Source organism: Streptomyces sp. NPDC058335 (assembly GCF_042723915.1).
In the GTDB taxonomy this organism is placed as follows: Bacteria; Actinomycetota; Actinomycetes; order Streptomycetales; family Streptomycetaceae; genus Streptomyces.
Genome location: NZ_JBHXHX010000021.1, coordinates 55,431 through 111,909, shown reverse-complemented (window position 1 = coordinate 111,909; position 56,479 = coordinate 55,431). Strand labels below are relative to the sequence as shown.

General features: G+C 70.1%; 53 protein-coding genes and 3 pseudogenes (2 of these 56 only partly in view). 28 read left to right on the top strand and 28 right to left on the bottom strand.

The features are described from left to right. Together ACFWJX_RS33010 and ACFWJX_RS33005 are read right to left on the bottom strand one after the other, a co-directional pair. Positions 1-530, bottom strand: partial view of a hypothetical protein gene (locus ACFWJX_RS33010; protein WP_383249992.1) — the beginning only. 1,018 nt of this gene lie to the left of the window's left edge; only the first 530 of its 1,548 coding nucleotides appear in the window; it begins with the start codon at positions 528-530; its stop codon lies beyond the left edge, outside the window. Beyond that, positions 527-1,978 (bottom strand): hypothetical protein, encoded by a 1,452-nt coding sequence (locus ACFWJX_RS33005; RefSeq protein ID WP_383249991.1) that lies wholly within the window; start codon positions 1,976-1,978, stop codon positions 527-529. Before ACFWJX_RS33005 ends, ACFWJX_RS33010 begins: the two co-directional genes overlap by 4 nt. Before the next feature lie 319 nt (positions 1,979-2,297). Between ACFWJX_RS33005 and ACFWJX_RS33000 the strand changes: the two genes are divergently transcribed. Then, positions 2,298-3,278: an NAD-dependent epimerase/dehydratase family protein gene (locus tag ACFWJX_RS33000; RefSeq protein ID WP_383249990.1), complete on the top strand. Its 981-nt coding sequence runs from the start codon at positions 2,298-2,300 to the stop codon at positions 3,276-3,278. A 32-nt stretch (positions 3,279-3,310) separates the two neighbouring features. Beyond that, positions 3,311-4,507 (top strand): glycosyltransferase family 4 protein, encoded by a 1,197-nt coding sequence (locus ACFWJX_RS32995; protein ID WP_383249989.1) that lies wholly within the window; start codon positions 3,311-3,313, stop codon positions 4,505-4,507. A gap of 72 nt (positions 4,508-4,579) precedes the next feature. On the opposite strand, the gene ACFWJX_RS32990 is transcribed toward ACFWJX_RS32995, so the two are convergent. The 3 genes from ACFWJX_RS32990 to ACFWJX_RS32980 all read right to left on the bottom strand — a co-directional run bounded on the left by ACFWJX_RS32990 (position 4,580) and on the right by ACFWJX_RS32980 (position 7,874). Further along, positions 4,580-5,707 carry a glycosyltransferase gene (locus ACFWJX_RS32990; protein ID WP_383249988.1) on the bottom strand — a complete coding sequence of 376 codons (1,128 nt, stop codon included), beginning with the start codon at positions 5,705-5,707 and terminating at the stop codon, positions 4,580-4,582. After that, positions 5,704-6,369 carry a putative colanic acid biosynthesis acetyltransferase gene (locus tag ACFWJX_RS32985; RefSeq protein WP_383249987.1) on the bottom strand — a complete coding sequence of 222 codons (666 nt, stop codon included), beginning with the start codon at positions 6,367-6,369 and terminating at the stop codon, positions 5,704-5,706. The genes ACFWJX_RS32990 and ACFWJX_RS32985 overlap by 4 nt, the downstream gene beginning before the upstream one ends. 143 nt (positions 6,370-6,512) lie before the next feature. Continuing rightward, positions 6,513-7,874, bottom strand: coding sequence for a sugar transferase (locus ACFWJX_RS32980; protein ID WP_383250031.1), 1,362 nt, complete (start codon positions 7,872-7,874; stop codon positions 6,513-6,515). Positions 7,875-8,383: 509 nt separating this feature from the next. Here ACFWJX_RS32980 and ACFWJX_RS32975 point away from each other — a divergent pair. Beyond that, a pseudogene (locus tag ACFWJX_RS32975) lies at positions 8,384-8,659 on the top strand (transposase); the annotation flags it as partial. Between the two features lie 42 nt (positions 8,660-8,701). On the opposite strand, the gene ACFWJX_RS32970 reads toward ACFWJX_RS32975, so the two are convergent. The 4 genes from ACFWJX_RS32970 to ACFWJX_RS32955 form a co-directional block, all read right to left on the bottom strand. Next, positions 8,702-9,184 carry a hypothetical protein gene (locus ACFWJX_RS32970; protein WP_383249986.1) on the bottom strand — a complete coding sequence of 161 codons (483 nt, stop codon included), beginning with the start codon at positions 9,182-9,184 and terminating at the stop codon, positions 8,702-8,704. Between the two features lie 5 nt (positions 9,185-9,189). Next, positions 9,190-9,429 (bottom strand): hypothetical protein, encoded by a 240-nt coding sequence (locus ACFWJX_RS32965; RefSeq protein ID WP_383249985.1) that lies wholly within the window; start codon positions 9,427-9,429, stop codon positions 9,190-9,192. A gap of 52 nt (positions 9,430-9,481) precedes the next feature. After that, positions 9,482-9,931, bottom strand: coding sequence for a hypothetical protein (locus ACFWJX_RS32960; RefSeq protein ID WP_383249984.1), 450 nt, complete (start codon positions 9,929-9,931; stop codon positions 9,482-9,484). 254 nt (positions 9,932-10,185) lie between these two features. Beyond that, positions 10,186-10,428, bottom strand: coding sequence for a DUF5302 domain-containing protein (locus ACFWJX_RS32955; protein ID WP_383249983.1), 243 nt, complete (start codon positions 10,426-10,428; stop codon positions 10,186-10,188). A 606-nt stretch (positions 10,429-11,034) separates the two neighbouring features. On the opposite strand from ACFWJX_RS32955, the gene ACFWJX_RS32950 reads away from it, so the two are divergent. Both ACFWJX_RS32950 and ACFWJX_RS32945 read left to right on the top strand, forming a co-directional pair. Further along, positions 11,035-12,228: an alpha/beta hydrolase gene (locus ACFWJX_RS32950; RefSeq protein WP_383249982.1), complete on the top strand. Its 1,194-nt coding sequence runs from the start codon at positions 11,035-11,037 to the stop codon at positions 12,226-12,228. 157 nt (positions 12,229-12,385) lie between these two features. After that, positions 12,386-13,174 (top strand): IS5 family transposase, encoded by a 789-nt coding sequence (locus ACFWJX_RS32945; protein ID WP_383250030.1) that lies wholly within the window; start codon positions 12,386-12,388, stop codon positions 13,172-13,174. Positions 13,175-13,323: 149 nt separating this feature from the next. Here ACFWJX_RS32945 and ACFWJX_RS32940 read toward each other — a convergent pair whose 3' ends face one another. Further along, the gene (locus ACFWJX_RS32940) at positions 13,324-14,127 is read right to left on the bottom strand and encodes an NAD(P)H-binding protein (protein ID WP_383249981.1); all 804 of its coding nucleotides are present in this window, start codon (positions 14,125-14,127) and stop codon (positions 13,324-13,326) included. 63 nt (positions 14,128-14,190) lie between these two features. Between ACFWJX_RS32940 and ACFWJX_RS32935 the strand changes: the two genes are divergently transcribed. Next, on the top strand, positions 14,191-14,877 hold the full coding sequence (locus tag ACFWJX_RS32935; RefSeq protein WP_383249980.1) for a helix-turn-helix domain-containing protein: 687 nt from the start codon (positions 14,191-14,193) through the stop codon (positions 14,875-14,877). Between the two features lie 639 nt (positions 14,878-15,516). Next, the gene (locus tag ACFWJX_RS32930; protein WP_383249979.1) at positions 15,517-16,902 is read left to right on the top strand and encodes an FAD-binding oxidoreductase; all 1,386 of its coding nucleotides are present in this window, start codon (positions 15,517-15,519) and stop codon (positions 16,900-16,902) included. Positions 16,903-17,244: 342 nt separating this feature from the next. Here the strand turns inward: ACFWJX_RS32930 and ACFWJX_RS32925 are convergent, their stop codons facing one another. Beyond that, positions 17,245-17,487: an acyl carrier protein gene (locus tag ACFWJX_RS32925; RefSeq protein WP_383249978.1), complete on the bottom strand. Its 243-nt coding sequence runs from the start codon at positions 17,485-17,487 to the stop codon at positions 17,245-17,247. Between the two features lie 336 nt (positions 17,488-17,823). Continuing rightward, a complete protein-coding gene (locus tag ACFWJX_RS32920; RefSeq protein WP_383249977.1) occupies positions 17,824-18,237 on the bottom strand; it encodes a winged helix-turn-helix transcriptional regulator in 414 nt (137 codons plus the stop codon). Between the two features lie 85 nt (positions 18,238-18,322). Here ACFWJX_RS32920 and ACFWJX_RS32915 point away from each other — a divergent pair, with 85 nt between their 5' ends. From ACFWJX_RS32915 to ACFWJX_RS32905, 3 genes and pseudogenes are all read left to right on the top strand, one after another. Beyond that, positions 18,323-19,135, top strand: coding sequence for an NAD(P)H-binding protein (locus ACFWJX_RS32915; protein WP_383249976.1), 813 nt, complete (start codon positions 18,323-18,325; stop codon positions 19,133-19,135). 973 nt (positions 19,136-20,108) lie between these two features. After that, positions 20,109-21,176: a TerC family protein gene (locus tag ACFWJX_RS32910; protein WP_383249975.1), complete on the top strand. Its 1,068-nt coding sequence runs from the start codon at positions 20,109-20,111 to the stop codon at positions 21,174-21,176. A 282-nt stretch (positions 21,177-21,458) separates the two neighbouring features. Further along, positions 21,459-21,566: pseudogene (locus ACFWJX_RS32905) on the top strand (NADP-dependent oxidoreductase); the annotation flags it as partial. 343 nt (positions 21,567-21,909) lie between these two features. Here the strand turns inward: ACFWJX_RS32905 and ACFWJX_RS32900 are convergent. Further along, a complete protein-coding gene (locus tag ACFWJX_RS32900; protein WP_383249974.1) occupies positions 21,910-22,359 on the bottom strand; it encodes a carboxymuconolactone decarboxylase family protein in 450 nt (149 codons plus the stop codon). 94 nt (positions 22,360-22,453) lie between these two features. On the opposite strand from ACFWJX_RS32900, the gene ACFWJX_RS32895 reads away from it, so the two are divergent. Further along, the gene (locus ACFWJX_RS32895; protein WP_383249973.1) at positions 22,454-23,332 is read left to right on the top strand and encodes a sigma-70 family RNA polymerase sigma factor; all 879 of its coding nucleotides are present in this window, start codon (positions 22,454-22,456) and stop codon (positions 23,330-23,332) included. A 45-nt stretch (positions 23,333-23,377) separates the two neighbouring features. Here ACFWJX_RS32895 and ACFWJX_RS32890 read toward each other — a convergent pair. Together ACFWJX_RS32890 and ACFWJX_RS32885 are read right to left on the bottom strand one after the other, a co-directional pair. After that, positions 23,378-23,789, bottom strand: a pseudogene (locus tag ACFWJX_RS32890) (transposase); the annotation flags it as partial. A 494-nt stretch (positions 23,790-24,283) separates the two neighbouring features. Further along, the gene (locus tag ACFWJX_RS32885) at positions 24,284-24,550 is read right to left on the bottom strand and encodes a helix-turn-helix domain-containing protein (protein ID WP_383249972.1); all 267 of its coding nucleotides are present in this window, start codon (positions 24,548-24,550) and stop codon (positions 24,284-24,286) included. A 94-nt stretch (positions 24,551-24,644) separates the two neighbouring features. Here ACFWJX_RS32885 and map point away from each other — a divergent pair, with 94 nt between their 5' ends. Beyond that, positions 24,645-25,463 carry a type I methionyl aminopeptidase gene (gene map / locus ACFWJX_RS32880; RefSeq protein ID WP_383249971.1) on the top strand — a complete coding sequence of 273 codons (819 nt, stop codon included), beginning with the start codon at positions 24,645-24,647 and terminating at the stop codon, positions 25,461-25,463. Positions 25,464-25,592: 129 nt separating this feature from the next. Here map and ACFWJX_RS32875 read toward each other — a convergent pair whose 3' ends face one another. Continuing rightward, positions 25,593-26,330, bottom strand: coding sequence for an SDR family oxidoreductase (locus tag ACFWJX_RS32875; RefSeq protein WP_383249970.1), 738 nt, complete (start codon positions 26,328-26,330; stop codon positions 25,593-25,595). Between the two features lie 93 nt (positions 26,331-26,423). Here ACFWJX_RS32875 and ACFWJX_RS32870 point away from each other — a divergent pair, with 93 nt between their 5' ends. Continuing rightward, positions 26,424-27,287 carry a LysR family transcriptional regulator gene (locus tag ACFWJX_RS32870; RefSeq protein ID WP_383249969.1) on the top strand — a complete coding sequence of 288 codons (864 nt, stop codon included), beginning with the start codon at positions 26,424-26,426 and terminating at the stop codon, positions 27,285-27,287. A gap of 98 nt (positions 27,288-27,385) precedes the next feature. On the opposite strand, the gene ACFWJX_RS32865 is transcribed toward ACFWJX_RS32870, so the two are convergent. Together ACFWJX_RS32865 and ACFWJX_RS32860 are read right to left on the bottom strand one after the other, a co-directional pair. Then, a complete protein-coding gene (locus ACFWJX_RS32865) occupies positions 27,386-27,586 on the bottom strand; it encodes a hypothetical protein (protein ID WP_383250029.1) in 201 nt (66 codons plus the stop codon). Between the two features lie 59 nt (positions 27,587-27,645). Further along, a complete protein-coding gene (locus ACFWJX_RS32860; protein ID WP_383250028.1) occupies positions 27,646-28,026 on the bottom strand; it encodes a VOC family protein in 381 nt (126 codons plus the stop codon). Positions 28,027-28,521: 495 nt separating this feature from the next. Here ACFWJX_RS32860 and ACFWJX_RS32855 point away from each other — a divergent pair, with 495 nt between their 5' ends. The 4 genes from ACFWJX_RS32855 to ACFWJX_RS32840 all read left to right on the top strand — a co-directional run bounded on the left by ACFWJX_RS32855 (position 28,522) and on the right by ACFWJX_RS32840 (position 35,521). Continuing rightward, positions 28,522-28,953: a hypothetical protein gene (locus tag ACFWJX_RS32855; protein WP_383249968.1), complete on the top strand. Its 432-nt coding sequence runs from the start codon at positions 28,522-28,524 to the stop codon at positions 28,951-28,953. A gap of 75 nt (positions 28,954-29,028) precedes the next feature. Beyond that, complete coding sequence (locus ACFWJX_RS32850) at positions 29,029-29,541, top strand: hypothetical protein (protein WP_383249967.1); 513 nt, start codon at positions 29,029-29,031, stop codon at positions 29,539-29,541. 180 nt (positions 29,542-29,721) lie between these two features. Beyond that, on the top strand, positions 29,722-31,239 hold the full coding sequence (locus tag ACFWJX_RS32845; RefSeq protein WP_383249966.1) for an NlpC/P60 family protein: 1,518 nt from the start codon (positions 29,722-29,724) through the stop codon (positions 31,237-31,239). A gap of 280 nt (positions 31,240-31,519) precedes the next feature. Further along, positions 31,520-35,521: a helix-turn-helix domain-containing protein gene (locus tag ACFWJX_RS32840; protein ID WP_383249965.1), complete on the top strand. Its 4,002-nt coding sequence runs from the start codon at positions 31,520-31,522 to the stop codon at positions 35,519-35,521. Between the two features lie 613 nt (positions 35,522-36,134). On the opposite strand, the gene ACFWJX_RS32835 is transcribed toward ACFWJX_RS32840, so the two are convergent. Then, a complete protein-coding gene (locus ACFWJX_RS32835) occupies positions 36,135-36,707 on the bottom strand; it encodes a dihydrofolate reductase family protein (protein WP_383249964.1) in 573 nt (190 codons plus the stop codon). A gap of 369 nt (positions 36,708-37,076) precedes the next feature. Here ACFWJX_RS32835 and ACFWJX_RS32830 point away from each other — a divergent pair, with 369 nt between their 5' ends. Further along, a complete protein-coding gene (locus ACFWJX_RS32830; protein WP_383249963.1) occupies positions 37,077-38,081 on the top strand; it encodes an ornithine cyclodeaminase family protein in 1,005 nt (334 codons plus the stop codon). After that, positions 38,078-39,256 (top strand): DSD1 family PLP-dependent enzyme, encoded by a 1,179-nt coding sequence (locus ACFWJX_RS32825; RefSeq protein ID WP_383249962.1) that lies wholly within the window; start codon positions 38,078-38,080, stop codon positions 39,254-39,256. The genes ACFWJX_RS32830 and ACFWJX_RS32825 overlap by 4 nt, the downstream gene beginning before the upstream one ends. Positions 39,257-39,277: 21 nt before the next feature. Here ACFWJX_RS32825 and ACFWJX_RS32820 read toward each other — a convergent pair whose 3' ends face one another. The 4 genes from ACFWJX_RS32820 to ACFWJX_RS32805 form a co-directional block, all read right to left on the bottom strand. Then, on the bottom strand, positions 39,278-39,850 hold the full coding sequence (locus ACFWJX_RS32820) for a hypothetical protein (protein WP_383249961.1): 573 nt from the start codon (positions 39,848-39,850) through the stop codon (positions 39,278-39,280). Between the two features lie 261 nt (positions 39,851-40,111). Next, entirely contained in the window at positions 40,112-40,504 is a 393-nt protein-coding gene (locus tag ACFWJX_RS32815) for a VOC family protein (protein WP_383249960.1), read from the bottom strand. Then, a complete protein-coding gene (locus tag ACFWJX_RS32810) occupies positions 40,501-40,803 on the bottom strand; it encodes an ArsR/SmtB family transcription factor (RefSeq protein WP_383249959.1) in 303 nt (100 codons plus the stop codon). Before ACFWJX_RS32810 ends, ACFWJX_RS32815 begins: the two co-directional genes overlap by 4 nt. Before the next feature lie 197 nt (positions 40,804-41,000). Further along, positions 41,001-44,009 carry a family 16 glycoside hydrolase gene (locus ACFWJX_RS32805; RefSeq protein WP_383249958.1) on the bottom strand — a complete coding sequence of 1,003 codons (3,009 nt, stop codon included), beginning with the start codon at positions 44,007-44,009 and terminating at the stop codon, positions 41,001-41,003. A 419-nt stretch (positions 44,010-44,428) separates the two neighbouring features. Here ACFWJX_RS32805 and ACFWJX_RS32800 point away from each other — a divergent pair, with 419 nt between their 5' ends. The 4 genes from ACFWJX_RS32800 (at position 44,429) to ACFWJX_RS32785 (ending at position 46,528) form a co-directional block, all read left to right on the top strand. Next, positions 44,429-45,343, top strand: a complete 915-nt coding sequence (locus ACFWJX_RS32800) for an NAD-dependent protein deacetylase (RefSeq protein ID WP_383249957.1) — start codon at positions 44,429-44,431, stop codon at positions 45,341-45,343. A 121-nt stretch (positions 45,344-45,464) separates the two neighbouring features. Further along, positions 45,465-45,917, top strand: a complete 453-nt coding sequence (locus tag ACFWJX_RS32795) for a hypothetical protein (RefSeq protein WP_383249956.1) — start codon at positions 45,465-45,467, stop codon at positions 45,915-45,917. Positions 45,918-45,960: 43 nt separating this feature from the next. Next, the gene (locus ACFWJX_RS32790) at positions 45,961-46,359 is read left to right on the top strand and encodes a DUF5958 family protein (protein ID WP_383249955.1); all 399 of its coding nucleotides are present in this window, start codon (positions 45,961-45,963) and stop codon (positions 46,357-46,359) included. Between the two features lie 70 nt (positions 46,360-46,429). Continuing rightward, positions 46,430-46,528, top strand: coding sequence for a DUF6191 domain-containing protein (locus ACFWJX_RS32785; RefSeq protein WP_383250027.1), 99 nt, complete (start codon positions 46,430-46,432; stop codon positions 46,526-46,528). 127 nt (positions 46,529-46,655) lie between these two features. On the opposite strand, the gene ACFWJX_RS32780 is transcribed toward ACFWJX_RS32785, so the two are convergent. Beyond that, positions 46,656-46,793: a hypothetical protein gene (locus ACFWJX_RS32780; RefSeq protein ID WP_383249954.1), complete on the bottom strand. Its 138-nt coding sequence runs from the start codon at positions 46,791-46,793 to the stop codon at positions 46,656-46,658. Positions 46,794-46,797: 4 nt separating this feature from the next. Next, a complete protein-coding gene (locus ACFWJX_RS32775; RefSeq protein WP_383249953.1) occupies positions 46,798-48,201 on the bottom strand; it encodes an MFS transporter in 1,404 nt (467 codons plus the stop codon). A gap of 97 nt (positions 48,202-48,298) precedes the next feature. Between ACFWJX_RS32775 and ACFWJX_RS32770 the strand changes: the two genes are divergently transcribed. Beyond that, positions 48,299-48,886 (top strand): XRE family transcriptional regulator, encoded by a 588-nt coding sequence (locus ACFWJX_RS32770; protein WP_383249952.1) that lies wholly within the window; start codon positions 48,299-48,301, stop codon positions 48,884-48,886. Positions 48,887-49,310: 424 nt separating this feature from the next. On the opposite strand, the gene ACFWJX_RS32765 is transcribed toward ACFWJX_RS32770, so the two are convergent. Beyond that, entirely contained in the window at positions 49,311-50,603 is a 1,293-nt protein-coding gene (locus tag ACFWJX_RS32765; protein ID WP_383249951.1) for an MFS transporter, read from the bottom strand. 581 nt (positions 50,604-51,184) lie between these two features. On the opposite strand from ACFWJX_RS32765, the gene ACFWJX_RS32760 reads away from it, so the two are divergent. From ACFWJX_RS32760 to ACFWJX_RS32750, 3 genes are all read left to right on the top strand, one after another. Further along, the gene (locus ACFWJX_RS32760; protein ID WP_383249950.1) at positions 51,185-51,331 is read left to right on the top strand and encodes a hypothetical protein; all 147 of its coding nucleotides are present in this window, start codon (positions 51,185-51,187) and stop codon (positions 51,329-51,331) included. Further along, positions 51,328-53,106 carry a condensation domain-containing protein gene (locus ACFWJX_RS32755; protein ID WP_383249949.1) on the top strand — a complete coding sequence of 593 codons (1,779 nt, stop codon included), beginning with the start codon at positions 51,328-51,330 and terminating at the stop codon, positions 53,104-53,106. Before ACFWJX_RS32760 ends, ACFWJX_RS32755 begins: the two co-directional genes overlap by 4 nt. Positions 53,107-53,285: 179 nt before the next feature. Beyond that, positions 53,286-53,591: a phosphopantetheine-binding protein gene (locus ACFWJX_RS32750; protein ID WP_383249948.1), complete on the top strand. Its 306-nt coding sequence runs from the start codon at positions 53,286-53,288 to the stop codon at positions 53,589-53,591. A 34-nt stretch (positions 53,592-53,625) separates the two neighbouring features. Here the strand turns inward: ACFWJX_RS32750 and ACFWJX_RS32745 are convergent, their stop codons facing one another. Next, positions 53,626-54,858 (bottom strand): condensation domain-containing protein, encoded by a 1,233-nt coding sequence (locus ACFWJX_RS32745; RefSeq protein ID WP_383250026.1) that lies wholly within the window; start codon positions 54,856-54,858, stop codon positions 53,626-53,628. Between ACFWJX_RS32745 and ACFWJX_RS32740 the strand changes: the two genes are divergently transcribed. Beyond that, complete coding sequence (locus ACFWJX_RS32740) at positions 54,742-55,140, top strand: hypothetical protein (RefSeq protein WP_383250035.1); 399 nt, start codon at positions 54,742-54,744, stop codon at positions 55,138-55,140. The genes ACFWJX_RS32745 and ACFWJX_RS32740 overlap by 117 nt on opposite strands. 113 nt (positions 55,141-55,253) lie before the next feature. Here the strand turns inward: ACFWJX_RS32740 and ACFWJX_RS32735 are convergent, their stop codons facing one another. Continuing rightward, on the bottom strand, positions 55,254-56,479 hold the 3' portion of the coding sequence (locus ACFWJX_RS32735) for a condensation domain-containing protein (RefSeq protein WP_383249947.1). The gene runs 178 nt beyond the window's last position; the window shows 1,226 of its 1,404 coding nt (coding positions 179-1,404); its start codon lies beyond the right edge, outside the window — the gene reads right to left on this strand; it ends in the stop codon at positions 55,254-55,256.

Genomic DNA, 56,479 nt, shown 5'->3' with positions numbered 1-56,479 from the left:
TGGTTCAGCACGGCGATCTGTTGCTGCAGAGCGCGGGTCGTCCGCGCCACTGTGGCGTCGCTTCGACTCTCGCGGTCGGCGAGATAGGCGTCGGCGAAGGCGTTGGCGCCGCGCGCCGCGCGCTGGGGGGCGTCGGCGGTGAACTCGAAGCGCAGGACCTGGGATTTCAGCGGGTTGGTGACCCGCACCCGTGTCCCGAGTGTCCCGGCCTGGCTGTCGGGCTGGCCCAGGAGGCGCGCTGCCCGCACGGCGACGGTGGCACTGGCGGCGATCCGCTGCTCCGTGCTCATGCTGACCTGGTTGTCGGCCGAGACGCCGACGGCGCCGAAGGGGTCGGTGGTGGAGCGCACCAGGACTTCGCTGGTGGCGCTGTAGGTATGGGCGCGCTGCAGGGACAGGGCCAGCCCTCCAAGGACACCCAGGAGGATGCCCAGCGCGATCAGGCCACGGTGGCGCAGGATTCGGCGCAGTTGGTCGCGTAGCTGGTCCGGTTCGTCGTACCGGTCGTCGAATGGGATGGGGCCGGTCACCGGTGCCCTCCTGTTCCGGAGATGGATGCGTGACGGATGGGTGCGATCGGCGCCGCCGATGAGGGGAGCCGGCCGGTGCGGGTGCTGATGAGCAGCGGGACGGTCAGGAGGAGGGTCAGCGGGCCTGCGATGCCGAGCAGGCTGCCGCGCAGGAAGACCATCTGGTAGAAGGCGAAGGCCGGCACCAGCAGTGCCGCGAGACTGCCCGGCCGGCCGCGCAGCAGGTGGCGTACGTCGTCCACACGCCGTCCCAGCGAGCCGAGCAGACAGAAGACGCCGACCACTCCGAAGGGACCGGCCCAGAGGTAACTCTCGATCCACAGCGGCGCGGAGAGGTTGAGGAACTCGTAACCCGCGTACCGGGCCAGTCTGATGCCGGTGTCCTCGGGTTTCTCCGGCCACATCGAGCGCGGCACCATGAACAGCGGGGGGCCGAGTGCGTCCTGCGGGGAGAACCCGTTGTCCCGTGCGAAGTCGACGCCTGTCTGCACCTGCTGGAAAGCGTCATAGTCGCCGTTGGTGGTGAACTGGGCGGCGAGGGAGGTGACGGCCACCTCCTCCCGGTCGCTGTAGCGGAAGTAGTCGCTGTAGGGGAAGGCGACCAGGAGCGCCGTGATGAGTGCGGCCGCCGTGATCCGGAAGGCGCGGGGCCGGCTCAGCCGTGGCACGGTGAACAGCAGGGTCAGTACGACCGTGCCGATCCAGAAACGGGGCTTGCTGACGGGGTTGTTGACGACCGCGTTCAGTACGAGGAGTACCGGAAGCAGCAGTCGGCGCAGCACGCGGAGCCAGCGGTCGCCGCCCGTGAGACGGGGTACGTGCAGCAGTCCCAGCAGCGCCCAGAATGCGGGCACGGACAGCGACCAGCTGAGCAGTACTTGGAGGAAGGCACCCTCCCCGTCCCCGATGGCGCCAGCCTCTGTGATCGCCTGCCGGCTGGTGAAGTAGGCGGTCAGGCGACCGGGCTGACGCGCAATCAGCAGCGCCGCGAAGGCGAGGGCCAGACCGCTCAGCGCCAGCAGGCGCCAGGGCGCGAGACGGCGGGAGAGCAGCCGTTCCAGGAACCCTGGCGGTGCGGTCGCCGCGCGGGCCTGCCGGCGGCGCGCGGCCAGGGCTGTTCCGGCGCTGTAGGCGACGAGGCCCAGCTCGATGACAGCGACCGCCTGGAAGGCGGTCACCTCGCCGGTCCGGTAGGGCCAGGGGTACGTGTCGGAGGCGAGCATCGCCAGGGGCGCCAGGCCGAGCCAGATGTAGGCGAAGACCCAGAAGCCGAAGCCGACCAACCGCACCGTGGGAGCGGTGAGCACCCGGGCGAGCGCACCACCGGTGTGGGCCACGACGACGGCCTGCAGAAGGAGTGCGGGCGACATCCGCATGCCGCCCGACTGCAGGATCAGCCCTGGCAGCAGGACTATCAGGGTCACGGCCCACAGGGAGACCGCAGCCACGCTGCGGACGCGAGCGCCTCGCATCCCGACCTCTCCGTCGAGCGAATTTTCAGCCTGAAACGTCACCAAAGGATATATAGCGCTCAAGAACACAGAACTGCGCTCACCACGCACGAGACATCGGAATCGATGTATTAGTCCTCAAACATGGTCATCGAGTGATCTCTATGACCACTGGCGTGCCTTGAATCTCAAATCATGACAAATCTGCATAGCTTATCGCGCAGGTCTCCGCAGGCCCGGTGCTGGATCGGCCGTGACAGGCGGCGGTGGCCCTACTGATCACGCATCAGACCTCCAACGGACAAGGGAGTTGCGCATGAGCAAGCAGACCGATGTCGTCGTGGCCGGAGGCGGGGGATTCATCGGCGGTCACCTCGTCGGCGAACTTCTCGCCCAGGGGATGACTGTCCGCTCCATCGACATCAAGCCTCCGCACGAGTGGTACCAGGTCCACCAGGACGCCGAGAACGTGGTCGCCGACCTTTCGCTCCTCGACAGTGCGCGGGCCGGCGTCCAGGGTGCCCGGCAGGTGTACATGCTGGCCGCTGACATGGGCGGCATGGGCTTCATCGAGAACAACAAGGCCGCCTGCATGATGTCGGTGCTGACCAGCACCCACATGCTGCAGGCGGCACACGAGGCCGGCGTCGAGCGCTACTTCTACTCCTCCTCCGCCTGCGTCTACGCCGCCGACAAGCAGACCGACCCGAACGTCACCGCCCTCAAGGAGGAGGACGCCTACCCGGCACAGCCGGAGGACGGCTACGGATGGGAGAAGCTCTTCTCCGAACGCATGTGCCGGCACTACGCCGAGGACTACGGGTTCGTCACCCGCGTCGCCCGCTACCACAACGTCTACGGCCCCCACGGCACCTGGACCGGCGGTCGCGAGAAGGCCCCCGCCGCGGTGTGCCGGAAGGTGGCCGAGGCCGTCGTCTCCGGGGACCACCGGATCGACATCTGGGGCGACGGACTGCAGAGCCGCTCGTTCATGTACATCGACGACTGCCTCCACGGCACTCAGATGATCATGCACGCGGACAGCGCTGTACCCGTCAACCTCGGTTCGTCGGAACTGGTGACCATCAACCAGCTCGTCGACATCGTCGAGCGGATCGCCGGCATCCGCTGCGAGCGCACCTACCAGCTCGACGCCCCGCAGGGCGTACGCGGCCGCAACTCCGACAACGACCTGATTCGCGAGATCTACGGCTGGGAACCGTCGATCCCCCTGCTCGACGGCCTGGAGAAGACCTACGCCTGGGTCTACGACCAGGTCAAGCGCTCCCACCAGTGAGACCGAGCCGAGACCCCGGACACGGAGAGCCGATGAGGATCCTCGTGCACGACTACAGCGGCCACCCGTTCCAGGCGCAACTGAGCCGGGAACTGGCACGCCGTGGCCACGACGTCGTCCACTCGACCTGCACCGCCTACGTCTCCGGCAAGGGCAACCTCGCCGGAGACGCTCCGGGCCTGCGCTTCGTCACCATCGGGGACAGCACCGTGCTCCGCAAGGAGCGCTACTTCCAACGGCTGGGCCAGGAAACCCTGCTGGGCCTCGAACTGGCCCGGCAGGTCCGCCGGGAGAAGCCCGACGTGGCCATGCTGTCCAACCTGCCCATCCCGATGCTGGTCGCGGCAGCGGCCATGCTGAAACGGCTGGGCATCCCCTGGGTACTGTGGCACCAAGACGTCACTGCCGTCGCATTGAAGACCTTCGCCGGCGTCGCGAAGTCCATGGGTGTCGCCGCCAGGGTCTTCGGAGCAGGCGAGAAGTGGTCGGCACGCAAGGCCGCGGCCATCGTGGTGATTGCACAGTCCTTCCTGCGGATCCACCAGCAGTGGGGCACCGCCGGCAAGGTCACCGTCATTCCCAACTGGGCACCGCTCGACGAGATCGTCCCGCGGCCCCGGGACAACGACTGGTCGGCCGAGCAGGGTCTCAACGAGGTGCGGACGGTGCTGTACTCCGGCACGCTGGGTCTCAAGCACAACCCGGTACTGCTGGTGCAGTTGGCCGAACGGCTGCGGGACCGGGGCACCCCGGTCCGTCTCGTCGTAGTCAACGACGGCCCTGCCGTGCCCGTCCTCAGAAGGGCCGCAGCCGCGCGGGGGGTCGACCTGACCCTGCTGCCCTTCCAGCCCTACGCGCGACTGCCCGACGTACTGGGCTCGGGCGACCTTCTCGTCGTCGTCCTCGCGGCGGACGCCGGTGAATTCTCCGTCCCGTCCAAGACGCTGTCGTATCTGTGCGCCGGGCGTCCGGTGCTCGGCCTGATGCCCGACGACAACCTGGCCGCGCACCTGCTCCGGCAGGCGGGCTCCGCGGTCTTCCCCCCGGCCGAGTCCGCACTCGACGAGGCCTCCGCCTGGGCCCAGGAAATCCTGTCCGACCCGGCTCGCGCCGAGTCGCTGGGCAAGGAGAGCCGTGCCCTCGCCGAGCGGGAGTTCGCCCTGGAGGACTGCGCCTCCCGTTTCGAGGACATTCTCCGTACGGTCATCAGCCGCACCCCGGCGCGCTGACGCCCTTGCAGGCACCAGCCGTCTCGGAACCACCGCACCTGCGGCGGGCCCGAGACGGCCGGGGCGTCCCGGTCAACCGTGGCCGGGTCGCCGCCGATAGACGTCCTCGAGTCGGTCCACGACCGCCCGGATGGAGAAGGCCTCCTCGATCGCACGGCGACCGGCCTCGGCCAGGGAGCGGCGCAGCGCCTCGTCGGCAAGCAGCAGGCACACCGCGTCGGCCAGGGTCTCCGGACTGCCGTCGGTGACCAGCGCCGCTCCCCTGCGCGTCAGTTCGGCCGCGATGCCGCTGCTGTCCGTGCACACCACCGGTGTGCCTTCGGCCAGTGCTTCCAGCACCGTCATCGGAAACGGCTCATGCACACTCGGCAGGACGTAGACGGCGGCCCTGCGGTAGGCCTCCAGCGCCGCGGAGTGCTCCAGCGCACCGCCGTAGGACACCACCTCGGTCAGTCCGCGGTCCGCGATCAGCCGGCGCACGGCCGGGAGGGACCCCTCGTCCGCACCGAAGAGGGTGAAGCGTGCCTCGGGCACCTCCTTGTGGACCAGGGCGGCCATCTCGACGAACGCCTCGGGGCGTTTGCGCGGATGGAGCCGGGCCAGGAAAATCACCTCATGGTCGCTGCGCGGCAGGGTGGCCGCCTCACCACCTACCGAACGCAGACCATTGGGCAGGGAAACCAGCGGTGGCCCCTCCGGACCCAGTACGTCGGTCAGGGCCCGGCGCTCCCGCTCGGTGAGCACGAGACAGCAGCGCGACCGGCGCAACAGCGGCACGTAGAGACGGTCGAAGACACGGGCGACGGCGCCGGTGCGGGGCTCGACCATGCCGTGCGTCTGGGTGATGAAATCGGTCCGCCGCAGGCGGGCGACAGCGAGCGCGGCGAGCGAGACGAGGTCGCGTCCCACGTGCAGTTGTACGACGTCTGCGCGTCCCATGGCACGCCACAAGTCCCGCAGCAGCAGCGGGTGCATGAGTCCCAGACAGCCCCGGCCCGGGACGACGCGCCATGCAGGACGGGAGCGGAAACGGACGGCGCCGACGCTGCGCGCGGCGGGAGATCGACCCCGCCACAGCGACACCAGCGTCACGTCGTGGCCGCGAGCGGCGCACTCCTCGAGCTGGGCCAGGGCCACGCTCGTCGGCCCGCCAAAGGCGCCGTCGTCGCTGACGAGGGTGACGACATGGACCACTCTCATGCCGCGGCTCCCTTCGTCGACACGACGGACACGGACAGGTCCGTCGCGGGCGCACCGCCCGCGGTCAGGACCTCGCCCGGTGCGAGGTCCCGGTGGGCGACGGCGCCGGCGCCCACCACCGCGCCGCCTGCGACGGTGACGCCGCGCAGTACGACGGCACGCGCCGCGATCCAGCTGCCTGGTTCCAGCCGGATGGGGCCGTTGTCGAACTCGAAGGTGGCGGAGCGTCGACGATGGCTGCCCGTGCACAGCAGTGCGCCCTGGGAGACGCAGCAGTCGTTGCCGATGGTGACGGGTTCGAGGTTGAGGATCCAGGCGTCCTCACCGATCCAGACGTCGTCACCGATGTCCAGTTTCCAGGGCCAGTGGACCCGCACTCCGCGCCGGATGAGCACCCGCTGCCCGACACGGGCCCCGAAGGCGCGCAGTAGTGCCGGCCGCCAGCGCGCCGGGAACCACCAGGTGGCGAAGAGAAGGTGGAGGACGGCGAACCAGGCGGCCTGGACCGGCAGGGCACGGCCCTTGTCGTATCCGGCGCCGGTGAAGCCGCGCAGGGAGCGTCCTCCGACGGGCTGGTGCGTCGTGGTGCCGTCGGTGTCACCCGGGTGAGGGGCGGTTTCGGACGGTGCGGCTCTGGTGTGTGCGGCTGAGGTCTGTGCCATGGCGGTGTCCCTTCCAAGGGCCTGCGACGTCTCCGTCCGCGATCCTTCCTGTCCCCCGGGACGGATCATCCGCGATCACTGCGTGTTGGTGGCAGACCTGCCCGGATGGAGGATGCGACCCGGGGAAGGGGCCGCATCCTCCCTCAGTAGGCGCCCTGGCCCTCCAGGACCACGCGCACCGTGCGGGCCACGACGTTCATGTCACCGGCCAGCGACCAGTTGTCGACGTAGCGCAGATCGAGCGCGACCGTCTCACGCCAAGACAGATCCGACCGCCCGCTCACCTGCCACAGGCCCGTCAGACCCGGCTTGATACGGAGCCGGCGCATCTCGACGCTGTCGTACTTGGCGACCTCCTCGGGGAGCGGAGGCCGCGGACCGACCAGGGACATGTGACCGAAGAGGATGTTGAACAGCTGCGGCAGTTCGTCCAGAGAGTAGCGCCGCAGGATGCGCCCCACAGGGGTGACCCGGGGGTCCTGACGCATCTTGAACATGTGTCCGTCGTTCTCGTTCTGCGACTCCAGCCCGCTTTTCATCCGGTCCGCGTCGACCACCATGGTGCGGAACTTCCACATGGGAAACGGCACCATGTCGCGGCCCACCCGTGTCTGGCGGTACAGGATCGGACCGGGCGAGCCGAGCTGGACGGCAAGGGCCAGCAGGAACAGCAGCGGTGAGAGCAGGACGATCAGCGTCAGGGCACCCACTCGGTCCACGAAGGCTTTCGTCAACGTGTGCATGCCGCGATGCAACGGTGGCGCGATGTGCAGCAGGGTGAGACCGGCCGCCGACGTCGGCCGCACGCGCCGCCGTGCCACGTCGACGATCCCGGGCAGCACCACGAGTGAGCGGCCCTGGTCGTGGACCATCCATGACAGCCTGCGCACCCGATCACCGCTGACATGCGGACCGGGTGCGACGAAGACCGTGTCGGCCGCCAGTTCGTCGGCCGCCCCGAGCACCGCCGCGGCGTCCTCCTCGGGCGTCTCGGGCGTCTCACAGGGCAGCCGCGCGCACACCGGCACACCGGAACGGACCTCGCCCTCACCCACCGGGCAGGCGCCGACAACCACGTACTCGTGGTCGGTGCGCTGGGCAAGTTGCTCGACCACGGCGTCGACCGTCGGGGCCTCACCGACGACGACCACGTGGCGCAGTGCGCGGGCGGCCCGGCGAGCCGCCAGCAGGTGACGGTGGATCAACTTCTGGCAGACGCCCGTCAGGACCAGGGCGGGGATCAGTGCCGTGAACGCTTCGGCAGGCACACTGTCCAGCCCGCAGACCACACGCAGTGTGGCCAGGGCACCGACAAGGACCAGCCAGTCCCGCATCACGGCCCTCAGGCCGCCCCCGTCGCCCCACGCCAAGGGCGTGTACCGCCTGCTCACCACTCCGATGAGCGGCCAGAGCAGGGCGGCGGCAGCCGCCAGGCGCAGCGGGTGGGGTTCGTGCACCTCGACGAAAGCCGCCGCGACCGGAAGTGCCGCAGCTAGGAGGTCCACACTCACCGAGAAGGGGGCGTACCAGCGCGCCCGACTCTCCTCGCGGTGGATTGGGCGATGTGCCACGGGCGTCGGCGCCTGTCGGGACATCGCGATTCTGAACCGCCGCATGGTCCTCTCCCTCGAGTCCCCCGTTACAGATCGCGAGTCCGGCTGCCGAACGTCGGCAGCCGACCGTCACACCCGCGTGAATATGATCCTTATATCACCACATAGATATGAAAAGCATTCTTTAAAGCCATACGCTCAGTCACATCGCCGAGCGCGACTGCTGGTCGGGCTGGCGCCCGGCGCCGCCGCAGGCCGAACACCGACCTCCACCCGTTGATCAACGGCCAGGCCGTCGACACGACCTGCAGGGCCGGCAACCACTGGATCAGCACTGCGATGCCGGGCAACACGCGGCCGTGGAGAAGCTCCGCGGCGACCGGCCGCTCGAAGCAGCTCTGGTCCGAGGCCCCGCTCCGCCGTACTTCGCCACCCTGTTCGGGCTCGACACGAAGACCGCCATGCCCTCTGCGGCCTCCGCAGGAGCCGTGCTGGTGCAGACCACCGAGGTGGGCCAAGCCTCTCCGTCGTCGCCCTCTGTGGCTGGGGAAATGGGGAACCCGGGGCACCGGGGTCAGCCGCTGGCGGGACGGCGCAAGTCGGCGGAGCCGAGGGCGGCCCGCCTCGGTGAGGACGGCAACCGGCAGACGCTGAGCCCCTTCATCACCTCCAGCCCGTGGGATTCGACGCATGTGCGGGCCCGGCCGGCCGGGAGGCGGCAGGACACGATCGGCGCGGAAGCGTCGGTCGCGGATGGCGCCGGCCCATCGGGGCAGCAATCACTGCTCCATCACCCCCTCGCCCATGAGCCGCAGTGCCTCCACGCCGCCTACCGTGGCGCCATCGGGACTCCGCCCTATGGCGGCTGCAAGGACGGCAGGAAGGTCGGTCCTGGGGACTGCGGCACGTACCTCCGCGAGCACTGCGGGAAAGTCGGCGTCATCGATGGCGCCCAGGTGTTCCTGGCGCAAGCGGTGGATGACCTCCACCAGATCCGGCCGCAGCCGCATCCAGGCTCGGGAGGTTCGGATCTCGTCGTCAATCCGGTCCATGAACCAGCGCATGACCTCGTACGGAATGTCCAGGTGCCGTCGTTCGGGAGTGAAACAGAGCGTCGGCTCGCGCGCCGGGTCCTCGTCGGGGACGATCGCGGTCACGAGGGTTCGTTGATCCCGGGCGAGGTTCAGTTCCAGGTACCACGCGTCGTCAGGGACGGAGTACGTCTCGGTGATCGCGTAGTCGCCGCTCGGGTGCTCGAGCACTTTCCTCAGGTCCCCCCGTCGATCGGCGATGTCGTGCAGACCTCGGCGTTCGGCGCCAGCCGCAGACCGGCCCTGGCGAGGAAGTCAACCAGTTCGATCCAGCCGCCGCTGGCTCCGTCGGCCCATGTGCTCGAGAGTCCCGACTCCTCGCCTTCCCATGTGTTCGTGTCGTCGCTGGGATGCTGCTCGACGGCCCCTCGCCGTGGCGGTACCGCAAGTACAGGTACCGGCCCCTGGTTGTCCACGCATCCCACTGTGATGAACCGCCCCCGCAGGTCTGCACCACCCGCGCGATGGTCACGCCCTCGTGCGGGTGGGCCTCGACAGCGCCCAGATGTCGGTCGTGGGCGATGACGAGGTCGTCGTCGAGGCCAAGCAGGCGGACGCTTCCTCCGGGAACTGGCGCGTGAGGCCGGCCGTGAAGTCGACACGGCCGGCCTCGTAGCCAATCTCCCGAACCGAGCGGATCGGCTGTCCGACGAGCCGGGTCACCGAAACGTCCGGCGCATCGTCGACCACCGAGACCCTGCCGTGCTCCGCCATCGAGTACGGCCCGTGCGGCTGATCGACCCGCAGCGACAAGCCGGTCCCGGGCGTGTGGAACAGCACCGGGCCCAGCCCCTCCAGACGAAGCCACAGGTGCAGCAGCGGCCGCTCGTCATCGGAGTGGTGATGCCGAGCCGTGGTCACGTGCAGCAGTCGCCTACCGATCAGGTCGGCGGCAGACAGCTCCTCATCGTCGATCACGCGCCGATGCTCGCACGGCCCTCACCATCAGGACACCCGAATCGTCGCGCCGTCGCCCTGGGGCCCTACAGGATCCGAGGGGGACCGCCATCGCTCGGCCGGGCCGGCGAACGTTCCACGGTTTCTGCCGCCTGCGCATCGGCTGGGCAAAGCGCGGCGACATCCACGAAGCCTTCCTCGGCCTCGCCCTCTGTCTGATCACCCGCCGGCACTACCAACGGCTTGGTTGGGGCCCTTGAAGGCCGGTTCGGGACTCAGCCGCCGCTCTTCCGACGGAACGACCGCTGACTCGCGGCCGGGCCGTGCGCACCGTGGATCTTGGACGTGTCGGTGTTCGCGGCGAGGTCAGTGGCGTCCGCCTGCATGCCACGCTTGCGCGCCAGAGCCTCCCGGAACTTGCGCTTCAAGTCGTACTGGCCGTCTTCGTCGGGCGAGATGGAAGGGCCCTCGCCGTCAACCGGCTCCGAGCCTTCGGGCGATGGAGACTCTGCAGCCATGGTGACCTCCTGGGACTGGGCAGTGGAAAGCACAGCTTGTCATGGCGGGCACCGCTCGAGGTACCCGCGTCCAACTACATCGCCGACTGCGGCCGGGGATCGCCGGCGCTGAACGGGGACGAGGACTCCCGGACGCCGATATGCGCCGCCTGGCGGACGCGGCCGTGGACACGCCAGGGACAGCGGGCCGCGAGACGGGCAGCTCGGCCGCACCGTTCCGGGCCGGCCCGCGTACCCATCGCAACACTCCTGGTGCCATCGCTGAGTCGGGTGACGCTCGGGATGTGCCGCGGCCTGTCTGGGTGATCTCTCCGGTCGCTGTGGCGACTGGAAGGTCACTGGCCTGAGGTTCGGGTGATGCGGTCCGCCGCCCCGGCGTCTCTGGTCCCTCGCGCGGATGTCGGACTCCCGGGCCTGCGGCCTGGTCTCTGACGCGCTCCCCTGACGCGCACCCCGCCGATCGGAGGAGCCGCGCCCACCCGATTGGCCACCGTCCGTGCGCCCCGCCGGGCCGGCTCCCCGTCCCGGCCGGTGGTGGCCCAGATGCTGACCCTGGGAACAACCGTTCCTCGGGACGAACAGCCATCGGAGGCGACCATGCCGCACATGACTCCTGTCGACCACAAGGTCAAGCACGAATCGACCATCCCGGCGAACTCCGGCACCGAGATCGAACTCTTCGTACGGGAATACGAGGCCGCTGGATCCGGAGGCACCCCCAAGCCGGTCCTCATGCTCCACGGCAGGAGCATTCCGGCTCTCCCCGGCTTCGACCTCGTGCTCCCTGCGCAAGGCGCCTCCCCGCACCCGGACACCAGCTACAGCTGGGCGCAGGCCCTGGCGGGCAAGGGCTACAACGTGTACGTCATGGACCTCCAGGGATCCGGGCTCTCCCCCCGCCCGGAAATGCACGACCCGTGCAACGCCAACCCGGCCCAGCGGAGCCTCCTGAAGACCAATCCCGGTACGGATGACTGCGACCCGACGGCGAACTATCCGCACCAATTGGGAAACTCCAAGAGCGAATGGGACGAGCTGGGCACAGTCGTCAAGTTCATCAGGGACCGGTGCGCCGACGAGAAGGTCGCATTCATCGGCTGGTCCGCGGCCGCGTTCGTCATGGGACCGTACGCGCTGCGGAACCCCGGGGACGTGGCGAGCGTGTTCCTTCTCGCACCCATGTTCCCCCCGAACGGCCGATGGTCGACGAACACCTCCGACCCCTTCGCGCCGCCTCCCGGAACGCCGCTGCCCACACAGCCCGAGTCCAAGCCGCCCGCGGTCTTCGGCTTCCCGATGAACCTGACCAGCAAGGCGGGAGTCCAAGCCGGCATCAGCGACAAAGAGCTGGCCGACCACGTGTGGCAGGCCATCATGGACTGCGACAGCATCGGCCAGAAGTGGGGCGGCTCGACCCTGGGAGCACCCGAGGGCGTCATGCGGTGGCGCAACTCCTACTGGTGGGGCTGGAACACGAGCACGGTGCCGCACGGCTCCACACTCGGCAGCACCGTACCGGTGTGCATCGTCTACGGAGACCAGGACAGAACGGCCAACACGCCACAGGAGTTGGGGCCGGTTCTGCACTTCTCCGTTCCCAAGCTCTACGAGGGGATCCCGGGCGCCGACAAGCTGATGTTCCGCGTCGAGGGCTGGGACCACAACCCGGTCTGGGAACGGAAGGCCGCCCAGATCCTGCAGCACATGTCCTGGAAGTGGCTCAAAGACAAGAAGGTGTACGGCGTCGAGAGCGGCAGCTGGGTCATGGACACGGACGGCGTGCTGGCGGAGGTGGAGTAAGAACTCGCGCAGATGGGCTCGATGAGGCACTCGGAAGTAGAAGAGGCACAGGGCCTGGTCATCATCATGGAGTTTGCGACGTCCTGTGGTCAACGGGAGACCTGTGCCTGCCTTGCCCTCATGGCTGGCCGAACCCCTGTGAGACCAATGCGCGGCGCTGCTGCCACAGCGGCCCGTTTGCGATCCAACCCACCCGCTGGGCTGCCACCGCACGCGGATCAGCGACCGGACCATCTTCGACAAGCTGCTGCAACTCCTGCGCCTCGGCTGCTCCTACGAAGCCCTGGCGGACACCAACTGCTCGGCCACCACGATTCGCAACCGCCGTGACGAGTGGATCCGGCTCGGCGTTTTCGCCCAGCTCCGGCACATCGCTCTGCAGGCGTACGACTGCGTCGTCGGCCTCGTTCTGGACCAGATCGCCATCGACTGGTCGATCACCAAGGCACCCGGAGGCGGAGAAGCCGCTGGACGCTCTCCGGTCGACCGGGTCGAACAGGGCCTCAAAGGCTCGGGGACGACTGACGGGTACCGCATCCCGCTGGGCCGCGTCCTGGCAGGGGCGAATCGCCACGACTCGCCGCTGCTCGCCCCGACCCTGAACCTTCTGGACGGCCTGAGCCCGCTGCCCAACGACATCACCCTGCACCTGGACGCCGACTACGACTCGGGCAAGACCCACAGCACCCTCGACGAACGCGGACTGCGAGGCCGGATCGCACGCAAGGGCGAGAAGGCTCCCGTCCAGGCCACCGGGCGCTGGCACGTAGAGCGCACCCACGCCTGGCAGAACGCCTTCCATCGACTCGCACGCTGCTACGAACGCCGGATCGACGTCATCAACGCGTTTTTCGACCTCACGGATGCCGTCATCACCGTGCGTAGCCTCGTTCGCCGCGCCTGGACCACTTACCGCTGGGACGGCCGCCCCGTCCGGCGACCATGACCCTGCCGCCCTCTGCACGAGTTCTCACCGACTCCAGCGAAGCACCAGAAGCACCAGAAGCACCAGAAGCACCAAAGGAGAACGGGCTCTGTCCCTAGAGCTGCAAGGGCCTCATGCCCGAGAGCCTGGCGGCCGTCGGCGGCAGTGGGTTACGGCATTGCCGCGAATGTCTCCCGGTGGTCGCGTGCCCACTGCTCGAACGTGACCGCCGGTCGGCCGAGCACCCGCGGCACGTGGTCGGTGACGTAGGCCGCACCGCCGGCGCGCGCCCAGCCGATGCCAGTGATCACCCCGGCTGGCAGTTGGTCGAGCGCATTCGTGTCGGTGATCTTGACCGGCCGTTCCAGCACGCGCTCAAGGATCGCCGCCTGGTCTGCGAACGTCAGCAGCTCTGGCCCGGTCAGGTCGTACCGCTGCCCGTCGTACGCATCGCTGGTCATGGCGGCGACGGCGACCGCAGCCACATCCCTCGGGTCGACGATGGCCTGCCGGGAGTCGCCGACCAGGTTCGGGATCGGCTCTCCGGCCTGGATCAGCGCCCGGTACCACAAGAAGTTCGAGGCGAAGCTCGGCGGGCGAAGCATCGTCCACACGAGCCCGCTGGCCTCGATCGCCTCCTCCGCGGAAAGGTGCCACGCGCCAACGGTCGCCCCGTCGAACCGCTCGCCGCTGCCGATGGCGGACAGCTTGACCACCTTACGGACGCCCGCCGCCCGCGCGGCCGTGACCAGGGCGATGTCGTGGTCCGCGGTCGGCACGGGGGGCACGGTCACGAGGAAGACCGTGTCGACGTCGGCCACCACGCGCGCCAGCGACGCCGGGTCGTCGAAGTCGGCCCGCACCCCTCCTGGCCGCTCGCGGCGGGACATCGCCCGAAACGGCACGCCCCGTTCGGTGAGCAGACGCACAACGTGACTACCGATGGTGCCGGTGGAACCGGTAACAAGGATCATGTCCCGACGATCGCATCGCTCTCACGCCGCGTGATAGGGAAATTCGGCACTATCGTGAATCGCGTGAGCTCTCTCGACGTGCCGCCTGGTCTTCTGCGTTGGGTTGCCGGGATCGATGTCCCTACGGCAGCCGGTTCGACGGCGGTCGACGTGCCCGATCACGCCACCACACTTCTCCTGCGCAGCGACAAGCGTGAGCTGATCGTCATGGGCCCCCGTACCCGGGCCGCCTATCACGTCGGCGCGCCCAGCCACTCGTGCGTGCGGATTCGCATGCGGCCGGGTCGTGCCCAAGCCCTACTCGGCCGTCCGCTGCGTGATCTCGCCGACCGGGTCCTGCCGCTCCGCGAACTACCGGGCCTGGACGTCGACCAGCTCGCCGCCGATCCGATCGCCGCTCTCGAAGAAGCACTGGCCGATTGGCCGGAGCCCTCAGTGCGGCTCGAAGAGGCGGCACACCTACTGGTCGGCGCCACCGTCGCCACGACCGCGGCCCAGTTGCACATCGGTGAGCGCCGCCTGCACACCCTGTTCACCGCCGGCACCGGCCTGTCCCCCAAGCACTTCGCACGCATCGACCGCGTTCGCACCGTGCTCGCGGCCGATGCCGGCCAGTGGTCGGACATCGCCGCGACGGCGGGTTACTACGACCAGTCCCACATGACGGCCGAGTTCCGCTACTTCATGGGCGTCCCGCCGGCCGCGTTCACCGCGGGACGGCGTCCCGCAGCAACTCCATGCACTGCCTGAGTTCCAACACCGGCAAAAGAATCTCCCGTTGATCACAGAGTGTTGCAACTCCATGATCACCAGGCGCAGTGCCTCTTCCACTTCCGAGGTGCCCGAGGCCGACAGTGGTGGCCAGGTAGAGCGGCATCTCGCCGTCCAGTGGGAGACAGGTGATGTCCGCCCCACGGTCCTTCGCCTCCACGAGGGCAACGGCGGACAAGGGGTGTGATCACAGCGAAGGTCCGCACGCGGGCCGGCCGGCCGACGATCGCACGCACCCGACGCGTCGCGGTGACGCACGGCCGGTATCGAAGGACCCTCGATTCGGTCACTACAGCCGCCCGGCCCGCTTGCCCGGTCGACGTCGTTGAGCAGAGTGTCAACGGTCGGTGATCCCGCGTCGTGAGAAGCCCGCCGAGCACAGCACGGGGAGGCTACCGGCCGCCCTCCTCCCGCCCGCATGCGCAGCGCCCCTGGCGGGGCCATGCTGGAGATGACGACGACTACATCGGGCCCCGTGCGGACCGCGCTGAGCGGCCCTCCGTAAATCCAAAACCGACGGCCTCTTACCCGCCGCTCCCCCATCGACGCCTGACCGCAGCCGCTGCCCTCCCTCCGGAGCCGAAGCATTCCCGAACGACGCAGCACGCGGAGCACGTGATGACTACAAGCGACGCCCCAGATCTGTTCGCTCTCTCGCGGATCCAGGGGCCGGTACTTCACCCCGGCGACGGCGGCTACGACGCCGAACTGGCCGGCTTCAACCTGGCCGTACGACACAGCCCGGACGTGGTGGTGGGGGCGACCGACGCCGGCGACGTGGTGGCCGCGATGCGCTGGGCCGCCGCCACCGGCACGCCCGTCGCCGTGCAAGCCACCGGCCACGGCGCCAACTCCCCGGTCGACAGCGGCCTGCTGATCAACACCGCGCGCATGACGGACGTCCGGATCGACCCGGCCGCGCGTATGGCGACGATCTACGCCGGTGCGAAGTGGCGGCACGTTCTCGATGCCGCCGCGCCGCACGGTCTCGCCGCCCTGAACGGCACCTCGACCGACGCGGGAGCCGTCGGCTACACCGTGGGCGGAGGTCTGCCGGTGCTGGGCCGGGCCTACGGCTACGCCGCCGACATGGTCCGCTCCTTCCACGTCGTCACCCCCGACGGCGCCCTCCGCACGGCCAATGACATCGAGGAACCGGAGCTGTTCTGGGCGCTGCGCGGCGGCAAGGGCAACGTCGGCGTGGTCACGGACATGGTGACCGAGCTGATCCCGCTGTCCCGCGTCCTCGGCGGCGGCATCTACTGCCCCGGCGAACACGCCGGGGCCCTGCTGACCGCCTGGGCCGACTGGACACCCACGGTCCCGGACCAGATGTGCAGCTCCTTCACCATGCTGCGCATGCCGCCGTTGCCGCAGATCCCCGAGCCACTGCGCGGCGGCTTCTTCGCCCGCGTCGCCGTCGCCTGGCCCGGCGACCCGGCCGAGGGCGACGCGCTCCTCGCCCCCATACGGGCGGCGGCACCGGTGGTCCTCGACACCGTCCACGACATGCCGTACACAGAGGTCGACGCCATCCACATAGACCCCCAGGACCCGCTCCCGGCACGGGAGTCGTGCACCCTGCTGCGCGACCTGACGCCGGACGCGATCGCGGCCTTCCTCGGCCAGTGCGGCCCGGCGGCGGCGCCCGACTACCCGCTGTTGTTGGTCGGGCTGCGGCACATGGGCGGCGCGCTGGCCCGACCGGGCCCCATGGAGGACGCGATCTGCGCCCGTGACGCCACCTACCTCGTGGAGTCGGTCGGCGTCCTGCCAGACCCGGACACTGCCCGGTCCGTGGAGGCCGCCACCGTCGCCCTGTACACCGCGCTGCTGCCCTACGGAACCGGCCGCACCATGGTCAACCTCCACGGCCGCCCCGGCGACAACACCGACCGGGCCCGTGCCTGGACTCCGGAGGTCTACTCACGCCTGTGCGCGGACAAAGCCACCTACGACCCGAAGAACCTACTCCGCTTCGGCCACTCGGTCACCACCGCGTAGCCACTGACACGACACGACATTGCGGTCGCGCTGGGTGAGCGGTGGCCTCGGCTCTGGTTGAGCGCCCGCCGCAGGCTACCGGCATGAGAGCCGGAGTGTGCCGGTGGCCAGGCTTGCTCCCAAGTCACCGTCCGTCGATGTCCGCCGAGCCGACCGCGGTGTTCGAAGACGCGACGGTGTTCAGCGTGGGATCACCCAGTCCGGCATCCACACCCCGGCCGTGTCGGTCGAGGCCGGACAGGAAGGTCTCTGCCCGTGACCCGCCGCGTGTCTGTCGGCGCGGCTGGGCCGCGCATGCCCGTGGCGTGCGCGGCCCACGCTCTTTCCGTCTCGGCCCAGCCCTCAGCTGACAGCCGGGCCGGCTTCCTCGGTACCGGACAGTTCGGCCAGGAACTCATGACACCGGGCCGCACGTTCCGAGTCCTGCTCCATGACAGTGCGGAAGAACTCGGCGATTTCCTTCTTTCCCGCGTTCTCCGCGTCGCGCACGTACTGACCGTAATCGTGCCCAGCCTTCAAAGAGTGGTACTGCACGGATATGAGGTCGTACACGACATCGCTGAATCCGGTTTCACCTGTCGCCATGAGTCCTCCTTGTGTGAACTTGAGCGAAAAGGAACAACGACCGGGTATCACCGCATCGGCGGCTGAAACGAACTACCGCCGGTTCCACCAGGCGCGCGACTAGCGTCGGCCCATACGTCAAAGGTGGCAGAGGAGGCTGACGCCAGGCCGGGCCGGATGCGTCACCCGCTGCCTGGTCCGCGGCCCGTCCTCTTGTCCTCTCGCCATCGAAGAGGAGGGAGGTCTACGCGCTGCCCCGCCCACGGCGGCTTCCGCGAGTCCCAGGCCGATACTGCTCAGCAGACGAGCGTGGAGGGGTTGATCAGGCCGTTCGGCAAGGTGTGGCAGCCCATTCGGTCAGCGGACTCCGGAGTCGGGATGTGCGGCATCCCATTCTCGGCGTGCTCGCGCGATGGCATCGCGGTGGTCGGCTGACCAGTCCGCGAGAGCTTTCACCAGATGTGTGAGGTTGTGGCCCATCGTCGTGAGCTCGTACTGAACTTGCGGAGGCACTGTCGGGTGCACGGTTCGGGTGACCAGCCCGTCGCGTTCCAGCCGTCGCACAGTGAGCGTCAGCATCCGCTGCGAGATACCGGGAACGGCGCGTTGCAGCTGTCGGAAACGACGTACGCCCTGGGCCAGTTCCACCACGACCAGGACCGACCATTTGTCCCCGATCCGGTCGAGCACCTCGCGGATCCCGCAATCCTCGTGCTCGTCGCCGCACGTGACCACGGGTTCGGTGGTTACTCCTGTGTGCCCTACTGACACGGAAGTGCCTCCTTACGCTTCGTGACGCAAACCCGCAGGATGATCCCAGTTACTGAAGAGAACCTACCGGAATGGGGAGACCCTGATGATCCTGGTTACCGGAGCTGCCGGCGCCCTGGGCACGCTGATTGCCGAGCGGCTGGCCGACCGTGACGACACGGTCCTTGGAACGCGCGATCCTCAGCGGTTCCCGGGTGGGCTGCCGGTCCGCCGCATCGACTTCGACGATCGCACCACCCTCGCCAAGGGCTTCGAAGGTGTGGATGTGCTGGTCCTGATCTCCGCGGGCTACGGCGAGGACGACACCGTCATGGCCCGGCACGGCGCCGCCATCGACGCCGCCGAGAAGGCCGGTGTGGGGCATGTCGTCTATACGAGCCTGACCGCCGACGGCGATCACCTCCCTTACGCACTGCCGCACCGCTGGACTGAGAGACGGCTCCGGGCGAGCACCATGGGCTGGACCATCCTGCGTAACGGTCTTTACGCGGAGTTGCTGGCCGGGCTCGCGGCGCCGTCGGAGGACGGGCGGATCACTGCCCCGCTCGGCGAGGGCCGTCTGGCAGCCGTTGCGCGGGCGGATCTGGCCGACGCCGCGGTACGGGTGACGGTGGCGGCAGCCGCTCATGCGGGACGCATCTACGAACTCGTCGGCGAGGAGGCCATCGGCGGCGCCGACCTGGCCCGCGCACACGGACCACACATCACCTATGCGCCGGAGACACTCGGTCAGGCCCGCGCACGCATCGCCGCCTCCGGCGCCGAACCGTTCCAGGTGCCGATGCTGGTGGGTACGTACTCCGCCATCGCTGCCGGATTCATGTCCCGCACCGGTGGTGACCTCCGTCAGCTCCTGGGCCGCGAACCTCGATCCCCGCTCGCAGCAGCCCTCGCATAGCCCTCAGAACACAGGCCCTGCGAAGCCTGGCAGGTCCTATGCCCTGCGCCACCAAGGCGATGCCGACGAGGGCCGTTGCAGAACTCGCTCAGCGGGTGCGAGCGCGCCTTGGATGGTTGGCCACGTCCGTGACCGCGCAGGTCCGACAGGTTCTGCGGGCGAGATCGTCCTCGCGGCGGCCGACGGGCCGGCCGATGTCGCCATCGCACGCGAGCTGAAGGCCAGCGTCAACACCGTGCGCGAGCGGCGGGGGCTGGTTCGCCGCCGGTGGCCTGGGAGCTCTGCCCGACGCGAAGCCGTCTGGTCGGCCTCGTGTCTACGGCAGCAGGTGCGGGTCGCCGTGGTGGGCGCCGTCTCCAGCGCGCCCGCGCACCGGAGTCGGCGTGGTCGCACCGGAGGATCGCCCCTCAGGTGGCGAGCACCGTCTTCGCCGCGATCTCGCCGTCCCAGGTCGCCGGATCCTGGCAGACCCGGATCTGAAACCACACCGGGTGCGGGGCTGGCTCACCCGCCGGAACACCCCGGACTTTTGCAGCGGACCGCCGACGTCTGCGACTTGCACCTTGTCCCTCACCCTGGTCAGGCGCCCCGGCCCGGTCGCCTGACCCGGCAGGAGTTCGCGCACCGTCGGCACAGTACCGCCTCCCTCACCGCGGCAAGGGGGCGGAAAAACGGTGAGGTTCTCACCGACATCATCACCCGGAACAACGCGGCCGCCTTCACTGCCTTCCTCGATCGACTCGAAGCCGTCATCCATCCTGGCGAAAGATCCACGTGGTCTTCGACAACGGCTCCTCGCACACCGCGTGGTGGCTTCGCGCCATCACGCGCCTCCTGAGGAACCAGCGCTTCTCCACCCATCGTGCCTCCGGCAGGCCTCACCCGCTCCACATGCTCCCGAGGGCGCAATGACGGACACTCCTGTATAGGGGCCGGCGCACTTCGCGCGGGCCACGTGATGAGGGTGTTCAGCGTGCTTGAGGTCCCGCTCTGGCTGTGGGGGGCGTTCGCCGCGACGGTGGTCGTGTCGCTGGCGGTAGACCTGCTGTCCCACCGCACCGCGCACGTCATCCGCTTCAAGGAGGCGGCCGCCTGGAGCGGCCTGTGGGTGAGCCTCGCCCTGATCTTCGGCGCGGTCGTCTTCCTCGTCCTCGGCACCACCGCCGGCACCGAGTACACGACAGCCTGGCTCCTGGAGAAGAGCCTGTCGGTCGACAACCTCTTCGTCTTCGCCGTGATCTTCGCTTACTTCAAGGTGCCCCGCGCTTACCAGCACCGTGTGCTGTTCTTCGGCGTCATCGGCGCGCTCGTCTTCCGCGGGATCTTCCTCTCCCTCGGCGTGGCCGTGGTCAGCCGCTTCACCGCGGTGCTGTTCGTCTTCGCCGCGGTCCTCTTCTACAGCACCTACAAGCTCCTCAAGGACGAGGAGGAGAGCTTCGACCCGGGCAAGAGCTTTGCCGTACGGATGCTCCGGAAGATCATCCCGGTGCGGGACGAGTATGCCGGGGCGAGGTTCTTCGTCAAAGAGGCCGGTAAACGGGTGGCGACCCCGCTGCTCGCGGTGGTCGCCGCGATCGAGGCCGCCGACCTGATCTTCGCCGTCGACAGTGTCCCGGCCGTCCTCGCGGTCAGCGATGACGCCTTCATCGTCTACACCAGCAACGCGTTCGCCATCCTCGGCCTGCGGGCCCTCTACTTCATGCTCGCCGGCCTCCTGGACCGCTTCCACTACCTGAACAAGGGCCTGGCCATCATTCTCGCCTTCATCGGCGCCAAGCTCATCCTCCAGGCGTCCCACAAGATGATCAGCCCCAGCATCCCGGAAATCCCCTCACCGATCAGTCTCGTCGTCATCGTCGTCGTCCTGGCAGGTTCCGTGGTCCTCAGTATCAGAAGGCCCGCCCCTCAAGGCGTTGTGGAAGAGACCGACGAACAGACCGACGAACACGGGGACGCCTCCAGGACCACCGAGCAGCCCAGCTCACCACCAGTGGTGGAGGACCCCGAGCCGCCGACCGGTTCACCGGGTCCGGAACACTGAACCCCGCCCGAGATCAGGCCGCCGGGAGGCGGAGCACTTCCCGACGCACCAGTAGGGGCATATCGTAAAAATATGGTCAAAATGAAGCGCAAGCCCGAAGCGTACGCGTGTTCCACCTGCAAGAAGCCCGTGCCGGCCGAAATCCACCGCCACAAGACACTCGGCGTGTTCGTTCCCGTGTGGGGCCCTGGTGCATGTCAAAACCGCGACTGTCCCGACTTTCGGCTGGACCCCCACCACAAGCACTCCCCGGCCAGGGAATGAGATCGACAGCCGGCGCCGGTGCTCTCGCTGCGCGTTGCCGAGGTGTTCTCGCTGGCCGACGCGGCCAAGGCGCACGCCCGTCTGGGGGAGGGCGGGGTGCGGGGGCGGCTCGTCCTCGCTCCCTAGGCCCGGCCGTCAGATTCCCGTCGTCCGCCGAAGGGCGGGCCTCCCGGTGTCCGGTGCGTGCTCTGGGGGTCCCCGGCCGAAGGCTGCGGGAGTGCCGGGCGCAGGCCCTCGTACTGGTTGTACGTGGGCCTGCGCCCTGCACGGCGAGGGTGCGTGATGGCGTCGCGGGCAGACGGGAATGTGACGACAGGGCCTAGCGGGCTGCGCCGTACTGGGCGTGGTCAGCGTGGGTGCCCGGCGCCGGGCGTCGTCGCCGAGGCCCGCGAGCCGGGCACGATCCGAACGGGCGTCATCCCTTGACGTGAGGAAGGCGCGGCCTCCGGGGGATGACGCCCCGCCCGGCTCACCAGGTCTTGCCGGCCTGCTCCCGGACCGTGCGGTTGATCCGGTTGAAGAAGTTGGTCATCGCGATCTCCAGGGTGATCGCGCCCAGCTGCTCCTCGCTGAAGTGGTCGGCGGCGGCGTCCCAGATCTCGTCGGTCACGCCCGGTGCGCCGTCCTGAAGCCGGGTGGCGGCTTCCGTCAGGGCGAGGGCGGCCCGCTCCTCCTCGGTGTAGAAGGGCGTGTCGCGCCACGCGACCACGTGGTGCAGCCGTTCCTCCGTCTCACCGGCCTTCTTCGCCGACTGGATCGTGCCGAAGACGCAAGGACTGCAACCGTTGATCTGGCTGGTGCGCAGGTGGACCAGGGACAGCAGGTGCCTGTCCACTCCCCCTGCGTGAATCGCCTTGTAGAGGTGCTGAATTGCTGTGATCACATCGGGATTGGCCGTGCCTGTCATGCGTGCTTCCATCGGTCTGGCTCCTTCATCGATGATTCATCGGTTACCTGCGCCCCTCCGGGCCCGTCATCACCCATGACGGAGCAGAACCGAGGAAGGTAACTACATGTCCGACACCAGCCCGACGGACCCGATGGCCGAGACGTTCGAGGCCCAGCGCGACCGGCTGCGTGCGGTCGCCCACCGCATGCTCGGATCGCACGCCGACGCCGAGGACGTGGTCCAGGAGGCCTGGCTGCGGCTCTCCCGCCAGGATGCGACGACCATCGACAACCTCGCCGGATGGCTGACCACGGTGGTCGGCCGGATCAGCCTCGATGTCCTGCGCTCGCGCCAGGCCCGCCCGGAGACGTCCTATGACGACCGCCTGTCCGAGCTGGTGGTGACGCTCGACGACAGCCCTGCTCCCGAGGATGACGCGGTGCTCGCCGACTCGGTCGGGCTCGCGCTCCTCGTCGTCCTGGAGTCGCTCGGGCCGAGCGAGCGGCTGGCGTTCGTGCTGCACGACCTGTTCGCGGTGCCCTTCGACGAGATCGGCCACATTCTCGGCAGGTCCACCGCCGCCTCCAAGATGCTCGCCAGCCGCGCCCGCAGGAAGGTGCAGGCGATCGAGCGGCCGACCGGCGTCGGACGGGAGCAGCGAGAGGTGGTCCAGGCCTTCCTGGCGGCGGCTCGCCGCGGTGACTTCGAGGAGTTGCTGCGGGTACTCGACCCCGAGGTGAAACTGACCGTCGACAGCCCGACCGGCGTGGTCGTCACGCTCGGCGCCACGCAGGTCGCAGCCGGCGCGCGACTGTCCGCCCGTGCAGCCACGCAGGGGCGGGCGGTGCTCGTCAACGGCCTCCCGGGGATCGTTTCCTGGCGCGAGGACGGCACTCCGCTCTCGGTCGTCGCATTCACCGTCGTCGACGGCCGGATCTCCGACATCACGGTCGTGATCGACCCGGCCAAGCTCTCGCGGATGGACCTGCCGGATCCGGCGTGAGTCCCCGCCGGGGCAGGTCGCCGCCAAGCGGCCAAGGTCCGTGGATCATTGACCCGATGCAGGTTTCAGGCTGCGGGGCTTCGTGGCGTTCGGCGAAGGAGCCGCGTTCCAAGCGGGCCCGGCCCGGATGAGGACGGCGAGGTGGGGTGCGTTCACTGCTGGCCAGCGGGCTTGGGCACACTCGACGAGCTTGAACACCATCGCCAGGGCGGCGGCTCGGGAGCCGGCGCCCTTGGTGACCTTCGTCCGCAGCCGGACCGTCGCGGGTTCGCCTCGATCGGGTTCGTGGTCCGCAGGTGAATCCGGTGCTCGACCGGGAAACCGCAGAAGACCCAACCGGTCCGTCTCGCTCATCGACGATCTTCTTGACGGCCTTGGGGAACTTCGCGCCGTACCGCTTGGCGCACGCGGCGACGGCTTTGGCCGGGTGCTCGCTGTCCTCGGCGTCGTAGATGTCCTCGGCGTCGTAGATGTCCTGGGTGGCATTCGGGGAGTGGCGCAGTGCGGCAGCAGGATCGCCGGAAGGAACCGCTTGCGCTCGCCGATCTCCTCGGCGACCCGCTTGTCCTTGACGCGCGGGGCCTTCGCCTCGACCGCCCGGCCCCGGCAGTCACCCAGCGGGCTGGCGACAGCCGTTGCGGGCCACCGGTCGAGGGCCTGCCTCGTCCCGCTGGGCGGCCAACTCGCCTGTACGATGGCTCACTTCCGCCGCAGCACTGCGGCCGGCATCCGCCTCGCACCTCCCGGAACGGAACGGGTGACGGGGGCATAGCGGGCGGTGCGGGCGTCCGTCTCGCGGGTGTCGGTCAGGGGCCGCGGCGCAGGCGTCCGCCACGGAGGAAGGCCCGGCACGGGCAAGCTGTCGCGTCCCGGGCTGGTGCTGCGCTCGAGCCATGCTCATCACGGACGGCACGGCGAATGCCTGCACGTCCCGGACGGTTGAACCCGTCGCTAGGAGGCCTTGCTCAGGGCCGGGTCGGTGCGCCAGACGGTGGCGAGTTCGACCAGCGGTACGCCAAGTACCTCGCTGAGCCGGACGATGGTGCCGAACGCGGGCGTCGGCAGCCGACCGGTCTCGATCTTGCGGAGGGTCTCCGGCGAGATCCCCGCCGCCAAGGCCACTTCGGTGGGGTTGCGTCCGGCCCGGGCAGAGCGCAACGCGGCTCCGAGACGTCGGCCCGCCTCGATCTGTTCGGGGGCGAGCGGATAGCGAACCATCCGCCAATGCTAGAGCCGCAGATGACCGGCAGCAACCACTCCCGTCTCTGGTATAAATATACCTGTCGGTCGCCCCGGGGAATCGAGGATCGCAGTGATCGAGCACAAGTCTCCCGAAGACATCGAGCGCATGTACGTCACTGGACAGTTCGTCGGCCAGGTACTGGCGGAACTCGCCGACCTCGCCGCAGTAGGGGTCAACCTGCTGGATCTGGAGCACCACGCTCGCCGCCGTATCAAGGAACGCGGCGCGGAGTCCTGCTATTGGGACTACGCGCCCTCGTTCGGCAAGGGCCCGTTCCGGAACGTGGTGTGCCTCTCGGTCAACGATGCCGTGCTGCACGGATTGCCGCACAGCTACAAGCTGCGTGACGGCGATCTGCTGACCATGGACATGGCGGTGAGCATCGATGGCTGGGCCGCGGACTCGGCCCACTCCGTCGTCGTCGGCACCCCGGCCGAGGAGGACCTGCGGCTGATCGAGGCCACCGAGGTCGCCCTGGAAGCCGCGATCAAGGTCGCCCAGCCGGGCAACAGGCTCGGGGACATCTCGGCAGCGATCGGCGCGGTTGCCGCCGAGTACGGCTACCCGGTCAATCTGGAGTTCGGCGGTCACGGTATCGGCCGCACGATGCACGAGGACCTGCACATTCCCAACGACGGTCGTCCTGGCCGCGGTTGGAAGCTGCGTCCCGGCCTGACGATCGCGATCGAGCCGTGGTTCGCCGCCGGCACCAACAAGATCGTCTTCGACCCGGACGGCTGGACGATCCGGTCGGCCGACGGCTCGCGCACCGCTCATTCCGAGCACACAGTTGCCATCACCGAGACCGGCCCGCTCGTGCTCACCCGGCGCCCTGAGAGCAATAGGGGGCTGGAAGACCAGCGGGAAGCATCGGCGACCGGACGCTGACGAGGGCTTCATCGAGGAGCAAGCCCAGGTGGCCGACAACAGGGCGACCGTGGTGACCAGCTGCGAGCTGGGCCGGGTTCAGCCGCCGGGCGGTCGCGCCCGGACTCTCCGGTTCACCAGGTCAGCAGGTCACCAGGGGATGACGCCGTCGTCCTCGAAGAACGAACCGGTCGGGCCGCCGTCGGGCAGCGTGGCGAGCCGGATCGCTGTGGCTGCGCCCTGCTCAGGAGTGCGTGGTCCGTGGAAGCCCGTGAAGTCGGTCGCGACCAGACCCGGGCAGGCGGCGTTGATCAGGATGTTCGTACCGGCGAACTGCCGGGCGTACTGCACGGTGACGGCGTTGAGGAACGACTTCGACGGCGAGTAGGCCGCCATGATCGGGCCGATGTCGATGTCGGGGTCCGCCTGCCGGGTCAGGGAGGCGACGGCACTGGAGACGTTGACGATGCGTGGCGACGTGGAGCGGCGCAGCATCGGCAGCATCGCGTTGGTCACCCGGATGACACCGATGACGTTGGTCTCCACGACCGTGCGGACCACGTCGAGGTCGAGCGTGGTCGGGTCCTGCACCCACCCCGGGCCCGCCTCTCCCGAGATGCCGGCATTGTTCACCAGGACGTCCAGTCGCCCGGCCTGCGCTGCGACCAGTTCCGCGGCATCGGTGACGCTCCGGTCGCTGGTCACGTCCAGCGGCACTCCGAACGCGTCCATCCCGGCGGCGCGCAGCCTCTCCACGGCCAACTCGCGCCGGGCCTCGTCGCGGGCTCCCACGCCCACGCGGAACCCGAGGGCGCCCAGGCCAGTCGCTATTTCGTACCCGATTCCCTTGTTCGCGCCGGTCACCAGCGCGGTCTTCGTTTCGCTCATGCCGCTGATGTTCGCTCGCGGACGAGTGGCGCATCCAACACCGATACGGTGCTCTGTCATACCCGGTAGGTATCACTTGGGTAGCCTGTGGCCGTGGACACCTTGGAGACCCGCGAGTTGAGGTACTTCGTGGCCGTCGCCGAGGAACTGCACTTCGGCCGCGCCGCCGAGCGCCTCGGCATGGCCCAGCCACCGCTGTCCCGGGCGATCCAGCAGCTCGAGCGGCGCCTCGGCGTCTCCCTGCTGGCACGCAACCGCCGAGGCGTCTCCCTGACCGGCGCCGGGGAGGTACTGCTGCACGAGGGGCGCGCAGCCCTCGACGCGACCACCGCTGCCGCTCGCCGCACCCGTCGCGCCGGTGGCGCCGGTACTCCCGGCGGCCCCCGCAACCGCCTGGTGCTGGCGGTGAAGGCCGCCGCGTCTCACGAGCTGCTGCAGAAGCTCCTCGGCGCCTACGCGGCCGAGCCCGACGCCGCCGAGATCGAGGTGCTACCGAGCGGCACGTGTGAGCAGGGTGAGATGCTGCGCGACGGCCGCGCCGACGTGGCGCTCATGCACACGCCGTTCAACTCCCTCGCCGGGTTCGAAAGCGAGGAACTGCTGACCGAGGGGCAGATCGCTGTCCTGCCCGCCGGGCACCCTCTCGCCACGCACAAGACTCTGTCCCTGGCCGCCGTCAGCGACATCCCCGACCTTCCGCTCGCCCGCTGGTCCCGCCACGGCACGTACGCACCCGGTCCGGGCCCCGAGATCCACGACCAGACGCAGCTGGCCCAGCTGATCGCCCTCGGACGCACCGTGGCCGTCTTCCCCGACTCCGCCCGCGCCTGGCTATGGGCCGAGCACACCGCCGTTCCCCTGACCGACGCGCCCCCCGTCGTCACGCACATCACCTGGCCCGCGCACAGCCGCTCCCTCGCCCTCGCCGGGCTGATCCGCACGGCCACACAGCTATGACCCTCTCCTGCCTTCCGCCGGCGCCAACACCCTGATGACACACCGTCGGACCCCAAAGACCCCGCCGTGGACCGCTGTTCCGGGGCCGTCCAGGACTGCTACGGCTCCTGGCGGGCGGTGTATGCGCAGTTCCGGCGGTGGCAGCGGGGCGGGGCGTGGGCGCCCCGACCTGGCGCACCGACCCGCACCCGCCGCCTGATCCCGTCGATGAGCTGCCGTCTCGTCAACTCCGACCGCCGGCCCGACCGCGTGGGCACAGGCAACAGCCGATCCAGCCGCGCCCACTGCTCCTCGGTCAGGTCAGGTCAGGTCGAGGCAGACCCCTCGGTCCCTGATGTCGAGATCTGACCGATGAACATCAGAGCGAGTTCAGGCGGGCCTTGAGCAGGCAGAACTCATTGCCTTCCGGGTCGGTCAGGACATGCCACTGCTCCTCCCCTGTCTGGCCGATGTCGGCCGGGCGAGCACCGAGCTTCAGCAGGCGTTCGAGCTCGGCGTCCTGATCGCGGTCGGTGGCGTTGACGTCGATGTGCAGCCGGGATTTCCCCTTCTCCGGCTCATCCCTGCGACTGAGGATGATCGTCGGCTGCGGACCGCCGAACCCTTCGCGCGGCCCGATCTCCAGCGTGCCGTCGTCCTCGCGATCGAGCACGACGAAGTCCAGGACCTCGCACCAGAACCGCGCCAGCACCTCGGGGTCGCGGCAACCGAGGACGAGTTCACTGATGCGACATGCCATAACGAAACCTCTCAGCCTGGGAACTGCCGGGCAGGCCACAGACGAACCTCATAGGCTCCCAGCAGCGAAAACAACCCCGCGACCGTACCGGACGAGGCGAGCACGGGCGAAATCATTTCCGGGGCTACTGTCCGGACAGCCGGGCAAGGCCGTTGGCCGCCGACTCCCCCCGCCAGCAAGCTCGCAGCCATGACCACCCCGTCCCCGCGATGCTCGCCACGGACGACGCCGTCACCCCGGCACCTGCCGCTCGCCGGCCGGCGGCACAGCCGGGCCCGTCGTTTCCCACCGCACGGGCAACGGGAAATCCCCGGGAAACGCCTGGCGGCCCCACGCCCCCGGCGACAACGTGAGGACCGTCGACCCCCAGAGAGGGCCCTCGCAGCGTGCGTCGGTCCCTGGGCAGAACTCACGTAAGGATCTGTGCCAGTGATCAGTTGGAAGCGTGCTTCGTCCATCGGGCGGCGGTTCGTCGGAGGCAGGGTTTCGTCCGCGGTGACGGCCGTGGTGCTACTGGCCGGCGGCATGACGCTCCTCGGTCCGGCGGGCGCCGCGCAGGCCGCCGCGTCGGACTGCGAGGGCGGCCGCAACGGGTTCATCGACATCTCCGACAGCGCCTACGACACCGCCGCCCGCCAGGTGACGTTGTGGGACGAGGGCATCAACATCAGTGTGCAGTACGGCTACATCCGCGGCGTCCAGCGCGGGTGGGCCCTGATCGCCGGCGACGTGCAGCCGGGCAACCAGGTGTGGTTGGACTGGACCCGGGACGGGGGCCGGACCTGGATCCAGTGCGGGCCGTTCACCTCGCAGGGCGGCGAGAACAAGACGAGCGCGGCCCAGCGCACCAGCACGGACGTCAACTGGAAGTTCCGCGCCTGCGGTTCGACCAGGTCCGGCATCCACTGCACAGCCCCGTGGTGGTAGGCCGACGCACGACCACCCCCCGTCCGGCTCGCAGGACGTCTGTCCGACATCCCTGACACACTCTTGGAGATCCGAGTGAACATGCCACGCACCGCGCTCGCGCTCGCTTCGGCCGCCTGCCTGCTGGCCGTGGGCAGCCCCGCGCTCGCCGCGTCGGGCGCCGCCGACGGCACGTCCGCCACGTCGACTCACTGCGTCCTGGTGCTCGACGAGGTGAAGACGGGCGAGAGTGTCTCCGCCGTCGACTCGTACACGTGCTTCGGCGGCCCCGACGCCTCCACCCGGGCCGCGGCGGCCGTACCGAGGGCGGCGGCACAGACGGAGCTGATGACCTGGGCCGAGCACGCGAGCTACGGCGGCACCTACACCAAGGTCTACGGCAGCGCCGGACCCTGCGACGCGGCGGGCTACAGCTTCAGCCCGAACAACTACTGGTCCACGCACCTGTCGTCGTTCCTCATCGACGGCGGATGCAACAAGTCGTTCCTGCGCGGCCCGAGGGGCAACGCCTCCTTCACCGGTGACGTGCCCTACGTCGGCGACACGCTCAACGACGCGGTGACGTACGTCAAGATCTGGCGCGGCTGAGCCACTCGGACAGGGGTTTCCCGGCATTCCTGCCAAGAGGCAACGGGAAACCCCTGGTCCCTGCCGCCGTCGGAGGCCACGGTGAGGCCTGTTCCGCCCCGAGCCACAGGGGGGCGCTGTCGAACGCGGTCGGACTGTCGGCGCCACGGACACGTGGCACGGCCGCGAGAGGAGAACCGGATGAGAACACTGCGCCGGGGAGCGGGGCTGGTCGCCATGATGGTGACGGCTCTCCTCCTGGCCCTGCTCCCGACGACCGCCGCCCAGGCGGCCGGCACGGGCGAGCAGAACTGGTGCGGCGTGCAGGGCATCGCCTCGCCCGAGGCGCACCGCGCCGTGGACGCGGCCTGTGCGGAATGGCGCGCGCGCACGCTGTACACCTGGGGCGGCGGTCACGGACCGGCTCCGGGCCAGAGCTACGGCACCTGGGACCTCAGCAGCCCGAGCGGCTTCGAGGAGACCGCGCTCGATCCGCAGACCCGCGGTTTCGACTGCTCGGGCTTCGCCCGCTGGGCCTGGTTCAAGGCTGCGGGGTACGACATCCTCGGCGGTGGCACGGCCGAGATGATGTACCGGGCCGCAGGGCGGACCTACAAGCAGGTCAACGGGGCCGGCGGAGGCAAGCCGGCCGTCTCCGACCTGGAGCCCGGCGACCTGGTGTTCACCGGCGTCGGCGGCACGGTGGCCAGCATCAGCCATGTGATGCTCTACCTGGGGGACGGCTATGTCGTCGAGGCCTACCAGTCGCAGAAGCCGATCCGCGTGATCGACATCGCGCAGCGCATCGACAAGAACCGTCTGGTCGGAGTCACGCGGATGCCGCAGGGCAGCCCGTTCACGGAACCCCCTGGCTATGATGGCACGCTCCAGGTGACGTGGGGCACGGATGTCGCCGTACGCCAGCACCCCAACCGTTCGGCCGCCCTGGTGACCCGGCTGTCCGGACCGGACCTGGTGTACGCCAAGTGCCAGCAGCACGGGGAGCGCATCACGGCGGAGGGCTACACCAACGACGCCTGGACGTATCTGTCCAACCGCGGGGGCTGGATCAGCAACATCTTCCTCAGGGGCCCGGCCTGGCTGCCGGAGGTGCCCACCTGTTCCGGCTCCGACTACGACCCACAGACCGGCTCCGGCAGCGGCGGCAACGCCACCCAGGGCGGCGCATACCGCACCTGGGGCACGGACGTGGCGATCCGCTCCCAGCCCTCCACCACCAATGGGACCACGGTCGCCAGGCTGGCCGGTGCGACCTCGGTCGCCGTGAGCTGCCAGATGCATGCGCAGACCGTGACGTCGGAGGGCTACACCAACGACGCCTGGTCCTACCTTCCGCAGTACGGCGGCTGGATCACCAACATCTACATGCAGGGCGACGCCTGGCTCGCCGGTGTCCCGGCCTGCGACGGCAGGGGCACCGCCACCCCGGTCGGCGCGCATGCCCACAGCACCTGGGGAACCGGCGTGACGATCCGTAGCTCCCCCACCACCGGCGCGGGCGTCGTGACCCGGCTCTCCGGCCCGACCGGCGTGGCGGTCTCCTGCCAGAAGCACGCGGAAACGGTCACGGCCGAGGGCTACACCAACGACGCCTGGTCGTACCTGCCCGAGTACCAGGGCTGGATCAGCAACATCTACATGAAGGGGGAGGCGTGGCTGATCGGCGTCCCCAACTGCGTGAATCCGCGCGTGGTCTGACCGGTCACGCCGGTTGCACCAGTCGCGCCGGTTGACCTTCCGCGTCCACCGCTCCGGTATCGCGGGCCTTGAGCCCGCGATACCGGAGCGGCTTCACGCACCGACCATCATCGGTCCGACCGGACGTTCGACTCCTATGTGACCTTCGTCACTTCCTGTCATGCCGAGATTCGCCGCCCCTGTCCCGTGCATACCATCCCAGACGCACGGTCGCCGACCTGACCAGTCGGCGTCAGAAGACGGCGCTCCGAGCGCCGTTGGCCTCGGGGGCACACCAGCTATGAACCACAAGGACGACGGGGCGGCGCACCCGTCGGCCGCCGCTCGACGGCGGCCGCAGCACTTGCCTTTCGGCTCCGCGCTCCGAGAGCTGCGCCTGGCGCGCGGTCTGTCGCTGGCGGACCTGGCACGGATCACGCATTACAGCAAGGGCTATCTGAGCAAGATCGAGACGGGCAGCAAACCGGTCAACGGCGATGTCGCACGGTTGTGCGACGAAGCCCTGGAGGCCGACGGCGCCCTGCTCGCCCTGCTGCCCTCGGCCTTGCGGGAGGGGCCACCGACACAGGGGGACGACGAGGACTGCCCCTATCCCGGACTGTCCGCCTTCGGTCCGCGGGACGTGGGGCGGTTCTTCGGCCGGGATCGGGCGGTCGCCGCGCTCGTCGAGCGCCTCGCCCAGCGGTTCGGCAGGGGTCCGGTGGCCGTGGTCGCGCTCTCCGGGGCGGGCAAGTCCTCGTTGCTCGGGGCAGGCCTCGTCCCCGCGCTCACCGACGGCGTACTTCCCGCCGACCGCGGCGGCCAGGCGGTCACGCCGGGTGTCCGCGCCGATCCGGGCCGCCTCGACGACGACCCGGCAGCCGGCGTTCACGGTGACTTGCTTCCCGTCCGCCCCGACGGCTCGATTGTCATGTGCACCCCCACCGCGCGTCCGCTGTCCGCTCTCCGGCAAGCGCTACGCACCGCGCTGCCGGCCGGCCTGCTCGACCACCTGCACGACGACGGTCCGCCCGGCGACCGAGCGGACCAACTGGTCACGGTGCTGCGCTCCTGGGCCGCCACCCGCGGAGCAGCCACCCCCGACACCGCTCCGCGCACGGCCCCCGCCGCGCAGCCGCGCCTCGGCTGCGTCATCATCGTCGACCAGTTCGAGGAGGTCTTCACCCTCTGCGACGACGAGGCGGAACGCCGGTCCTACATCGCGGCGCTCGCGGCGCTGGCCGGCGGCGACGGTGACGAACCCGAGGCGCCTCGGGGGGCGTTCGCCGTGGTACTAGGGGTACGTGCCGACGTCACAGGGCGCTGCCTGGAGTACCCGGCCCTCGTGCCGGTCGTCAGCGACGGGCTGTTCGCGCTGGGCGCGATGACCACGGACGAGCTGCGGGAGTGCATCGTCCGTCCGGCAAGGGCGACGGGGACCTCCCTGGAACCGGGACTGGTCGAGCTGCTGCTGCGCGACCTGGGAGCGGCCGACACCCCCGCCTCCGCAGGGAGCGGCCCGGACACGGCCGTACCGGCCGGCCGTCCCGGGGTGCTTCCGCTGCTCGGGCACGCCCTGCGGGAGACCTGGCACCGGCGCGCCGACTCCGGTATGACGGTGGCGGGTTACCTGGCGACGGGCGGGATACACGGCTCCGTTGCCACCGCGGCCGAGAACCTGTTCGCCGCGCTGTCACCGGCCCGGCAGGACGTCGCCCGCAGAGTGCTGTTGCGGCTGGTGCGCGTCGGTGAGGACAACGAGGCCTCCCGGCGCCCACGCACCACATCGGAACTGCTCGACGGGCTGCCGGACCCGGCAGCCGCGCGGACCACCCTGGACGCACTGGTGACGGCCCGTCTGCTGACGCTGGACGCCGACCGCGTCGAGATCGTGCACGAGGCGCTGCTGCGGGCGTGGCCCAGGCTGCGCACCTGGATCCACACGACGCGCGCAGATCTGCTCCTGCACCAGCAACTGGGCGCCGCCGCCCGGGAATGGGACCGCGGGAACCGCGACACGAGTCTGCTCTACCGCGGGGCCCGGCTGACGGCCGCCCGGGAATGGGCGGCCGGTCCCAGCGGCCGGGACAGCATGCCGACACCCGTGGAGGCCGACTTCCTGCGCGCCTCCGAGCGGGAGGAGGACCTGCGCCGGCGCCTGGCCCGGCGCCGGGTCCGCCAGCAGCGGGCCGGAGTCGTCGTCCTCACCGTTCTGCTCGCCCTGGCCCTCCTCGCCGGCGCCACGGTCTTCGAACAGCGCATCTCCGCCGACGAACAGCGCAGGACTGCTCTGTCTCAGGCCATGGCGGCGCGCTCCGCCCAACTGGCGTTCGGACAGCCGGAGGCTTCGATGCTGCTGGCGGAGTCCGCCTACCGCACCGCGCCCACCACCGAGGCGCGCAGCGCGCTGCTCAGCACGCAGGCCGACCCCTTCGCCGGCCGGCTCACCGGCCACCGCGGACCGGTGAACGGCGTGGTCTTCGGCCCCGGCCGACGGCTGCTGGCCTCGGCCAGCTCCGACGGCACCGTACGACTGTGGGACGTCGCCACCCGGCGCGGCGCGGGGAACCTCGTGGGCCACCGGGGGCCTGTGCGGTCCGTGGCCTTCTCGCCGGACGGACGCACCCTGGCTTCGGCGAGTTCGGATGCGACGATCCGACTCTGGTCGGTGTCCGGCCGGGCCCAGACCGCCGTCCTGACCGGACATCAGGGACCCGTCCGCGCCGTGGCCTTCTCCCCCGACGGACATACCCTGGCCTCCGCCGGCAAGGACGGCACCGTGCGCCTGTGGGACACCCGGACCCGGCGCCAGACCGCGCGGTTGAAGAGGCACTCCGGCGACGTCCTCGCGCTGGCGTACGCCCCCGACGGCTCGCGGCTGGCCAGCGCGGGCGTCGACCGCAGCGTACTGCTGTGGGATCCGCGCACCCGCCGTACCACGGGCGTCCTGGGCGGCCACAGCGGCGATGTCCTCGCCGTGGCGTTCAGCCCCGACGGCCGGGTGCTCGCCACCGGCGGCGCGGACCGCACCGTACGGCTGTGGGATCCGGCGGCCCGCCGCCAGAGCGCCGTTCTCGCGGGCCACGACGACGACGTGAACGGCCTCGCCTTCGGACCCGGCGGCCACACGGTGGTCTCCGCGGGCGGCGACGGCACGATCGTCCGCTGGGATGTACACACCCGCCGCACGGTCGGCTCTCTCTCCGGCCACACCGACTACGTGATGGCCGTCGCCGTCGCGGCCAACGGCGATCTGCTGGCCACCGCGGGCTTCGACGGGACCGTGGCCCTGTGGAACCTCACCGGCCACACGCTCAGCGCCTACCCGGTCAGCGAGCTGTGGAAGGCCGCCTTCAGTCCCGACGGGCGGTTGCTCGCCTCCGCGGCGGCGGACGGCGCCGTCCAACTCTGGGACGTGGCACGCCGGACCCGCCTCCGCTCGCTGACCGGTCACAGCGGCGCCGCGTACGCGGTGGCGTTCAGTCCGGACGGCCGATGGCTCGCCTCCGCCGGCGCCGACCGCACCGTACGACTGTGGCCCGTCGCGGCACGAGGGGGCACCCCCGTAGTCCTCACCGATCACACCCACGCCGTGTTCGACGTGGCGTTCAGTCCGGACGGCCGATGGCTCGCCTCCGCCGGCGCCGACCGCACCGTGCGGCTGTGGCGGGTGTCGTCCACGGGCCGTCCGGCCGAGACGCCCGCCAGGGTACTCAGCGGGCACACCGACTTCGTCAACTGCCTCGTCTTCAGCGCCGACAGCGCCACCGTCGTCAGCGGCAGCGACGACCTCACCCTGCGGCTGTGGAACACATCGCGTGCCCGCCAGAGCGCCGTGCTCACCGCGAAGGGCGGCTCGGTACGCGCCGTGGCCTTCTCCCCCGACGGCCGCACCCTCGCCAGTTCGGGCAACGACGGAGTCATCCGGGTGTGGGACGTGGCTCGGGCCCGCGTGGCGGGGCTGCTCGGTCAGCACGCCGGGTCGGTGCGGGGCCTGGCCTTCAGCCCCGACGGCCGCTCCCTCGCCAGCAGCGGCAACGACCGCACCGTACGGCTGTGGGATCCCCTGCGGCGGCGGCTCGTCGCCACCCTGACCGGCCACACCCGCGCGGTGTGGAGCGTCACCTACGCCCCGGACGGCAGGACGGTCGCCAGCGCCGGCAACGACGGCACCGTCCGACTGTGGGACCCCGGCATCCCCGACCGCGTGGCGGACCTGTGCCATGTGGTGGGCCCCGTCGACCGCCAACGGTGGCGACGACTGCTGCCCGGACACGACTACAGGGGAACGTGCGCGGGCTGACCAGATCCGCCGAGGGGGCGGACGGTCGGTCGGAGTTCGATGCCTGCCCAGCGGCGATCTCCCGGGCACGGGGATCTCGACGGGCGCGACGACCACTTCGTACACCCACGCCGGCGGCGACCGTCTGGTGACCCACGGCACGCTCTACGACGCCCTCGGCCCGTACCGAGCTGGACCGCCGAGGACATCGGCGGCACGGTCACCGGCTCCGCCGTGCCGCACGTGAGCAACCCGCACGTGCGGAGGTGGGCGCGGCTGGGAGTGGGAGGCGTGGTGCTGGACACGTAGGAGTGCCGGTTCGTGCCGGATTCGGTGCGGCCCTGGACTCGAGGGGCTTTGATTCCACGGCACGTCCGCAAAGTCAGGGCAGCCAGAGTCGTCCGTCGTCGGCCAACCCGCGTACAAGCTCAGCCCTGTTCCGGCCCACGCCGTCCACCGCCACCGCCCGATCCACCCCGCGCGCATCTCACGTTCCCCGTTCGCATCCATCCGGCCCGCTCGATGCCGCACCGGGCACGCCACCCTCGCGCGTCCTCGGGCGCCGGGCCCTGCGAGCCCAGATCGATGCAAGCCTTCACCGATACCGGCTCGGTTCACACATGCGGGGGTCTCGTCAGCGAACGACGTCGAAGACGTTCTTCTGCAGGCCGTTCGCGTAGGCCTCGTGCTCGACCAGCTTCAGCTTCTGGGTGTCCTTGTCCGAAGCGCTGAACAGGCGCTTGCCCGCGCCGAGCAGGAGGGGAAAGACGAGCAGGTGGTAACGGTCGATCAGGCCGGCGTCCGACAGGCTCTGGTTCAGGGCGGCACTGCCGTGGACGATGATCGGGCCGCCCTCGGTCTCCTTCAACGCGGCGACCTCGTCGAGGGAGCGCAGGATCGTGGTCTCGCCCCAGTTCGCCACCAGGTCGTCCTCGGTGAGGGTCGTGGAGACGACGTACTTGGGCATCACCTTGTAGTCGGCGAAGTCCTCCATGTCCGGCCACACCGGGCTGAACGCCTCATAGCTGGTGCGGCCCATCAACATCGCGGTGGCTTCCTTCTGTTCGCGGCCCTTGATGTCGAAAGCCTCGGGGAGGAACTCGATGTCCTTGAAGGTCCATCCGGAGTTCCGGTAACCGGGCTCGCCGCCCGGCGCCTCCACGACGCCGTCGAGGGAGACGAAGGCGGTGCTGATGAGGGTACGCATCTCAGGTTCCTCGGTATCTCGTGACTGGTTCTCAGCAGTTCGGCAGGAGCGTGATCGGCCCGCACTCGCGGCTCTCGCGCACCAACCATGATCTCTGACTGCGGATCACCGTGAAACTCATCGGTCGTCGCCGCTTTCGGGTCGCTCGCTCACTGACAGATGAGCCCACTGGACAATCACCCGACACCTTTCTTAGACTTGCCGTCCAAAGTTGGAAAATTGATCCAGAGCGGGTGCGGAAAGTCGATGGGAGCCTCGTGGACGAACGCCATGGCGTCGCCGCCGCGCCTCCGGCCGAGGCGGACGGCGCGTACATCGCGGCCCGCTGCCCGAACCTCGATGTGCACCACACCAAGCGAAGGGCCCCTCGTGACCGCCGCCGGACCGACCACCGACCCCGTGCCCGCTTCCTCGTCCGGTTACGGCCGGCCACCCGCTGCACGCCGCCTGCTGCACATCACCGAGGAGCAGACCGCCGCGTTGGTGGACGAGGATCTGGCCCTCGAAGCGGCCCGGGCCGCCTTCGCCGCAACAGTGGACGGCACGGTCTTTCCCAGTCTCGCCGTGCACGGGTCCGACCCACGCAACCGGTTCACCCTCAAGCCGTCCGCGTCCCCGACGCACGCCGGGGTGAAGATCGGCAGCTACTGGCCGGGCAACGCGGAGCACGGACTGGCACGCCACCACTCCACCCTGCTGCTTCTCGACCAGACGATCGGCAGGATCGCGGCCGTCCTGGAGGTCGGCACCGCGAACGCCTACCGGACCGCTGCGGCCGACGCCCTCGCCGTCGACCTGCTGGCCCGCGCCGACACCACCACCCTGGCCGTCTTCGGCACCGGGCACCAGGCGGCGTACGAGGTGCGGGCCGTCAGCCGTATCCGGCCCATCGGCGAAGTCCTGGTCGTGGGACGCACTTCCGAGCGTGCCGAGCAGCTGGCCGCGGCGCTGGCCGCGGAAGGACACGACGCCCGTAGCGCCGACGCCGAAGAGGCCTGCGCCCGTGCCGATGTGATCGTCACCGCCACCACTGCCACGACCGACACCCCGCCGCTGTTCGAGGCCCCGTGGATCCGCCCCGGCACGCACATCTCCTGCATGGGCGCCGACTCCCCCGGGAAGCGGGAACTCCCGCCCGCACTGTTCCGCCGCGCCCGCGTCTTCTGCGACCTGCCCGAGCAGGCCCGCCGTATGGGCGAGAGCCAGCACGCGCCCGCGCAGACGGTCCTCACCCCACTCGGCGAGGTGCTCACCCACCGCGCCACGGGACGCACCGACGAGAGCGACATCACGGTCTTCGACAGTTCCGGAATCGGCGTGCAGGACCTGTATCTGGGCCTGGCCCTTCTGAAGAAGATGGACATCACCCTGTGAACATCCCCGCACACCCCACCGGCCCCGGCACCGCCCCGACCCTGGCCGACCCGGACACCCCGTTCGCCGTCGTCGACGTCCACAGGACGCTGCGCAACATCGAACGGCTGTCAGCCAGGACGGACCGGCTCGGGGTCGTCCTGCGCCCCCACGTGAAGACGGCCAAGAGCCTCGACGTCGCGGGCCTCCTGCACGACGGCACGCCCTGCCCGGTCACCGTCTCCACCCTTGCCGAGGCCGAGGCGTTCGCCGACGGCGGCTACACCGACATCACCTACGCCGTCGGTCTCGGCCCCCACAAAATCCCGCGCGTCCTCGCGCTGCTGCGCCGCGGCGTGACCCTGCGCGTCCTGCTGGACAGCGCCGAGCAGGCGGCTTTCGTCGCCGACGCCTCCCGCCGGGCGGGCCTTGCCGTCCCCGCCCAGATCGAGATCGACTGCGACGGCCATCGCGGCGGCCTCAGGCCCGACGCCCCCGCGCTGCCCGAGATCGGCCGCATCCTGCACGACGCGGGCTGTCTGGACGGCGTGCTGACCCACGCGGGCGAGTCCTACTTCGCCTACACCGCCGAGGATCAGCGCCTGGCGGCGAAGAACGAACGCGACACCGCCGTCGCCGCGGCCGAGCGGCTGCGCGCGGCCGGCCTGCCTGTGGCCACCGTCAGCGTCGGCTCCACCCCCACCGCCCACGCGGCCGAGGACCTCACCGGAGTCACCGAACTGCGCGCGGGAAACTACGTCTTCTTCGACCTGGTGATGGCCGGCATCGGCGTCTGCCGCATCGAGGACCTCGCCCTGTCCGTCGTCGTCACCGTCATCGGCCACCGCCCCGAACACGGGTGGATCATCACCGACGGCGGCTGGATGGCCATGTCCCGCGACCGCGGCACCGCCGTCCAGGCGCAGGACCAGGGCTACGGCCTGGTCACCGACCTGGCCGGCAACCTCGTCCCGGGCCTGGTCATGACGGCCGCGAGCCAGGAACACGGCACCCTCACCGCCCGCGACGGCGCCCACCTGCCCGATCTGCCCGTCGGCACTCGCCTGCGCATCCTGCCCAACCACGCCTGCGCCACCGCCGCCCAGCACCGCGGCTACCACGTCGTCGACGGCACCCGGACCACGAACACCGCACCGGCGATCCAGGACTTCTGGGAACGCGTCACCGGCTGGTGACCGATCGAGGCGGGGTTCCGCTCATGGCTTCGGCAGCCTCCTCGCCACTGCGGTCGCGAGTGACTTGGCCGTGGCGCACAGGTCGTCGGGCGGCTGCGGGCCGTACGCGGTGAGCATGACCACTTCGACGGTGGCCTCGCCCTCGGCGTCCGTGCAGGCGCGGTGTTCCAGGTGTACGACGCAGGTGTCGTCGCCCTCGCCCTCCGGCTCGATGTAGGCCTTGCCGCCGCCCAGGCGCGTCGGCCGACCGTCGTCCCCGAGGTCGTTGTCCCGGCTGAAGTCCAGGTCGGTCCCGGCGTCGGCGACGATGCTCCGCCAGCGGCATCCCCAGTTGGAGAATTCAGGGCGAGGATCGGTCACGTCGATGCCGGGGACCACGGCGAGCGCGGCCGCGTCCAGCAGCTCGCAGGCGTCGATGCGGGCCAGTGAGTGCGCGGGGAAGAAGGCCTGGCGCCGTGGCACCGGGCCGCGGTTCAGCACCGTGACGGCCTGTTCGGTGGCCGCTCCGGCGAGCGCGCACAGGTCGGGACCCGGGGAGCTGATCCGTTCCGCGGCGATCCAGATCTGGTTGACCCTGGCCGTCGCGGTCACCATGGCGCTCCTGGCCGCCTACGCCGCCGCCTGCCTGCTCTCGCCGACGGGGCCACGTACCCGGCTGCCCTCACCCGCGCAGCGGTCGCCTTCGCCGGCACCCTGACGCTGCTCGCCATCCTCACGAGCACGGTCGCCGACCTGCTCCGGTGAGGAAGCGTTCGGTGCGAGCAGACCGTCAGCCACGTGGAGCGGGCGAGCGTCTCCCGGCGCCCCGGAACTACGTAGTCGTCAAGGGCCCGGATCGTTCGCCCCGCTGCCGGGCTACTGCGGCTTGGTCGCGATCTGGATCAGGTTTCCGCAGGTGTCGTCGAAGACGGCCGTGGTGACGGGGCCCATCTCCAGGGGCTCCTGGGTGAAGCGGACGCCGAGGTCGATCAGGCGCTCGTATTCCGCCGTCACGTCGTCGACGGCGAACTGGGCCAGCGGGATGCCGTCGCCGGCTAGCGCGTCGCGGTAGGTCTTGACGGCCGGGTGACCGGCAGGCTCGAGGAGGAGTTCGGTGCCGTCGGGCTCGTCGGGCGAGACGACGGTCAGCCACCGGTCCTTCTCCCCCACCGGGACGTCGTGCTTCTTCACGAAGCCGAGGATCTCGGTGTAGAAGTGCTCGGCCTTGGCCTGGTCGTCGACGAAGACGCTGGTCAGGTGGATCTTCACGGGGTGCTCTCCTGCGGTCCGGATGTGTCGGGCACGAGCCAGCGCTCGGCGATCTGCCGCAGCGGGGCCGTGTTCAGGTCGTGGAACTTGTAGCGGCCCTCTCGCCTGGTCTCGACGAGCCCGGCGGCCTCCAGCACGGCGAGGTGCTGGGAGACCCCCTGGCGCGAGATGCCCAGCTGATGTTTCATGCTCAGCCGCGAGCAGATCTCGAACAGGGTCTGCCCGGACTTCTCCGTCAGCTCGTCGAGGATGGTACGGCGGGTGGGGTCGGCCAAGGCTTTGAAGACGTCGTCGGCCACCCCCACAGCATAGGCAACTGTTCACTTGCCTATCAAGTCGCAGTGCGCCACGCCCCGGAACCGGCCCGCCACCAAGCGACAGACCCCGGTGCGCCACGGCAGGGACACGGCGATCCAGTCACCGCTTGCGGTGACGCGGCCGGCGGCCGGTCGTGCCGCCGGCTGCGTCACCTCTTCCACTGATGGCTACCGACGGTTCACGTCAGTGGCCGGATGTGGATGTTGCGGAATCTGACCTTGTTGCCGTGGTCCTGCAATCGGATCGCTCCTGCCGCGGGGGTCTCGGACCGGCCCGAGGGGGTGGGTCCGTCGAGGGCGATGTCGTCGTGCACCTTCGTGCCGTTCCACACGACCGTCAGCCGGGCGTCGGCGGTCTTGTGACCTTCGGCGTCGTAGCGGGCGGCCCGGAAGACGATGTCGTACGTCTGCCAGGTCTCAGGTGCCGCTGCCGCGTTGACGTCGGGCGGCTTCTTCAGGTAGATCGCCCCTGCCTCGTTGGTGTCCAGCGAGGTGTCACCGTAGGAGTCGAGGATCTGCAGCTCGTAGCGGTCCTGGAGGAAGATGCCGCTGTTGCCGCGGTCCTGTCCGGTCACCTCCGGGGGCAGGAGCGGGACGCGGAACTCGATGTGCAGAGCGAAATCCTGGTAGGCGTCCTTCGTTCGGATGTCGCCGCAGCACACCTCCATCGACGCCTCGTCGGTGAGGGGCCATGCCGCTCGCCGTCCGTCCGGATGCTGCCACTGGGTCTGCGAGGCGGCGGTGCCGTCGAACAGGGTGACGGCAGCACCCTGGGGGTGCACGGTGATCAGGTCGAGGTTGACGTGTCCGGTGTCGCCGGGGTCGTACCGGTAGGAGACCGTGTTGTGTCCGGCTCGCAGGGTCAGGCGCTCCGTCCGGGTGGACCAGGTGTCCCAGTCCCCGGTGGAGGCCAGTTGCGTCTGCCGCACCTTCTCACCGTTGGCGTACACCGAGAGGGACTTCGTCCCCTGGAACGGGTTCGGGCCGTTGGAGTAACGCAGGTTCACGTCGTAGGCGCCCGTCTTCGGGACCGTGACGTCGAACGTCGTGGCCACCTTGCCCTCGGTGGCGTAGCGGTCGACGAAGCCGCTGCCGGAGTAGCCGATGTGGTCGGTGTTGATGCCCGCTCTGCCGGTGAGACGGGCTTCCTCGGCCTCGTAGAGGGTCGCGGGAGGCGGCTGCTTGCCGGGCACGGCGTTGAGCGTGTACCAGGCTTCGGTGCTCCACAGCGTCTCGCCGGACGCGGAGGCGAAGGGGCGCGGGGAGCGCACGTGCACCACATGGCCGGCCTTCAGGCCGTCCATGCGGAGCCGGACGGTGCGGCCGTCCTCGGAGAGGGTCGCCGAGCGTACGGCGAGCCGCTGTTCGGCGATCTTCGGTCCGCCGTAGTCGGCCGTCGGCGTGTAGCGCCACTGTTCCACCCGGTATCGGCCGGCGAGATCTTCGGCGGTCTCGGCGGACACCGGCTGGGTGTACGTCAGGTCGAAGCCGCCCGGTACGGCCCGCATGGTCCGGATGTCGAAGGTGTTGCCGCCGTTGGGTGTCAGCTTCTGCAGGCCGAACCTGAGCTTGCCCTCCTGACCCCAGTTGCCGTCGGCGCCCAGGCCACCGGCGTAGATCGCTCCGTCGGGACCCATGGTGATGCGGTTGACCCCGGCCTCCAGGCCCTGCGTGTAACGGAAGACAGCGCCCTGGTACTGGCCCTTGACCTTCTCCAGATAGGCCCGTTGCAGTCCTCCGTAGGTCACATCGCCGATCAGCATCTGACCGGCGAACCGGCCCTTCGTCAGGTACAGAGGGGTGGAGGGGGAGTTGGCGATCTCGTTCTGCGGAAGCCACAGCACCGGCTGGGTGACGGGGGCTTCCTCGAAAGGGCCTGACGGCTCGGTGTAGTGGTTGAAGAAGCGGTCCTGCTTGATCTGGACCAGCTTCGACGAGGGCAGCCATCCGCCCTGGTTGTCGGTGGTGAACAGACCGCCGTCCGGGCCCCAGCCGATCCCGTTGGGTGTGCGGAGGCCTCCCGCGACGGGGCTGATCCGGCCCGTCTTCCCGTTCACCTTGTACGTGGTTCCGCGGCCGGGTGCCGGCTGCGGTGTGGTGGTCGCGCCGCCCAGGTCGATGGCGACGGAGAGGTTCACGTAGAAGTAGCCGTCGCGGTAGAGCAGACCGAACGCGAACTCGTGGAAGTTCCCTCCGTACGGCCAGGTGGCGACCGTACGGTACTGGTCGGTCACCTCGTCGCCGTCCCGGTCGACCAGCCGGGTCAGTTCGTGCTTCTGCGAGACGTACAGGGCGCCGTCGACGTACTTGATGCCCATGGGTTCGCGCAGCCCGCTCGCCACCTTTTTCACGGTGACCTTGTCGCGGCTGGTCGCGCCGGTGACGTGATCGAGCAGGTACACCTCTCCGGCGACGTTGCCGCTGCCGCCCCATGTGCTGATGGCGAGACGTCCGTCGGGCAGCCAGTCCATGCCGCTGACCTGCGGTTGGAAACCCTCGGGGCGCAGGTCGGTGAGGGTGAGGTCGGGGCGTACGGAGGTGAGCGGGAGACCGTCGCCCGGGGTGTCGCCGCTCGCCTCGCACTCCTTGCGCCCCGGCGCCGTCACCCGGACGACACCGGCGTCGGTGCTGAGTGCCTCGCGCGGCACGACGGTGAAGTCGTCGGCGCCCGGTGGCTTCCAGGAGAGCTGTACCTGCTGCCCGCCGTCGCGTTCGAAGTGGTCGATCCGCAGGGGGTGCGGCCCGGCTGCGAGGTGGACGGTGCCGTCCTTCGGTTCGGCGCCGTGGAGTCCGTCGTGGTCGATCACGGTGGCGTTGTCGAGGGCCAGCCGTGAGCCGTCGTCGCTGGTGAGCCGGAAGACGTACGTGCCCTCGCGCGGGGCGACCAGGTAACCGGTGGCCTCCGTGACGAAGTGGTCGTCGAACCCTCCGAAGTCGGTGGTCGTGGACCAGTCGATCGTCGGCATGAGTCTGTCGTGGTTGGGAGTCTGTCCCGGTTTGAGGGTGCAGATCTCGTCGAGCGGCGTCTGCACGTCGTACACGCGCAGCGTGACTCCGGGCTCCTGTGCGGGGATGTCGGCGGGCACGGCGGCGGCCGTCGGGGCGCCCAGGGCGCCGCCGGCGAGGATGGCCGACGTCAGCAGCGGGATGAGGTGTCTTCGGGCCCGGGGGAACAGGCGTTGGCGCATTGGTCCTCCTGAACTGGGGACCGGACCGTGCCGGATGTCGCTCCGGTCTTCCGCGGTATGGGCTGCGGGTTCCGCCGCAAAGCTAAGGGGCTTCCGCTTGTCATGTCCATACTTTGTCATCGATGCGGTCAAAGTCCTCCGCCCTGGGGGCTGGGACAGGTTTCCTGTCGGGACGGTGGACGGGCCGGGGCATCACTGCGGGGACGAGGACGGCTCGACTTGCCATGTAGACCAGGCCTGTTGCGGTGGTCGATCTCCGGCGTCACTGCTCAAGGGTTGGGGGGGCGGTGATCTCACGGGCGGCCGGTGCGGCGGGTGGAGCCTTGCCGCGCACGGGCAGGAAGCCGGGGCCCTCCGCTGCCGCCGCCCGGAGGCGTGCTGAGACGGGGTGGCGGCGGCCGGTTCCGTACGCTGGTGGCATGCGCATGCGCCCCACTCTGAGCTGGACCCCCGCCGAGGACCTGCCACCGGGCACCACGGATCCGGGGCCGGTCGTCGATGCGCTGAGCACCGGCGGTGTGCTGGTGCTCAGCGGGGCGGGCATCTCCACGGAGTCGGGCATCCCCGACTACCGGGGCGAGGGCGGGAGCCTGAGCCGGCACACCCCGATGACCTACCAGGACTTCACCGCCAGTGCCCAGGCCCGGCGCCGGTACTGGGCGCGCAGTCACCTCGGCTGGCGCACCTTCGGCCGCGCCCGCCCCAACGCCGGGCACCGGGCGGTGGCCGCGTTCGGGCGGCACGGCCTGCTCTCGGGTGTGATCACCCAGAACGTCGACGGCCTGCACGACGCGGCCGGCAGCGAGGGCGTCGTTGAACTGCACGGAAGTCTGGCCCGGGTCGTCTGCCTTTCCTGCGGTGCCCTCACCCCGCGCCGGCAACTCGCCCGGCGATTGACGGAGGCCAATGCGGGCTACGAGCCGGTGGCCGCCGGAATCAACCCGGACGGTGACGCCGACCTCACCGACGAGCAGGTCGGGGACTTCAGCGTGGTGTCCTGCACGGTCTGCGACGGGATCCTCAAACCGGACGTGGTCTTCTTCGGCGAGGCCGTTCCGCCGCCGCGGGTCGAACACTGCCGGGAGCTGGTCCGTGAAGCGGCCTCACTACTGGTTTTGGGCTCCTCACTGACGGTGATGTCCGGACTCCGGTTCGTCCGCCAGGCCGCCCAGGCAGGGAAACCGGTGCTGATCGTCAACCGGGACCCGACCCGGGGCGACCCGCACGCCATCACCCGTGTCGCGCTCCCGCTGGGAAGGGCCCTCACCACGGTGGCCGGCCGGCTGGGCATCACCGTCGACGACGAGACGGCGGCGGCGCGGGACGGCGCGTGAAGCACGACCGCGTCCGGCGTCGTGAGATTGCGGCAAGCAGGCGAAGTGTCTCGTCTGGTCGACAGTCGTCGGCGGTGAAAAGCAGGTGCCGACGACTGAGGCGTGCGGGGAGGATGCCCGTATGTCCACCGAAGTCAGCGGGACGATCGAATCTCGACCCGGTGCCCGTCTGTGGGGTCCTGATGACGAGGACTCCGTGTGGCACGCCGCCATCGACCTCTTCCTGCTCAACAGCGGCAACGCCTACGCCGCCCTCGCCTGCCTCTTCGGCGTCCGAAACCAGTTCGGCTTCCGCCCCCTGGCCGAGGGCCGCGGTATTCCCGGTGACGCGTCCGAGGAACTGCGAGCCGAGTACGCCCCGTACGGCGACTCCCCCGACGTACACGGCACGACGTGGATCACGTGGGCCGAACTCACCTCCGCCGACTGGCAGGAAACAGACATTTCAGGCACGCGAAGCCGGGACATGGTCGCCGGAGACAGGACTGACTGGGGACCTGTCTGGAGCGTGATGCGAACCCTCGGTGCACTCCACGGAGCGGAGAACGTCCGGCTTGTCGTCTGGTTCCACTGACTCCGGAAGCCACGGCAGACCCCTCTCACAGGAGATCAGTGTCATGACAGAGCGCGACATCCTGTTCAACGAACTCGCCCAAGGACTGCGCCCGATGTCACAGGGCATCGCATGGTTCGACGGACTCGATCCGGAGGCACAGGCAGAATCCCTCCGCTACCTGGCCCACTTCTGCATCCAGGCACGCGCCGCTACGGACGACGGACCGGAGGGCATTCGCCGAGCCGGCCTGCGCCCGACACACACGCCCGCAGTGCTGATCACCCGCGGCCGGATCGACCAGCAGCTGGGCAAGATCGTCGGCCTCGAACCTCCCGACGAGCGTCGCAAGGCGTTCCGGCTGCTGATCGCGGTCCTTTCGATCGCCGACGAACGCCGCCGCGAGCGCTTCTGCTCCGACGGCTGCGGTCACTGGTGGCACAGACTGACCGAGGCTGACTGATTCCCTCCGTTGGTACGGTTCGCCCCCTGAGGCTGAGTCCTGCGGGGTGACCAGTCCCTCGGCGCTGGTGATGCGGGACGACGAGGATGACGGGGCGCCACCGAACCGGACGACGGCAGACCTGGAGGGAGGTACCGCGGTCGTCCGGATGGAGCAGGCCGATCAGTAGAAGGCCCGCCCCCACTGGCCGGCGTCGTCCGTGTCCTCAGGCTCCTCGGTGTCCGAGGCGGCAACCCGCTGCCCCGAACGCGCCACGAGCTGAACGACACGCTCAGGCTGCGGATCAGGGTTGGTCGTCAAGCTCGGGGCAGGGCGCGCAGTTGGTCGGCCGCGTGGGTGGCGTCGGCCGCGTCGGTGGCGTCGGTGGCGTCGAGCAGCCGGGCGCCCTCGGGGAGCAGCGTGGCGACCGTCGCGCAGCGCGCGCCTCTGGGCATGTGGCTAGGGGGTGCCGGTTGCCGCCGCCGGCTGTGAGGCGCGGGCCACGACGAGGAGGAAGGCCCCGCAGCCCGCCACGAGCAGCCATCCCGGATGCGACGCGGCGGCGAAGTCGGAGGGGCCGGTGCCCGCGACCAGGCCCCCGGCGACGGCGATGCCGACCGCCGCGCCGACTTGACGGGCGGTCGAGGTGATCGCCCCTGCCACACCGGCCCGGGACGGCGGCAGACCACTCACCGCCGTATTGGTGAGGGGCGCGTTGGCGAAGCCGAACCCGACGCCGATCAGCAGGTAGGCGAAGAGGATCAGCGGCACGCTCGTGTCCTGGCCCAGGTTCGTCAGGCACAGTCCGCCGGCCGTCGTGAACCCTCCCGCGAGAATCAGCGGACGCCGCGGTCCGAGGCGTCCCACCAGGCTGCCGGACCAGGGGGCGCACAGGGTGGCCCCGAGTGCCATCGGCAGGGTGGCGGCACCGGTCGCGAGCGGGGTCCAGCCTCGGGTGTGCTGAAGGTAGAGGGTGTTGAGCAGCAGGCTCACGTTCAGGGCGACGAACACCGCCATGGCCCCGAGCACCGCCGTGGCGAACGGCGGCCGGCGGAAGAGGCCGAGGTCCATCAGGGGTTCGTCGCGCCGCAGTTCGACCAGGACGAATCCGGTCGCCGCGGCCGTGACCAGGGCGTAGCCGGCGAGGGCCGTGGGCGAGGTCCAGCCGATGCGGGGCCCCTCTATGAGGACGCCGACGAAGAGGCAGATCACCGCGGTCAGGAGCACCTGGCCGGGCCAGTCGAGACGTCGGGCGCGCGCCGCACGGGACTCCGGCACGAACACGGCCACCAGGACGAGGGCCACGACGATCACCGGCGCGTTGATCCAGAACACCGAACGCCAGCCGAACGCGGCGATGAGCGCTCCGCCGGTGACCGGGCCCGCCGCCATGCTGAGGCCGAAGACGGACGCCCACACGCCGATCGCCCGTGCCCTCTCCCGCGGGTCGGGCATCGCGTTCACCACGATCGCCAGGGCCACGGGACTGAGCATCGACGCCCCGATCCCCTGGACGGCCCGAGCTGCGATGAGCACGCCGAGCGACGGGGCCAGGGCACACGCGAGGGAGGCCAGGCCGAAGACGAGCAGTCCGCACCGGAAGACCCGGCGGCGTCCCCACCGGTCCGCCAGCGCGCCGGAGACGACGAGGAGACTGGCCAGGACCACCGTGTAGGCGTCGACGACCCACTCCAGACCATGGGTCCCCACCCCGAGACCGTGTCCGATCTCCGGCAGGCCGACGTTGACGATGGTGGTGTCCACACCCACCAGGAACATGCTGAGCGCGCAGACGGCCAGCACCGCCCAGCGCCGGCGTGCACCGGGTGGGGCGGGTGGAGCGGCCAGGGATGTTCTGAGCACGGGAGGGTCCCCCTTCGATACGGGATCGGCTGCGCTCAGACTCCGGCCGGGAGCAGGCCGCGGCCCAGGAATTTTGCGGAGACCGCAAAATGGCCGTATGGACGCCGAACTCGCCGAACTCCTCGACAGCATCGGGCCACGGCTGCGCGCACTGCGGCGCGACCGCGGTCTCACCCTCGAAGCCCTCGCGGAGGACACCGGTATCTCCGTGAGCACGCTCTCGCGCCTCGAATCGGGCCGACGGCGCCCGACGCTCGACCTCCTCATCCCGCTCGCGCGGGCCCATCGCGTCGCGCTGGACCAGCTCGTGGCGGCCCCGGCCACCGGCGACCCCCGCGTCCACCTCACCCCCCGCAGCCGGGAGCGCGGAAACATCCTCGTCCCGCTCACGCAGTACCCGGGCCGCGTCCAGGTCTTCAAACAGGTCCTCGCACACCGCGAACCGAAACTGGTGACCCACTCCGGCTACGAATGGCTCTACGTCCTCGCAGGCGAGCTCCGCCTCGTCCTCGGGTCGAGCGACACCATCCTCCGGCCGGGCGAGGTGGCCGAGTTCGACACCAGCACACCTCACTGGTTCGGCCCCGCCCACGCCGAAGCGGTAGAGATCCTCCACCTGTTCGGCCCCCACGGCGACCAGGCCGTCAACCGCACGAACCCGCCCGCCCCGGCAACACACGGCTGAGGGAAGCTGGCCGACGGCCGCCTGGCCAACCCGCCTCACGCTGCCGGCGGCCGGCCTGAGCCCGCCCCTCGTCCACGCACACCGCCACCCGCCCGGCCACCTCCAGGCCTCTGCGACCGGGCGCTCCGGTCGGCCCCGTTCGAGCGCGAGTCATACCGGGCTACCCGCCGCGTCGGCCTTCGTCAGGGGCTCGCCGGACGTGCGCCGCCCACAGGCCCGCTTGCTCGGACAGGCGGTGCGCTGGTTGTGGCGGGTGGACGACGGCGTGGCGGTCGAGACCGCGCGGCGCTTCCACGGCCGGCTGACCGACGCCGCCGACTTCTGCCCGGCCCTCGCCCCGCACCGGACCGTACGGGAGGGCCGTGGGGCGGCTGTGGCCTTGGGACCGGGGCGGACGTATCGTCCCGTACGACCCGTCAACCCCTCAGTGCGCCGTCGAACTTTCCCGCGACTCCGGGGCCACCACGCTCTCCCCGTCCTTCCCCGCTCCTGGCGCGGACCGGCGGATCTGCGGCAGGGTGACCATCACCGCGGCGCTCGCCAGCGTCCACACCGCGCCGAACCACAACAACGGCGTGGCGCCGACCTTGGCCGCGACCGGGGCCGCCCACCAGTAGCCCACGGTCATGGAGAGCACGGTCGCCACACCGTCGTACGCGCTGACGCGGGACATCGCATCGGACGGCACATCGGCCTGGAGGCTGCTCGTCCAGAGGATGTGCAGCAGGGCGAAGCCCGCACCGGACAGCAGGGAGCCCACGACCAGGACGTACACGGGTGCGCGCAGGGCGAGGAGGGCGGCGAAGGCGCCCAGGCCGAACGTGCAGAAGACGGATGCCAGCAGCGGTCTGCGGAAGCGCACCCGCATTCCCACCAGTCCGCCGAGGAGCGAGCCGACTCCCTGCGCGGCCATGACGGTGCCCCATTGGGCGGCGCCGTTCTCCTTGCCGCCGACGAAGGCGATGCCGAGCACCATCACCGGCCCCAGGACGAAGGTGGACGCCAGCGACGTGTAGGCGAGGAGGGACCACAGCCAGGTGCGGGAGCTGAACTCACGCCATCCGTGCCGCAGTTGATGCGAGAAGCTCTCCCCCTCGCGAGCGGAGTTCTTGGGGGACGAGGAGGTACGCACTCCGGCCAGGAACAGCGCGCTGACCAGGAAGGTGCCGGCGTCGATGGCGATGACCCAGGCCGGGTCGGTCCAGACCACGAGCGCGCCGCAGACGGCGGGTCCGAGCAGCGAGCCGATGGAATTGAGCGTGGAACCGAGGGCGTTGGCCTCTTGGAGGCGCTTGCCGGAGACGACCTCCGGGACGAACCCGTGGAAGGCCGGGTGGAAGAACGCGGCGGCGACGGAGAGCACCGCGGCGAAGGCGACGAAGCCTCCCAGCGGCATGCCGACGGTCAACAGGATGACGACCACGGTGATTTCGATGGCCGCGCGGACGAGGTCGCTCCCGATCATGGTGATCCGGCGGCCCCACCGGTCCGCGAGCACGCCGCCCGCCAGCAGGAAGATCATGAGGGGCGCGGTCTGCGCGCCGAGCACCAGGCCGACCCCGCTCGCCCCGCCGCCGTGCTCCAGCACGGCGAAGGACAGGGCGATGGGCATCATGCTGCTACCGAGGACCGAGGCTGCCTGGGCGGCGAACAGCCGTCGCAGGTTGCGCTCGCGCAGCAGGTCCAGAGGCAGTCGAGCCGCCAGACTGTTGGTCATCGCATGCCCCCCGTCGGGTCCGTTGCCGGACCGCGTGCGTGACTCACCCGTCCGCTCCTCTCTCGGCCCGCCCGGCGCGACAGCGCCCCGCGATGCCGTGTGCATGCCGATCACAACGCCGGACAGAGTACGTGAGTTGGATCAGGCGATCAGCGGGTCCACGAGGATTCTTCACGCCACCGGTCTCCAGCCTTACCGGGTGCGGCAGTTGGTGGACCGCGACCGCACCCTTGCGACGCGGGTGATCACTCGACTACGGTCCTGCCGTCACCGGGGTGGGGCCGACCGATCGGGCGAGGAGCGATGTGGCACAGGCCGAGCTGCTGTCAGTTCGCGTGGCTCTCGGCGACCGGGCACCTCGACAGCGTCCGCCGTCGGGAGTCGCTCTCAGGGCTGAGATGCCGTCAGGCGCCCCCACGCCTCTCCCGCCGCTTCCGATCACTCCCACACCGTCACCACGGCAGGCGTCGACGCCCTCAGGTCCTGGCAGGGCCCGTCGACGAGCCCCTGGGCCACCGCGCCTTGAACGACGTGACCTGCCTCTTTCGCCGATCGACGACGAGCCCGTTGCGGATCTGGCAATGGCCTGTGGTGCCGCCCGGACCATGGCCGACCGGGCGGCGGCCGTCCCGCGTGCGCCGGCGGAGTTCCTGGTCGTCATGGCACTGGGCGGGCACCGCCAGCTGTCCCGTACGCCCCAAGCGATCGAGGAGCCGGCCAGCACATGAAACGCGACGAAACCGAGCCGGTCTGGGTCGAGTTCAGCGCCGACACGTCGGGGGCCTCCGACCTCACCTGGGGTCAGGAGCAGGTGTGTCTGTGGATGGAGAACTCCGCCCCCTACACGGAGCACATGAACCTCGACGTGCTGATCGGGTGCGAGCCGGAGACGGGGACGACGCTCGACGACGTCCGTGAGGCGCTCCGTGTGGTGATCGAGCGCCACGAGTCCCTGCGGACGCGGCTCAACGTCGAGAAGGACGGTACGTACCGACAGTTCGTCTGTGCGAGCGGGAGGGTCCCCGTCCACGTCCACCACTGTGCCGCCCGCGAGGCCTCCGCGGCGGTCCTGGAGGAGCTCAGGCGCCTCCCTTTCACGGTGTTCGAGTGGCCCCTGCGCGTCGCGGTGGTCACCGTGTCGGGCGTCGTGTCCGGCGTGGCGTTGTGCCTCTCCCATGTGGCGACCGACGGCTGGGGCATCGAGGTCGTCGCCGGTGACATCAGGGAACTGCTGGCGGCGACCCCCGAGGAACGTGACGCCCTGTCCGCCCGGCCGCCGCGCCCCCTGCTGCAACCGAGGGAGCACGCCGCGGCGCAGCGCCGGGCCGGCGGCCGGAGCGAGGCCCGGGGCGAGGCGTTCTGGACCGCACAGCTCTCTCGCTTCCCCAACGACCGCTTCCCCCTCCCCCTGAGGACTCCCGAAAGCCCCCGGTTCCCGAAGATCACGATGCTTTCCCGTACGGCGGCACGCGCGCTGGCGGAGGCGGCCGCACGCCACGGCACGACCGCGAACGCGGTGCTGACCGGCGCTCTCGCGGTGCTGATCAGCTCCATCAGTGAGCTGGAGGACGCCACGTTCCGGCTCTTCTGCGCCAACCGGACGTCCGCGGAGAGCCGCAACTCCGTCGGTACCTTCTTCCAGACCGTGCCCGTGTCCGTCACCGTCGCCGACCTCCCGTTCCGGGACATCGCGCACGCGGCGTGGCAGGCGTCCCTGCGGGCCTACCGCGTCGGCGAGCGCGACCCGCGCCGGTTCGACCGGCTCACCGAGTCGGTGGCGTCCGCCCGAGGCGTCGACCTCGACCTCGAGTGCTTCCTCAACATCCACGGATACGGCAGCCAGGCATACGGAGAGACCCTGAGGGCCGATGAGGCGGCGGACGAGCCCACCGCCTTCCGGGACGACGGCGGCATCGAGGAGTGGGAGCCGGGCAAGTTCTACGTCGACGTGTGGCGGGTGTCGGGATGCTTCGAGGCCACGCTCTCCGCGGACACGGCACTCTTCTCCCGCGACCGGCTCACCGGCTTCCTCACCTGCCTGGAGGAGATCCTGTTGAGAGCCGCCGCGGGCGACGCGCCCCGCCCGAAGGACCTGGTCCGGGACGCCGCGGCACTCGCCGGGTTACGGCGGCGGGAGGACCTGGTGCTCGTGGACGGCTGCTGGGTCGATCCGGCCGAGGTGGAGGCGCTGCTCACGCAGGCCCTGTCCCCCCGGTCCGCCCAGGTCTTCCTCGGACCGGGCACCACCGGCCGCCCCTGTCTGACGGCATACCTGGTATCCGGGCAGCCGCAGCGGCCCCTCAGTCCGCCGGAGGCGCACCGGCTGCTGCTGGCCGCCCTGCCGGGGCGCAGGTTCGTCATGGCCCCGCACCGGTACGTCGTCTGCGTGGCAGGCCCCGACGCGCCTGCCACGGAGGAGGAGTGGCGCCGGTACGACGTCCTCGCGGAGGGAACGGGCCGGGAGTCCCCCACCCCGCACCATCCGGAGAGGACGCGGACATGACCCGAACTCGCCCCCTCGTGGCCTCTCGTGGCACAGCGCGCCGGTCAGCCGACCCGACCTCATGGTCGGGGACGCTGTCGAGGTGACTCCGGCGCAGGGCGTGGCCACGCGTCGCAGCGGTCATGCCGCACAACGGTAAAACTCCGAATGGGCTGAACGCGCTGCGCTATGTTCACCCCATGGCGGATGTGGACACCTCGGCAACGCAGCGGGGTCCGAACGGACTCGACGGCCTCGCGGCGGCCCTCGCGCAGGCGTGGCACGGCGTGCTCGGCTCCCTCCCTGAGGAGGACTCGGACTTCTACGACGCCGGAGGCACCTCGATCGACGCGGCCCGGATCGCCTCGCTGGCCGCCGAATCCGCCCCCTGCGTCGAAGACTTGGACGTCACCCTGATGACCGCGCTCCTCAACGAGGCGCGCTTCGGGGACGTACGACGGCTCGGGCTGGAGTCGATCGACCGCACCCGTGGCGCGTCGGCCTGACCGAGCGGAGGTGGCCGGCCGGGCGGCCGTCCGGTCAGCCGCGGCCGGTCGCCAGGTCGGCCAGCAGGTCGGCCGCGAACCGTTCGCACCACTCCTCGCCGAAACACCGGCGGTCGTAGGTGAGGACCAACTGCGGCTGTGTCGCGGACAGGTTGAGTTCCAGGTCCAGCTGGGACGGGCGGACCACCGGCCCGGCGACGCCCTCGTCCGGCCCTTCGCCCTGGTCGTCGTCCAGGTCGAAGGGGCTGAAGGCGAGCCCCGCCACTGAACTCTGCCAGGAGTCACCGGTCACGCTCACGCTCAGCGGGGCCAGGTCGTCGCGCGCGACGCCCATCCCGTCCGTGAGCAGATCGACGATCTCCTCGAACTCCACTCCCTGGTGGGCCATTCCCTCGCGCAGCCCACGCCGCACCTGGGCGAGCACCCCTTGGTCACCGTACGGGGCCGCGGGGCCGACGCGGACGAGGACCGCCTGGGCGAGCGGGCCCACCGCATCGGAGTTCATGCGGTTCGCGGACATCGTGGCCAGGACCAGGTCTGCGGCCCCGGAGCGCTCCAGCACCCGGCGGGCCGCGGCGGCGGTGACGAACACCGTGGGCGTGCAGCGCGCGGCGCGGGCGTTCGCCCGGACGAGGCCGGTCAGGTCCGGGGCGAGGGGAACGCGCAGCTCGGCGCCGTCCGGCAGCCAGCCCGGCTCCGGCCGTCGCTCGCCGATCCACGGCGTCGGGAAGTCGGACAGCTCCGTGCGCCAGAACTCCCAGTCGCCGGACCTGCGGTGCTCGCGCGACGCCAGGACTTCGGAGTACCGGTCGGCCGGTGCCGGCGGCTCGGCCGGCCCCCGCAGGTATGCCTCCTGAAGGTCCGTCACCACCTGGTGCAGGGAGAACAGGTCCATCACGAGCCGGTGGAAGGTGAGGAGCAGGACGGCGCTGTCGTCGCCGAGGAGCGTGAGGTCGGCGCGCGCCAGAGGCTCGCCGGTGAGGGGGAAGATCTCCGCGTGGGCCGCGGCTGCCGCTCGACGTACCTCGGCGAGGTGACCGGCCTGGCCGGCCCACAGGTCCGGGCGGTGCAGGACACGCAGCTCGTGGTGGGCGGCCGGCCCCAGGGTCAGCGTTTCGCCGTCCGCACGGAAGCCCGTGTTGAGTAGTTCATGGCGCCGAAAGACGGCGCTCACGGCGTGAGAAAGCCTTTTCTCTTCGAGTATTCCGTCGAGGCGCAGCGCAATACCGGTATGCAGCAGCGCGCTTCCCCGAACAACGCATTCCACTTCCCAGAGCCGTTGCTGTTGACGGCTCAATGCCGTGGCGTACGCACTTCCGCTCCGCTGGTCCATGTGCTCCGTCGCCCAAAGGTGCGCCGAGTGCCGCACAAGATGTCGTTGCTCCCCGTGCGGCACTCGTCGGTGGTCTTACTTGGCCTCGGCGGCGGCCTGACGGCGCAGCTGCTCGAGGTTGATCAGGGCGAGGCTTACGGAGTTGACCTTGGTCATCTCGACTTCCCATCTTTCAGGAGGGTTTCCTCTGCCACCCGGTTGGTGGCAGAGGAATGATTTCAGGCCGGGTGATCCCCGTCAACAAAACCTGCTTGAAGTCGTGTTGGTTCCCGATAGCCCGTGAGGTCTTTCGGCATTGTCCCCTCGCGGCATCCGTTTCCGGTGGGACATCACCGATCGCCCTGCTCGATCAATCGTTGTATGAAGTGCCTGAATATCCCGCCCACTCGTGCCACTCTTCCGGCGTCGTGGTAATGGTTCTCGTACCACAGCGAGCCGGTGAGGACCCCGTCCGCCATCTCCAGGTCGGCGAAGAGGGTGCTGGCGCACGCCAGCGCCTGCTCGGGGCCGGCGAAGACCGGGAGCGGGTGGTCGGGGTAGAGGCCCTGTGGGGTCACGGCGAGCCCGGGAGGGAACGGCAGCGGGCGGTTCGGCTCCTCCGCCAGCCAGCCGGTCACTCCGCTCAGCCGCAGTTCCAGGTGGGCCAGAGCGCTGCGGTAGTACGCCCCGTCGCCCGGCGGGCGGTCCAGGACATGGGAGGCGATCTCGCTGAGCGGCAGGTCGGCGGAGTTCGAGGCCGTCTGGACGCTGTCGTGGACGGCTCTGAGGAACGCGGGCAGGGGCTGGCGCCCCGTCTCGAGCGGAACCGGGACCACGTTGCTGAACAGACCGAGCGTCTCACGGGTACCGGCGGAGGTCCGCCCATGTGTGTAGACGGAACCCAGCAGCCGGTCACGCTCGTACTCCGTGGAGACCGCGTGGCTCAGGGCCGCCAGCAGGACGGTGTGGAGCGTGACGCGCTCGGCTCGTGAGCGCCGCAGCAACAGCCGGGTCTCCTCGGCCGTCAGTGTCAGCGGTAGGGAGCCGAACTCCGCCTCGGCGACGACCGCCCCGGCATCACCCGCCAGCGGGTCCGCCGCACCGTACGCCAACAGTTCCCCGGCGAGGGCGGCGGTCCGCCCGCGCAGGGCCGAGCGCGCCTCGGGCGCGTGCTCCCGGCTGATCAGCCGGGTGTAACTCGAGGGATCGGCACGGCGCTTGGCGGTGCCGTGGCCGGGTGCGACACGCTCGTGGTAGCCATGGGCGAGCAGGTCCCGAAAGAGGAGGTGGGACGTACCGTCGAAGATCAGATGGTGGAACTGCGCGACGAGGAGATGTTCTTCCTCGTCCGTGCGCACCAGGGTCGTGCGCATCATGCGGTCCGTCAGATCGAGGGGCCGGGAGAGGATCCGCGTCACCTCCGCCGCACTCTCCTGCGGCGCCACCCGTACGGTGTCCAGCGGCCCCGGCGTGGGCCGCAGAGCCTGTCCGGGCCAGGCCGCCGACGGGTCCGGCCCGGCGGCTGCCGCGAGATGCAGGCGCAGTGCCTCGTGGTGGGTGGCGATCTCGGCCAGCG

Bases quoted from the DNA above. Each gene is read 5' to 3' on its own strand.
- ACFWJX_RS32800 (WP_383249957.1), top strand. From the start codon at position 44,429: ATGCGCATGCGCCCCACTCTGAGCTGGACCCCCGCCGAGGACCTGCCA.
- ACFWJX_RS32765 (WP_383249951.1), bottom strand. From the start codon at position 50,603: ATGACCAACAGTCTGGCGGCTCGACTGCCTCTGGACCTGCTGCGCGAG.
- ACFWJX_RS32860 (WP_383250028.1), bottom strand. From the start codon at position 28,026: ATGGCATGTCGCATCAGTGAACTCGTCCTCGGTTGCCGCGACCCCGAG.
- ACFWJX_RS32740 (WP_383250035.1), top strand. From the start codon at position 54,742: ATGGCGCCGAAAGACGGCGCTCACGGCGTGAGAAAGCCTTTTCTCTTC.
- ACFWJX_RS32885 (WP_383249972.1), bottom strand. From the start codon at position 24,550: ATGGTTCGCTATCCGCTCGCCCCCGAACAGATCGAGGCGGGCCGACGT.
- ACFWJX_RS32770 (WP_383249952.1), top strand. From the start codon at position 48,299: ATGGACGCCGAACTCGCCGAACTCCTCGACAGCATCGGGCCACGGCTG.
- ACFWJX_RS32835 (WP_383249964.1), bottom strand. From the start codon at position 36,707: ATGCGTACCCTCATCAGCACCGCCTTCGTCTCCCTCGACGGCGTCGTG.
- ACFWJX_RS32940 (WP_383249981.1), bottom strand. From the start codon at position 14,127: ATGATCCTTGTTACCGGTTCCACCGGCACCATCGGTAGTCACGTTGTG.
- ACFWJX_RS32845 (WP_383249966.1), top strand. From the start codon at position 29,722: ATGAGAACACTGCGCCGGGGAGCGGGGCTGGTCGCCATGATGGTGACG.
- ACFWJX_RS32955 (WP_383249983.1), bottom strand. From the start codon at position 10,428: ATGGCTGCAGAGTCTCCATCGCCCGAAGGCTCGGAGCCGGTTGACGGC.
- ACFWJX_RS32755 (WP_383249949.1), top strand. From the start codon at position 51,328: ATGAAACGCGACGAAACCGAGCCGGTCTGGGTCGAGTTCAGCGCCGAC.
- ACFWJX_RS32785 (WP_383250027.1), top strand. From the start codon at position 46,430: ATGCGGGACGACGAGGATGACGGGGCGCCACCGAACCGGACGACGGCA.
- ACFWJX_RS32995 (WP_383249989.1), top strand. From the start codon at position 3,311: ATGAGGATCCTCGTGCACGACTACAGCGGCCACCCGTTCCAGGCGCAA.
- ACFWJX_RS32750 (WP_383249948.1), top strand. From the start codon at position 53,286: ATGGCGGATGTGGACACCTCGGCAACGCAGCGGGGTCCGAACGGACTC.
- ACFWJX_RS32820 (WP_383249961.1), bottom strand. From the start codon at position 39,850: ATGGTGACCGCGACGGCCAGGGTCAACCAGATCTGGATCGCCGCGGAA.
- ACFWJX_RS33000 (WP_383249990.1), top strand. From the start codon at position 2,298: ATGAGCAAGCAGACCGATGTCGTCGTGGCCGGAGGCGGGGGATTCATC.
- ACFWJX_RS32760 (WP_383249950.1), top strand. From the start codon at position 51,185: ATGGCCTGTGGTGCCGCCCGGACCATGGCCGACCGGGCGGCGGCCGTC.
- ACFWJX_RS32895 (WP_383249973.1), top strand. From the start codon at position 22,454: ATGTCCGACACCAGCCCGACGGACCCGATGGCCGAGACGTTCGAGGCC.
- ACFWJX_RS32780 (WP_383249954.1), bottom strand. From the start codon at position 46,793: ATGCCCAGAGGCGCGCGCTGCGCGACGGTCGCCACGCTGCTCCCCGAG.
- ACFWJX_RS32950 (WP_383249982.1), top strand. From the start codon at position 11,035: ATGACTCCTGTCGACCACAAGGTCAAGCACGAATCGACCATCCCGGCG.
- ACFWJX_RS32990 (WP_383249988.1), bottom strand. From the start codon at position 5,707: ATGAGAGTGGTCCATGTCGTCACCCTCGTCAGCGACGACGGCGCCTTT.
- ACFWJX_RS32900 (WP_383249974.1), bottom strand. From the start codon at position 22,359: ATGGAAGCACGCATGACAGGCACGGCCAATCCCGATGTGATCACAGCA.
- ACFWJX_RS32875 (WP_383249970.1), bottom strand. From the start codon at position 26,330: ATGAGCGAAACGAAGACCGCGCTGGTGACCGGCGCGAACAAGGGAATC.
- ACFWJX_RS32790 (WP_383249955.1), top strand. From the start codon at position 45,961: ATGACAGAGCGCGACATCCTGTTCAACGAACTCGCCCAAGGACTGCGC.
- ACFWJX_RS32795 (WP_383249956.1), top strand. From the start codon at position 45,465: ATGTCCACCGAAGTCAGCGGGACGATCGAATCTCGACCCGGTGCCCGT.
- ACFWJX_RS32930 (WP_383249979.1), top strand. From the start codon at position 15,517: ATGACTACAAGCGACGCCCCAGATCTGTTCGCTCTCTCGCGGATCCAG.
- ACFWJX_RS32840 (WP_383249965.1), top strand. From the start codon at position 31,520: ATGAACCACAAGGACGACGGGGCGGCGCACCCGTCGGCCGCCGCTCGA.
- ACFWJX_RS32805 (WP_383249958.1), bottom strand. From the start codon at position 44,009: ATGCGCCAACGCCTGTTCCCCCGGGCCCGAAGACACCTCATCCCGCTG.
- ACFWJX_RS32925 (WP_383249978.1), bottom strand. From the start codon at position 17,487: ATGGCGACAGGTGAAACCGGATTCAGCGATGTCGTGTACGACCTCATA.
- ACFWJX_RS32985 (WP_383249987.1), bottom strand. From the start codon at position 6,369: ATGGCACAGACCTCAGCCGCACACACCAGAGCCGCACCGTCCGAAACC.
- ACFWJX_RS32915 (WP_383249976.1), top strand. From the start codon at position 18,323: ATGATCCTGGTTACCGGAGCTGCCGGCGCCCTGGGCACGCTGATTGCC.